49 protein-coding genes and 1 tRNA gene (1 of these 50 running past the window's edge) are annotated in these 57,671 nt (G+C 64.7%); 28 read left to right on the top strand and 22 right to left on the bottom strand.

Features of this window, described 5'->3' with window-relative positions; genetic code table 11:
- The 16 genes from pcaC to pflA all read left to right on the top strand — a co-directional run.
- A protein-coding gene (pcaC, locus tag BM075_RS19600; RefSeq protein WP_093362401.1) for a 4-carboxymuconolactone decarboxylase crosses the window boundary here: on the top strand, positions 1 to 274 show its 3' portion. Its footprint begins 104 nt before the window's first position; only the last 274 of its 378 coding nucleotides appear in the window; its start codon lies beyond the left edge, outside the window; its stop codon occupies positions 272 to 274.
- Between the two features lie 36 nt (positions 275 to 310).
- Complete coding sequence (gene pcaH / locus BM075_RS19595; RefSeq protein ID WP_093362400.1) at positions 311 to 1,039, top strand: protocatechuate 3,4-dioxygenase subunit beta; 729 nt, start codon at positions 311 to 313, stop codon at positions 1,037 to 1,039.
- Between the two features lie 64 nt (positions 1,040 to 1,103).
- Positions 1,104 to 1,796, top strand: a complete 693-nt coding sequence (locus tag BM075_RS19590) for a protocatechuate 3,4-dioxygenase subunit alpha (RefSeq protein WP_093362399.1) — start codon at positions 1,104 to 1,106, stop codon at positions 1,794 to 1,796.
- 49 nt (positions 1,797 to 1,845) lie between these two features.
- Positions 1,846 to 2,679: a 3-oxoadipate:acetyl-CoA acetyltransferase gene (locus tag BM075_RS19585; protein WP_093362398.1), complete on the top strand. Its 834-nt coding sequence runs from the start codon at positions 1,846 to 1,848 to the stop codon at positions 2,677 to 2,679.
- A 7-nt stretch (positions 2,680 to 2,686) separates the two neighbouring features.
- Positions 2,687 to 3,988, top strand: coding sequence for a lyase family protein (locus BM075_RS19580; RefSeq protein ID WP_093362397.1), 1,302 nt, complete (start codon positions 2,687 to 2,689; stop codon positions 3,986 to 3,988).
- Positions 3,989 to 4,075: 87 nt separating this feature from the next.
- Positions 4,076 to 5,119, top strand: a complete 1,044-nt coding sequence (locus BM075_RS19575) for a TRAP transporter substrate-binding protein (RefSeq protein WP_093362477.1) — start codon at positions 4,076 to 4,078, stop codon at positions 5,117 to 5,119.
- Positions 5,120 to 5,193: 74 nt separating this feature from the next.
- The gene (locus BM075_RS19570; RefSeq protein WP_093362396.1) at positions 5,194 to 5,781 is read left to right on the top strand and encodes a TRAP transporter small permease; all 588 of its coding nucleotides are present in this window, start codon (positions 5,194 to 5,196) and stop codon (positions 5,779 to 5,781) included.
- Entirely contained in the window at positions 5,778 to 7,094 is a 1,317-nt protein-coding gene (locus BM075_RS19565) for a TRAP transporter large permease (RefSeq protein WP_093362395.1), read from the top strand. The genes BM075_RS19570 and BM075_RS19565 overlap by 4 nt, the downstream gene beginning before the upstream one ends.
- Positions 7,095 to 7,186: 92 nt before the next feature.
- On the top strand, positions 7,187 to 7,951 hold the full coding sequence (locus tag BM075_RS19560) for an SDR family NAD(P)-dependent oxidoreductase (protein ID WP_093362394.1): 765 nt from the start codon (positions 7,187 to 7,189) through the stop codon (positions 7,949 to 7,951).
- A 10-nt stretch (positions 7,952 to 7,961) separates the two neighbouring features.
- Entirely contained in the window at positions 7,962 to 8,729 is a 768-nt protein-coding gene (locus BM075_RS19555; RefSeq protein ID WP_093362393.1) for a crotonase/enoyl-CoA hydratase family protein, read from the top strand.
- A gap of 85 nt (positions 8,730 to 8,814) precedes the next feature.
- Complete coding sequence (locus BM075_RS19550) at positions 8,815 to 9,297, top strand: MarR family winged helix-turn-helix transcriptional regulator (RefSeq protein WP_093362392.1); 483 nt, start codon at positions 8,815 to 8,817, stop codon at positions 9,295 to 9,297.
- Positions 9,298 to 9,320: 23 nt separating this feature from the next.
- Positions 9,321 to 11,138, top strand: a complete 1,818-nt coding sequence (locus BM075_RS19545; protein ID WP_093362391.1) for a feruloyl-CoA synthase — start codon at positions 9,321 to 9,323, stop codon at positions 11,136 to 11,138.
- 90 nt (positions 11,139 to 11,228) lie between these two features.
- Positions 11,229 to 12,101 carry an amidohydrolase family protein gene (locus BM075_RS19540; protein ID WP_093362390.1) on the top strand — a complete coding sequence of 291 codons (873 nt, stop codon included), beginning with the start codon at positions 11,229 to 11,231 and terminating at the stop codon, positions 12,099 to 12,101.
- 1 nt (position 12,102) lies between these two features.
- Positions 12,103 to 13,683, top strand: a complete 1,581-nt coding sequence (locus tag BM075_RS19535; RefSeq protein WP_093362476.1) for an acyl-CoA dehydrogenase family protein — start codon at positions 12,103 to 12,105, stop codon at positions 13,681 to 13,683.
- Between the two features lie 516 nt (positions 13,684 to 14,199).
- On the top strand, positions 14,200 to 16,455 hold the full coding sequence (gene pflB / locus BM075_RS19530) for a formate C-acetyltransferase (RefSeq protein WP_093362389.1): 2,256 nt from the start codon (positions 14,200 to 14,202) through the stop codon (positions 16,453 to 16,455).
- 22 nt (positions 16,456 to 16,477) lie between these two features.
- Positions 16,478 to 17,257: a pyruvate formate-lyase-activating protein gene (pflA, locus tag BM075_RS19525; protein ID WP_093362388.1), complete on the top strand. Its 780-nt coding sequence runs from the start codon at positions 16,478 to 16,480 to the stop codon at positions 17,255 to 17,257.
- A gap of 155 nt (positions 17,258 to 17,412) precedes the next feature.
- On the opposite strand, the gene focA is transcribed toward pflA, so the two are convergent.
- The 8 genes from focA to BM075_RS19485 all read right to left on the bottom strand — a co-directional run bounded on the left by focA (position 17,413) and on the right by BM075_RS19485 (position 25,598).
- The gene (gene focA, locus BM075_RS19520) at positions 17,413 to 18,270 is read right to left on the bottom strand and encodes a formate transporter FocA (protein WP_093362387.1); all 858 of its coding nucleotides are present in this window, start codon (positions 18,268 to 18,270) and stop codon (positions 17,413 to 17,415) included.
- 155 nt (positions 18,271 to 18,425) lie between these two features.
- The gene (locus BM075_RS19515; protein ID WP_093362386.1) at positions 18,426 to 18,674 is read right to left on the bottom strand and encodes a FeoB-associated Cys-rich membrane protein; all 249 of its coding nucleotides are present in this window, start codon (positions 18,672 to 18,674) and stop codon (positions 18,426 to 18,428) included.
- A complete protein-coding gene (gene feoB / locus BM075_RS19510; RefSeq protein ID WP_093362385.1) occupies positions 18,671 to 21,181 on the bottom strand; it encodes a ferrous iron transport protein B in 2,511 nt (836 codons plus the stop codon). The genes BM075_RS19515 and feoB overlap by 4 nt, the downstream gene beginning before the upstream one ends.
- Positions 21,174 to 21,494: a FeoA family protein gene (locus BM075_RS19505; RefSeq protein WP_093362384.1), complete on the bottom strand. Its 321-nt coding sequence runs from the start codon at positions 21,492 to 21,494 to the stop codon at positions 21,174 to 21,176. The genes feoB and BM075_RS19505 overlap by 8 nt, the downstream gene beginning before the upstream one ends.
- Positions 21,495 to 21,747: 253 nt before the next feature.
- Positions 21,748 to 22,779, bottom strand: a complete 1,032-nt coding sequence (locus BM075_RS19500; RefSeq protein WP_093362383.1) for an SIS domain-containing protein — start codon at positions 22,777 to 22,779, stop codon at positions 21,748 to 21,750.
- A 42-nt stretch (positions 22,780 to 22,821) separates the two neighbouring features.
- Positions 22,822 to 23,688 carry a glucosamine kinase nucleotide-binding domain-containing protein gene (locus BM075_RS19495; RefSeq protein WP_093362382.1) on the bottom strand — a complete coding sequence of 289 codons (867 nt, stop codon included), beginning with the start codon at positions 23,686 to 23,688 and terminating at the stop codon, positions 22,822 to 22,824.
- 110 nt (positions 23,689 to 23,798) lie between these two features.
- A complete protein-coding gene (locus tag BM075_RS19490) occupies positions 23,799 to 24,824 on the bottom strand; it encodes an imelysin family protein (RefSeq protein WP_093362381.1) in 1,026 nt (341 codons plus the stop codon).
- A 108-nt stretch (positions 24,825 to 24,932) separates the two neighbouring features.
- Complete coding sequence (locus tag BM075_RS19485; RefSeq protein WP_093362380.1) at positions 24,933 to 25,598, bottom strand: NnrU family protein; 666 nt, start codon at positions 25,596 to 25,598, stop codon at positions 24,933 to 24,935.
- A gap of 171 nt (positions 25,599 to 25,769) precedes the next feature.
- Here BM075_RS19485 and BM075_RS19480 point away from each other — a divergent pair, with 171 nt between their 5' ends.
- The 3 genes from BM075_RS19480 to ileS all read left to right on the top strand — a co-directional run bounded on the left by BM075_RS19480 (position 25,770) and on the right by ileS (position 31,166).
- Positions 25,770 to 27,140, top strand: a complete 1,371-nt coding sequence (locus BM075_RS19480; protein WP_093362379.1) for a phosphohexomutase domain-containing protein — start codon at positions 25,770 to 25,772, stop codon at positions 27,138 to 27,140.
- Between the two features lie 137 nt (positions 27,141 to 27,277).
- Positions 27,278 to 27,919, top strand: a complete 642-nt coding sequence (locus BM075_RS19475; protein WP_245758919.1) for a LysE family translocator — start codon at positions 27,278 to 27,280, stop codon at positions 27,917 to 27,919.
- A 319-nt stretch (positions 27,920 to 28,238) separates the two neighbouring features.
- Positions 28,239 to 31,166 carry an isoleucine--tRNA ligase gene (gene ileS, locus BM075_RS19470; protein WP_093362377.1) on the top strand — a complete coding sequence of 976 codons (2,928 nt, stop codon included), beginning with the start codon at positions 28,239 to 28,241 and terminating at the stop codon, positions 31,164 to 31,166.
- 72 nt (positions 31,167 to 31,238) lie between these two features.
- On the opposite strand, the gene BM075_RS19465 is transcribed toward ileS, so the two are convergent.
- On the bottom strand, positions 31,239 to 31,658 hold the full coding sequence (locus tag BM075_RS19465; protein WP_093362376.1) for a globin domain-containing protein: 420 nt from the start codon (positions 31,656 to 31,658) through the stop codon (positions 31,239 to 31,241).
- A 226-nt stretch (positions 31,659 to 31,884) separates the two neighbouring features.
- On the opposite strand from BM075_RS19465, the gene trxC reads away from it, so the two are divergent.
- On the top strand, positions 31,885 to 32,331 hold the full coding sequence (gene trxC / locus BM075_RS19460) for a thioredoxin TrxC (protein ID WP_093362375.1): 447 nt from the start codon (positions 31,885 to 31,887) through the stop codon (positions 32,329 to 32,331).
- Positions 32,332 to 32,366: 35 nt separating this feature from the next.
- A tRNA-Ala gene (locus BM075_RS19455) sits at positions 32,367 to 32,442 on the top strand.
- Between the two features lie 122 nt (positions 32,443 to 32,564).
- Here BM075_RS19455 and BM075_RS19450 read toward each other — a convergent pair.
- The gene (locus BM075_RS19450; protein WP_177208422.1) at positions 32,565 to 33,875 is read right to left on the bottom strand and encodes a glycosyltransferase family 87 protein; all 1,311 of its coding nucleotides are present in this window, start codon (positions 33,873 to 33,875) and stop codon (positions 32,565 to 32,567) included.
- A 393-nt stretch (positions 33,876 to 34,268) separates the two neighbouring features.
- Between BM075_RS19450 and BM075_RS19445 the strand changes: the two genes are divergently transcribed.
- Positions 34,269 to 35,456 carry a GAK system CofD-like protein gene (locus tag BM075_RS19445; RefSeq protein ID WP_245758918.1) on the top strand — a complete coding sequence of 396 codons (1,188 nt, stop codon included), beginning with the start codon at positions 34,269 to 34,271 and terminating at the stop codon, positions 35,454 to 35,456.
- Here the strand turns inward: BM075_RS19445 and arsJ are convergent.
- From arsJ to puuE, 5 genes are all read right to left on the bottom strand, one after another.
- Positions 35,411 to 36,715, bottom strand: a complete 1,305-nt coding sequence (gene arsJ / locus BM075_RS19440) for an organoarsenical effux MFS transporter ArsJ (RefSeq protein ID WP_093362372.1) — start codon at positions 36,713 to 36,715, stop codon at positions 35,411 to 35,413. The genes BM075_RS19445 and arsJ overlap by 46 nt on opposite strands.
- The gene (locus tag BM075_RS19435) at positions 36,712 to 37,725 is read right to left on the bottom strand and encodes an ArsJ-associated glyceraldehyde-3-phosphate dehydrogenase (protein WP_093362371.1); all 1,014 of its coding nucleotides are present in this window, start codon (positions 37,723 to 37,725) and stop codon (positions 36,712 to 36,714) included. Before BM075_RS19435 ends, arsJ begins: the two co-directional genes overlap by 4 nt.
- 51 nt (positions 37,726 to 37,776) lie before the next feature.
- The gene (locus BM075_RS19430; RefSeq protein WP_093362370.1) at positions 37,777 to 38,634 is read right to left on the bottom strand and encodes an arsenate reductase/protein-tyrosine-phosphatase family protein; all 858 of its coding nucleotides are present in this window, start codon (positions 38,632 to 38,634) and stop codon (positions 37,777 to 37,779) included.
- A 376-nt stretch (positions 38,635 to 39,010) separates the two neighbouring features.
- A complete protein-coding gene (locus tag BM075_RS19425) occupies positions 39,011 to 39,502 on the bottom strand; it encodes an ureidoglycolate lyase (RefSeq protein WP_093362369.1) in 492 nt (163 codons plus the stop codon).
- Complete coding sequence (gene puuE, locus BM075_RS19420) at positions 39,499 to 40,917, bottom strand: allantoinase PuuE (protein ID WP_093362368.1); 1,419 nt, start codon at positions 40,915 to 40,917, stop codon at positions 39,499 to 39,501. The genes BM075_RS19425 and puuE overlap by 4 nt, the downstream gene beginning before the upstream one ends.
- 100 nt (positions 40,918 to 41,017) lie before the next feature.
- On the opposite strand from puuE, the gene uraH reads away from it, so the two are divergent.
- A complete protein-coding gene (gene uraH, locus BM075_RS19415; RefSeq protein WP_093362367.1) occupies positions 41,018 to 41,371 on the top strand; it encodes a hydroxyisourate hydrolase in 354 nt (117 codons plus the stop codon).
- 13 nt (positions 41,372 to 41,384) lie between these two features.
- On the opposite strand, the gene BM075_RS19410 is transcribed toward uraH, so the two are convergent.
- Both BM075_RS19410 and BM075_RS19405 read right to left on the bottom strand, forming a co-directional pair.
- Positions 41,385 to 45,920 (bottom strand): translocation/assembly module TamB domain-containing protein, encoded by a 4,536-nt coding sequence (locus tag BM075_RS19410; RefSeq protein WP_093362366.1) that lies wholly within the window; start codon positions 45,918 to 45,920, stop codon positions 41,385 to 41,387.
- Complete coding sequence (locus BM075_RS19405) at positions 45,920 to 47,797, bottom strand: autotransporter assembly complex protein TamA (protein WP_093362365.1); 1,878 nt, start codon at positions 47,795 to 47,797, stop codon at positions 45,920 to 45,922. The genes BM075_RS19410 and BM075_RS19405 overlap by 1 nt, the downstream gene beginning before the upstream one ends.
- Before the next feature lie 288 nt (positions 47,798 to 48,085).
- On the opposite strand from BM075_RS19405, the gene parA reads away from it, so the two are divergent.
- A complete protein-coding gene (gene parA, locus BM075_RS19400; RefSeq protein WP_093362364.1) occupies positions 48,086 to 48,724 on the top strand; it encodes a ParA family partition ATPase in 639 nt (212 codons plus the stop codon).
- A gap of 18 nt (positions 48,725 to 48,742) precedes the next feature.
- On the opposite strand, the gene BM075_RS19395 is transcribed toward parA, so the two are convergent.
- Positions 48,743 to 49,510, bottom strand: coding sequence for a metallophosphoesterase family protein (locus tag BM075_RS19395; RefSeq protein WP_093362363.1), 768 nt, complete (start codon positions 49,508 to 49,510; stop codon positions 48,743 to 48,745).
- Positions 49,511 to 49,708: 198 nt separating this feature from the next.
- On the opposite strand from BM075_RS19395, the gene BM075_RS19390 reads away from it, so the two are divergent.
- On the top strand, positions 49,709 to 50,095 hold the full coding sequence (locus BM075_RS19390) for an acyl-CoA thioesterase (RefSeq protein ID WP_093362362.1): 387 nt from the start codon (positions 49,709 to 49,711) through the stop codon (positions 50,093 to 50,095).
- 69 nt (positions 50,096 to 50,164) lie between these two features.
- A complete protein-coding gene (locus tag BM075_RS19385; RefSeq protein WP_093362361.1) occupies positions 50,165 to 51,052 on the top strand; it encodes a YegS/Rv2252/BmrU family lipid kinase in 888 nt (295 codons plus the stop codon).
- Here BM075_RS19385 and BM075_RS19380 read toward each other — a convergent pair.
- From BM075_RS19380 to cutA, 3 genes are all read right to left on the bottom strand, one after another.
- The gene (locus BM075_RS19380) at positions 51,049 to 51,642 is read right to left on the bottom strand and encodes a L,D-transpeptidase (protein ID WP_093362475.1); all 594 of its coding nucleotides are present in this window, start codon (positions 51,640 to 51,642) and stop codon (positions 51,049 to 51,051) included. The genes BM075_RS19385 and BM075_RS19380 overlap by 4 nt on opposite strands.
- Positions 51,643 to 51,836: 194 nt before the next feature.
- The gene (locus BM075_RS19375; protein ID WP_093362360.1) at positions 51,837 to 52,043 is read right to left on the bottom strand and encodes a cold-shock protein; all 207 of its coding nucleotides are present in this window, start codon (positions 52,041 to 52,043) and stop codon (positions 51,837 to 51,839) included.
- A 445-nt stretch (positions 52,044 to 52,488) separates the two neighbouring features.
- Positions 52,489 to 52,812 (bottom strand): divalent-cation tolerance protein CutA, encoded by a 324-nt coding sequence (cutA, locus tag BM075_RS19370; protein ID WP_093362359.1) that lies wholly within the window; start codon positions 52,810 to 52,812, stop codon positions 52,489 to 52,491.
- Between the two features lie 215 nt (positions 52,813 to 53,027).
- Here cutA and BM075_RS19365 point away from each other — a divergent pair, with 215 nt between their 5' ends.
- Positions 53,028 to 53,267, top strand: a complete 240-nt coding sequence (locus BM075_RS19365) for a hypothetical protein (RefSeq protein ID WP_093362358.1) — start codon at positions 53,028 to 53,030, stop codon at positions 53,265 to 53,267.
- Between the two features lie 12 nt (positions 53,268 to 53,279).
- Here BM075_RS19365 and pyrF read toward each other — a convergent pair whose 3' ends face one another.
- Positions 53,280 to 53,999, bottom strand: coding sequence for an orotidine-5'-phosphate decarboxylase (gene pyrF, locus BM075_RS19360; RefSeq protein ID WP_093362357.1), 720 nt, complete (start codon positions 53,997 to 53,999; stop codon positions 53,280 to 53,282).
- 557 nt (positions 54,000 to 54,556) lie between these two features.
- Between pyrF and clpB the strand changes: the two genes are divergently transcribed.
- A complete protein-coding gene (gene clpB / locus BM075_RS19350) occupies positions 54,557 to 57,172 on the top strand; it encodes an ATP-dependent chaperone ClpB (RefSeq protein WP_093362355.1) in 2,616 nt (871 codons plus the stop codon).
- Positions 57,173 to 57,671 lie beyond the last annotated feature (499 nt).

The following is a 57,671-nucleotide window of genomic DNA, read 5'->3' as shown; positions in this document are numbered from 1 at the left end:
CCAGCAACTCATCACAGAGGGCGCCTGGGGCACCGTCTGGGCAGGGAATGGCATTACCCTGCGCGAGCGCTCCATGCTGACGCTGGCGCTGCTGGCGGCGACGGGGAACTTCGACGAGATTCCCATGCACATTCGCGCCACGGTCCGCACGGGTGCCAGTCGGGAGGACGTGGTCGAGGCGTTCCAGCATGTGGCGATCTATGCCGGTGTGCCGCGCGCCAACCACGCACTGAAGCTCGCGAAACAGACCTACGCCGAGATGGACGAAGAGTGACCGGGGCGCCGCAGCCCACCCGAGGAGGAGACCCACATGACGACGCCCGCCGAGTTCTATGAACGCGACCGCGCCTGGCACCCGCCGGCGCAGACGCCGATCTACAAGACCAGCGTCACCCGCTCGCCCCAATACGCCCTCCTGAGCCTGCAGCAATCGGTGAGCGAGATCACCGGCCCGACCTTCGGCCACACCGACATCGACCCGCTCGACCGCGACCTGATCCACAACTACGCGAAGGACGGCGGCAGCGCGATCGGCGAGCGGATCATCCTTCACGGCAGGGTGCTGGACGAGAACGCCCGCCCGATCCCGAACACGCTGGTAGAGATCTGGCAGGCCAATGCCGGCGGGCGCTACCGGCACAAGAAGGACACCTACCTCGCTCCCATCGACCCCAATTTCGGCGGCTGCGGGCGCACGCTGACGGACGAGAACGGCCATTACTACTTCCGCACGGTGAAGCCCGGCGCCTATCCGTGGCGGAACTACGTGAATTCGTGGCGGCCGGCGCATATCCACATGTCGATCTTCGGCACCGCCTTTTGCCAGCGACTTATCACGCAGTGCTATTTCGAGGGCGACCCGCTGATCGAGCGCTGCCCGATCGTGAATACGATCCCCGACATGGCCGCGCAGGGCCAGCTCGTCGCGGCGCTCGACATGAACGCGACGATCCCGCTCGATACCATCGCCTACAAGTTCGACATCGTGCTGCGCGGCCGCCGCTCGACGATGTTCGAGAACCGTCTGGATGGGAACTGACACGTTTCCGGGCGAAGTCGGTGCCGCCTTGGCGGTGCGGAAACGTGACATAGGAGATTCCATCATGGTGCAGAAACTCGACTATTTGAAAGAGACCCCCTCCCAGACCGCCGGCCCCTACGTCCACATCGGCCTTGCGCCGGGCGCGGCGGGGTTCGACATCTACCAGCAGGAACTGGGCTGGGATATCGCAGGACCGAATGCCAAGGGCGAGCGTATCCGCGTGGAGGGGATCGTGATCGACGCGACCGGCTCGCCCGTCAAGGACGTGATGCTGGAGGCCTGGCAGGCCAATTCCGAAGGCGTCTACGCGCATCCCGAGAGCCCGGGCGAGGTGGAGGAGGGGTTCCGCGGCTGGGGCCGCGTCATCACCGACTTCGAGACTGGCGAATGGGGTTTCGACACGATCAAGCCGGGGCCGGTGGCCGCTCGCGCCGCCATGGGGGGCGAAGTTCGCCCGGCCGCCGACGAAGAATTGCAAGACGCCTACGGACGTGGCCACGCCGGACTGCGCCAGATGGCGCCACACATTAACCTCTGGATCGTGGCGCGCGGCATCAACATCGGGCTCAACACGCGGATCTACTTCGAGGATGAGGCGGAGGCGAACGCCGAGGATCCGGTGATGAACCTGATCGAATGGGAACGCCGGCGCAAAACCCTGATTGCCACCCGTACGCTGCGTGATGGCTTGCCGGTCTACCGTTTCGACATCAAGCTGCAGGGCGAGGACGAGACCGTCTTCTTCGACATCTGACCTGGTCCGGCCAAGGGCCGGTCGAAACGAGAGACCCGGGACACACCCCATGACGAAACCCTGTATCATCTGCGTTGCCATTACCGGCTCGGTTGCCACGAAGGACAACAATCCGGCGGTGCCGATCACCGTGGCGGAGCAGGTGGAGAGCGTGCACGAGGCCTTCGAGGCCGGCGCGACCATCGCCCACTGCCATGTGCGCAATGACGACGGCACCCCGAGTTCGGACCCGGAGAAGTTTGCGCGGCTGAAGGAAGGGCTGGAGGCGCATTGCCCCGGCATCATCATCCAGTTCTCCACCGGTGGCCGCTCGGGGGCGGGGCGGGCCAGGGGCGGGATGCTGCCGCTTCGGCCGGACATGGCGTCGCTGTCGGTCGGCTCCAACAATTTCCCCACCCGCGTCTACGAAAACCCGCCCGATCTGGTGGACTGGCTCGCCAGCGAGATGCGCACCTATGGCGTCAAGCCGGAGGTCGAGGCCTTCGACCTGTCGCACATCTTCCAGGCGGTCGCGATGAACCGCGACGGGCGCGTTCCGGGCAAGCTCTATGTCCAGTTCGTCATGGGTGTGAAGAATGCGATGCCGGTGGATCGGGAGGTCTTCGATTTCTACATCAAGACGGTAGAGCGGCTGGCGCCGGAGGCGGAATGGTGCGCCGCCGGGATCGGGCGCCATCAGATCACGCTGAACGAGTGGAGCATTGCTGCCGGCGGTCACACTCGCACGGGCCTCGAAGACAACGTCAGGCTGGACCGCGACACCCTGGCCCCTTCCAACGCGGCGCTGGTTCGGCGGGCTGCGGAGCTCTGCGAGAAATACGAGCGCCCGGTGGCGTCGTGGCAGCAGGCACGCGAGATTTTGGGCCTGCGCTTGCCGGGATGACGTGCCGATGCTGGTGAACCTCACGACGAGTGCAACCTACGAGGGCCTGTTCGGTGACCCGGAACTTGCCGCCTTGCTCGACGGCAAGAGCGAGATCGGCGCGATGCTGGAGGTCGAACGGGCCTTGGCGCGGGTGCAGGGAAGGCTCGGCGTGATCCCGGAGGCAGCGGCGGAAGGGATCGACGAACATCTGGCTTGCATCGATCTCGAGCCCGAGGATCTGCGCCAGCGCACTGCGGCGGACGGCGTGCCGGTTCCCGCGCTTCTGGATATTGTCCGCGCGTGCATTCCCGAAGACGCCGCCGACTGGCTGCATTGGGGCGCGACCAGTCAGGACATCGCAGATACCGCGATGGTGCTGCAGCTTCGCGCGTGTCTCGACCTGTTGGAGGGTCGCCTTGCTGGGGTGATCGACGATCTGAAAGCTAAGTCGCACACGCACGAGGATCTTGTGATGGCCGCGCGAACGCGGGGGCAAGTGGCGACACCGATCACCTTCGGGCTAAAGCTTGCCCGCTGGGCGCAGCCCCTGATAGACGCCGAAGCCGCTCTGCCGGCGGTCCGGGTGCATGCGCTTCGCGTGCAGTTTGGCGGCGCGGCGGGGGCGAACACGGCTATTGCCCCCTACGGTCCGTCCATTTCCGAGACGCTCGCGGCGGAGCTCGACCTTGCCGACAGCCCGCCTTGGCACACTGCCCGTGGCGGCATACTGGAGGCGGCTGGTTGGTTGGCCTCTGTTGTTGCGGGCCTGTCGAAATTCGGTTCCGACCTGATCCTGCTCGGCCGTTCCGAAATTGGCGAGGTTCGCGCCGGAGACGGTGGTGGCTCCTCCACCATGCCGCAAAAGGCAAATCCGGTGGCGGCGGAGGCCGTCTTCACGCTTGGTCGGCTGGCCACCTCCTTACACGGGGGCCTTCTTGCTGCGGCGGCGCCGGCCGAGGAGCGGGACGGGGCGGCATGGGCGCTCGAATGGATCCTGCTGCCGCAACTTCTGCTCGCCTGCGGCGCGGCTCTGCGCCACGCTCGCGCGCTCGCTGACAGCCTGATCCCCAACCCGGAAGCCATGCGCCGTACACTCGACGCGCAACCCGGCTCCATGGCGGAAGCGGCCAGTTTCGCGCTGGCGCGGGAGTGCTCCCGGAGCGAGGCGAAGGCCCTCGTTCGCGCGGCTCTGTCCGCGCCGGAGGGGTTTGCAGCTGCGCTTGCAGAAAAGGTCCCCGCCGTCGATTGGGACAGTGTCCTCGATCCGGCGAGCGTCGTGCCCGCGAGCCACGCCGAAGCCGAGCGTATCTGGGCGACGAGGCGATAGACAAATACAGTTATGTAGTATAACAATGTTGGCGTATCACCTTCTGCCGCCGGTTAGGCGGAAAAGATGATCCAAAGGGAGGACATCATGATCAATCGTTCATTCATCCGAGTCGCCGGAGTCGCTGCCGCGCTCGCACTCGGTTTCACTGCCACCGGTGGACTTGCGGCGGAGGTGACCCTGCGCATGCACCAGTTCCTGCCGGCGCAAGCAAACCCGCCGACGAACATCCTTGTGCCCTGGGCGGAAAAGATCGAGGCCGAATCGGGTGGACGGATCGAGATCCAGCACTTTCCGGCCATGCAGCTTGGTGGAAAGCCGCCTGAACTGATCGACCAAGTGATCGACGGCGTCGCCGATATCGTGTGGACTTTGCCCGGCTACACGCCCGGCCGCTTCCCCCGCACCGAGGTTTTCGAGCTTCCCTTTACCATGACCAACGCCGAAGCGGTGTCGCGCGCCTACTGGGCGCTGGCCGAAGAGACGATGTTCGACGAGGATTTCAAGGATGTGAAGGTCCTCGGCCTCTGGGTTCACGGGCCGGGTATCATCCATTCCAAGGAGCCGATCGGATCGCTGGCTGACCTCAACGGCGTGAAACTTCGGGCGCCGACCCGCGTGACCAATCAGATGTTCGCCAACTTTGGGGCGACCCCGGTGGGCATGCCGATCCCGGCCGTCCCGGAAGCGCTCTCCAAGGGGGTGATCGACGCCACCGTCATTCCGTGGGAAATTACCGGTGCGTTGAAAATTAATGAACTGGTGAAAAACCACACCACGTTCGGCGACGACACGCTCTACACCGCGACCTTTGTCTTCGCGATGAACAAGGACAAGTACGAGTCGCTGCCCGACGACCTGAAGGCCGTGATTGACGCCAACTCCGGTCTCGAATTCTCCGCCTTCGCCGGAAAGCAGATGCAGGCCGACGATGCCGGCCCGCGGGATGCCGCGATCGCCGATGGCGCGACCGTCATCGAGCTGACGCCGGAGCAAGTCGAAGAATGGAAAACCGCGGCCCAGCCAACCATCGACTCCTGGATCGAGGAAATGGACCAGAAGGGGATCGACGGCACCGGTTTGCGCCAGCGCGCGCTGGAGCTGATCGAGGAAAACACCTCCTCCATGTAAGTCCGCGACCTCCGGGCGGGCGCTGCCCGCCCGGAAGCCCTTGATCCATTCCGTCTTCCTTCGGGAGATTTCCCATGTTGCTCACCCTCATGGAACGCCTCGGGCGTCTCATGGCGATCCTTGGCGGTCTTGTGCTGACGGCGCTCGTGCTTCTGACCTGCATCAGCGTGCTAGGCCGCGGTCTGAACACGCTCGCCCATTCCGCCTTCCTCACCTCCATGTCCGAAGGCGCGTCGCGGGCACTGCTCGCCACGGGCGTGGGACCGGTCGCTGGCGATTTCGAACTGGTCGAAGCCGGCGTCGCCTTTGCCATTTTCGCCTTCCTGCCGATCTGCCAGCTCCACGGCGGTCACGCCACGGTGGACATTTTCGCGGCGAAGTATCCGCGCTGGTTGAACCGCCTGCTGGTCACGCTCTGGGAAGTCGCGCTGAGTGCCGTGATCCTGCTCATCACCTGGCGTCTGTTTGTCGGTATGGAAGACAAGCTGCGTTATGGTGAGACGACCTTCCTTCTGCAGTTCCCGGTGTGGTGGGCCTATGGGGCGAGCTTCGTTGCCGCCCTCGCGGCCTCGGTCGTCGCGATCTACTGCGCCGTTGCTCGGGTGATCGAGTTCTTCACCGGCCGCAGCTACATGCCCTATTCGGAAGGAGCGCTCCATTGAGCATGCTCGAGCTTGGATACTGGTCCTTCCCGGTCCTTCTTCTCCTGATCTTCCTGCGGGCCCCGATCGGATTGGCAATGATGATCTGCGGCCTCGGCGGGCTCTACTTCGCCATGGGCGGGCCCAACATGTTCCTCAGCAAGCTCAAGAGCGAGACCTATTCGACCTTCTCGAGCTATTCGCTGTCCATCATCCCGATGTTTCTGCTCATGGGCCAGTTCGCGACGCTGTCGGGCATGTCCTCGGCACTCTTCAAGGCCGCCGAAAGCTGGCTGGGGCACCGCAAGGGCGGGGTCGCGATGGCCGCCGTGGGGGCTTGTGCCGGCTTCGGTGCGATCTGCGGCTCCTCGCTCGCGACGGCGGCCACGATGGGCCGCGTGGCTCTGCCGGAATTGCGCCGCTATGGCTACTCGGGGGGCTTCTCCACCGCAACGCTGGCCGCAGGCGGCACGCTGGGCATTCTCATCCCGCCCTCCGTCATCCTGGTGATCTATGCCATCCTGACGGAGCAGAACATTGCCAAGCTGTTCCTTGCGGCCTTCGTGCCCGGGCTTCTGGCCGCGCTCGGCTACGTCATCACCATCTCGCTCTATGTCCGTGTGTTCCCCGCCGCCGCGGGAACCCGAGAGCCGGTTACATACCCCGAGCGCGTCCGTGCCCTGATCGACGTTTGGCCCGTGCTGCTCGTCTTCGCGCTCGTGGTCGGCGGCATCTACGTAGGTTGGTTCACCCCGACCGAGGGCGCGGCCGTCGGCGCGGCGGGAACCGGGCTGATCGCGCTGGTTTCCGGCAACCTTGGTTGGCGGGTCTTCATGGAGGCCATCATTCACACGGCCATGAGCACGGCGATGATCTTCTTCATCGTTCTCGGGGCGGGCTTCTACAACAGCTTCCTGGCACTGAGCCAGGTGCCCCAGGAGCTGTCGAGCTGGGTGGTCGGACAGGGGTTCAGCCCCTGGACGGTGCTGACGTTGATCCTCGTCTTCTACCTCGTCTTCGGCTGCCTGATGGATTCGCTCAGCATGATCCTGTTGACGATCCCAATCTTCTTCCCGGTGGTCAGCGCGATGGACTACGGCATGAGCCCGGAGCACATGGCAATTTGGTTCGGCATCCTGGTGCTGATCGTCGTGGAGGTCGGCCTGATCACGCCGCCGGTGGGGATGAACCTGTTCATCATCAACGCGATGGACCGGCAGACGGCCATGAAGGATACCTACAAGGCGGTGATCTGGTTCGTCAGTTCGGACATCATCCGCGTCGCGATCCTGGTCCTGTTCCCGGCCATAACACTGTTCTTGCTGCCTGACTGATGGCCCCCCGAACGGGGACTCGGCAGACCAGTCAGCATTCATTAGATATGAGGCATAACAATGATTAATGACAACGAAACTGGAGCGGCGCCATGAAGGTCGCGGGAGAGGCAGCCATCGTCACCGGAGCCGCCAGCGGCCTCGGGGCGGCGACGGCGCGCCACCTGGCGGCGCAGGGGGGCAAGGTGGCCGTGCTGGATTTCGACGCGGCCGGAGCCAACACCGTGGCGGAAGAAATCGGCGGCGTCGCGGTGCAGGTCGACGTGTCCGACGCGGATGCCGTGGGTGCGGCCGTCGATGCCGCTTGCGAGAGGCTCGGCCGGGTGCCGCGGATCGCCGTCAACTGCGCCGGGGTGGGGCTTGCGGCACGGATCGTGGGGCGGGAGGGGAAGCTCTCATTCGACGTCTTTGAACGGACGCTGCGGGTGAACCTTTTCGGCACCTACAACGTGATGAGCCATGCCGCCCGCCGTATGGCGGAGTTGGACCCGCTGGAGACGACCGAGCGCGGGGTGATCGTCAACACGGCTTCCGTCGCCTATCAGGACGGGCAGGTGGGGCAGGCAGCTTATGCGGCCTCAAAGGGCGCCATCGCCTCTATGTGCCTGCCCGCGGCGCGGGAATTCGCCCGCCACGGAATCCGGGTCGTCGCGATTGCGCCGGGCCTTTTCCATACGCCGATGATGGAGGGGCTGCCGCCGGAGGTGACGGAAAAAATCACCGCCGACATCCCCTTTCCCGCGCGTCTCGGAGAGCCGCGCGAATACGCCCTGCTGGCCGAACAGATCATCACCAACCCGTTTCTGAACGGGACCACCATCCGGCTCGACGGCGCCGTGCGCCTGCCGCCACGCTGAGGAGACATCCATGAGCGAGCCCATTCTCAAGATCGAGGTGGCGGATGCCATCGCGACGCTCACCATGAACCGCCCCGCCAAGCGCAACGCGATGTGCGACGAGCTGCTGGAGGCCATCGACGGCTTCTTCTCCGCGCCGCCGGAGGGCGTGAAGGTCGTGGTGCTCACCGGGACGGCGGGGCACTTCTGCTCCGGGCTGGACCTGAGCGAGCATGTCGCCCGCGATGCGGAGGGCACCATGCGCCATTCGCGCGGCTGGCACCAGGTGATGGACCGCATCCAGTACGGTGGCCTGCCGGTTGTCTCCGCGATGTTCGGTGCGGTGATCGGCGGCGGGTTGGAATTGGCCACGGCGACTCACGTGCGTATCGCGGAGCCCTCAACGATCTTCCAGCTTCCGGAGGGGCGTCGGGGCATCTTCGTCGGCGGCGGGGCATCGGTCCGGGTCGGGCGCATCCTTGGGGCCGACCGGATGATCGAGATGATGCTGACCGGGCGGAAGTATTCCGCTGAGGAGGGGCTGGGGCTCGGCCTCACGCATTACAGCGTCGGGGAGGGCGAGGCGCTACCGATGGCGCAGGATCTTGCCCGGAAGATCGCGAAGAACGCGCCGCTGTCGAACTACATCATGATCCAGGCGCTGTCCCGGATCGAGGACATGGCGAAGGCCGACGGACTTTTTACCGAAAGCCTCTGCGCCGCGCTGACCCAGACCAGCCCGGATGCGGTGGAAGGGCTGGCGGCGTTCCTCGAAAAGCGCGCGCCGAGGTTCCGGTGATGCGAGTGGCCCCTCCGTCCCCGGGAGAGCGCGCGGCACCAGCGCGGCCGGGGAGCCGGCTGCCCTCGGACCGGGCGGGTGCGCCATGAAGACACCCGGCCCGGATTCCCAAGCGCTCGAGCCGGTGACGAAGGTAAGCGATGCCACTATGCGAGAGTTCTTCGGCTATCGCATGAAGCGCGCGTTCAACGTGGTGCAGGCGGACCTTGCCCGGACGCTCAAGCCGTTCGAGCTGCGGATGCTTACTTGCACCGCGCTGGTGCTGATCGTGGAAAACCCCGGGCTGCGCCAGGCTCAACTCGCCGACGCGATGGACATGGAGCGGCCGAACCTCGTGGTGCTGGTCGACGAGCTTGAACGCCGCGGCCTGATCCGGCGGGACCGGATGCCGAACGACCGCCGCGCGTATGCGCTCGTCGCCACGGCGGAGGGCCGGGAGCTGTGTGCGCGGGCGGTGGCGGCGGTAAAGGCGCACGAGGCGGCCCTGCTGCGGGGCGTGTCGCCAGACCTGAGGGCGGCGGCGGAAGATGCATTGAACAAGATCGAACGGCGTCGGCCACCGGGCTGATGCGCACCAGGGAGGACAGACCGATGAAACGCACCGATCGATTTCGGCGCCACTCCGTCACCCGCGAAGATCGGGAGGATGGCACCATCCTTCTGCGGTCCAACCATCCGCTCGGCCCGGTGGCCGGGCGGACCGGCGACTGGCTCCATCAGTGGGCGGATGCCGCCCCCGACCGCGTTTTTCTCGCCGAGCGAAGCGGGGCCGGCTGGCGGACGGAGACCTTTGCATCGACCCTTCAGAAGGTGCGGGCGATTGGTGCGGCGCTGCTCGGGCGCGGCATGGGGCCGGAGACGCCGATCCTCGTCATGTCGGGCAATGGCATCGATCACGGGCTTCTTGCGCTGGCCGCGCAATATGTCGGCGTGCCGACGGCGCCCGTTGCGGAACAGTATTCCCTGATCCACGGCGCCCACGGGCGGCTGCGCGGCGCAATCGGGCTGATCCGGCCGCGGATGGCCTACGTGTCCGATGCCGGCCACTACGCCGAAGCGCTGGCGCTGGACGCGCTGGAGGGCATCGAGGTCGTTGCGAGCCGGCCCGGTCATTCCACGATCACCACGTCGTTCGATGACTTGCTGAAAGGCGATGACGGTGTCGATGTGGACGCCGCCTTCGCCCGGATCACCCCGGAAACGGTGGGAAAGATCCTGATGACCAGCGGCTCCACCTCCAGCCCGAAGGGGGTGCTGACCACGCACCGGATGATGTGCGTGAACCAAACGCAACTCGCCGACGCGCTACCCTTCCTGCGCGACCGTCCGCCGGTGATCGTCGACTGGCTGCCCTGGAACCACGTTTTCGGCGGCTCTCACAACTTCAACATGATGCTCGCCAACGGCGGGTCGCTCTACATCGACGACGGAAAGCCAGTGAAAGGGCTGTTCGACCGCACGCTGGAGAACCTCTCGCTCCAGACCGGCACGCTCGCCTTCAACGTGCCGCTCGGCTTCGGAATGCTGCTCGGGGCGCTGAAGAAAGATTCAGACCTCCGGCGGCGCTTCTTCGAGGATTTGGACCTTATTTTTTACGCCGGGGCGTCCCTGCCGCAGGAAGTCTGGACCGGCTTCGAGGAGATGGCGATGGAGGTGAAGGGCGAGGTGCCGCTGATGACCTCGTCCTGGGGCCTGACTGAGACCGCACCCGCCACCATGATGCAGCAGGAACCGACCGAGCGCTCCGGCATCGTCGGCGTGCCGCTGACCGGCGTGGAGGTGAAACTCCTGCCCGACGACGATCTGCGCTGCGAGGTGCGGGTGAAGGGGCCGAACATCATGGAGGGCTATTTCGAGGATCGCGAACGAACCGCCGCCGCCTTCGACGAGGAAGGCTACTTCATCACCGGCGACGCGATGGTCTTCATCGACAAGGACGACCCGAACCAGGGCATGCGGTTCGACGGACGGATCTCCGACGACTTCAAGCTTCAGACCGGCACCTGGGTGCGCGCCGGCCAGTTGCGGCTCGACATGCTGGCCCACCTTGCGCCGCTCGCCTCCGAGCTCGTAATCACGGGAGCGGATCGCAACGAGATCGGCGTGATGATCTTTCCCGATGTCGCCGAGTTGCAGCGAGAGGGGTTCGAGTTGCACGAGGACGGCGGCGCGCTGACCTGCAAGCTCTTGCAGGGCGAGATCCACCGTCGCCTGGCGCAACGTGCGCGAGAGATCGCCGGCAGCTCCACGCTCGTCTCCCGTGCAATCGTGCTCGCCGAGCCGCCGTCGATGGGAGAGGGCGAGATAACCGCAAAGGGCAACCTCAATTTCCGCAAGGTCCTGACACGGCGCAAGGATCTGTTGGAGCGTCTCTACGACGACGCCGACCCGGCGGTGACGCTGGCATGATCCGGGCGCCTGACGGCGCTCCCGGCCAAAGCCCGGATGACCGCTGCACGACAGCATTCAACCCCACCGTTTTTTCCGAAGGACAGTCTCATGGTCGACATTTCCAAGGTCCGCGCAATCGACATCCATACCCACGCCGAGGAGCCCTGCGGCTGCCATGCCGACGACGGCTATGACGATCTGCAGGCAACCATGGCCAAGTACTTTCGCGCTCCCTGGACGCATCCGCCCACCGTGCCGGAAACCGCGCAGCATTACCGGGAGCAGAACATCGCCGCGGTCATCTTCCCGGTCGATTCCGAGCGGGAGACGGGCTACCGCCGCTACCGCAACGAGGAGGTGGCCGAACTCGCCGCCGAGAACGACGACGTGTTGATCCCCTTCGCCTCCATTGACCCCCACAAGGGCAAGATGGGCGCGCGGGAGGCAAGGCGGCTGATCGAGGAGTTCGGCATCAAGGGATTCAAATTCCACCCGACGATGCAGGGCTTCTATCCGAACGACCGCATGGCTTACGGCCTGTACGAGGCCATTGCCGAGGCGGGTGCCATCGCTCTCTTCCACACCGGCCAGACGGGCGTCGGATCGGGCATGCCCGGCGGCAACGGGATGCGGCTGAAGTACTCCAACCCGATGTACTTGGACGACGTGGCGGTCGACTTCCCCGAGATGCAGATCATCCTCGCCCACCCGTCCTTCCCCTGGCAGGAGGAGGCGCTGGCGGTGGCCCAGCACAAGCCCAACGTCTATATCGACCTCTCCGGCTGGTCGCCGAAGTACTTCCCCGAGATCCTCGTGAAGTACTGCAACTCGATCCTGCGCAAGAAGGTCCTCTTCGGCTCTGACTGGCCCATGATCGCACCGGAGCGCTGGCTGGCCGACTTCGAGAAGATCGCAATCAAGGACGAGCTGCGCCCGGACATCATCAAGGGCAATGCCGCCCGCCTGCTGGGGCTTGCCTGAGATGAAACCCTTCGTGGCCCCGCTCGACGATATTCTTTTCACCATGACCCACGTGGCCGGTGCGACGGCGCTGGAGCACTTCGACGCCGACCTCACCGGTGAGATCGCCGGCCATTTCGCCGCCTTCGCCGAGGCCGAGATCGCGCCACTCGACGAGCCGGGGGACCAGCAGGGCTGCCGCCTGGAAAACGGGCGCGTCCGCATGCCCGACGGCTTCGCGGCGCTCTATGCGAGTTATGCCGACCAGGGCTGGCCCGGCCTGACGGTCCCTGAGGCGTACGGCGGCCAAGGGCTCGACGGCACGATGCTGGCGATCACGTCCGAAATCTTCACCGGCGCCAACCACGCGCTTCAGATGGTGACCGGTCTGGTTCCAGGTGCCGTGCGAACGCTGCTGCATTTTGGAACCGACGAACAGAAAGCGCGCCACATCCCGCCGCTGGCCAGCGGAGAAACCCTTGCAACCATGTGCCTGACCGAGGCCGGCGCAGGATCGGACCTCAGCCGCGTCCGGTGCAAGGCGGAGCGCGCCGGCGATGGTTGGGCGATAACCGGTGAAAAGATATTCATCTCCGGCGGCGATCAGGACATGAGCGACCGCATCCTCCATCTGGTTCTCGCAAGGACCTCCGCCGACGGGATCAAGGGGCTGTCGCTCTTCGTCTGCCCCTGCACGCGGGCCGACGGCACGCGCAACGCCGTCACGGTCACCCGGATCGAGGAAAAGATGGGACTGCACGCCTCGCCCACCTGCCAACTGGCCTTTGACGAAGCCGAGGCGGAGTTGATCGGCGCGGAGGGGCAGGGACTCAAGGCGATGTTCACGATGATGAACCACGCCCGCATCGACGTCGCCCTCCAAGGCGCCGCCCACGCCGCTCGCGCCCACGACGTTGCGCGGGCGTATGCGGCGGAACGGGTCCAGGGGCGCGGGCCAGACGGGGCTCCCGTGACGCTCGATGCCCACGCCGATATTCGCAGAATGCTGGACGAGATCGACGCGCTCGCCCTCGGCGCCCGCGCCATCGCCTATCTGGCCTCCGTGGCGCTGGAAAGCGGCGCGAACCCGGGGCTCGTGGAGTTTTTGACGCCTGTCGCGAAATACCACGGCACCGAGGCGGGCATCCGCGCGGCCGACCTCGGCATGCAGGTGCTTGGCGGGTATGGGTACCTGCGGGAGTACAGGCTGGAGCAGACGTATCGGGATGCCCGCATCACGGCGATCTACGAGGGGGCGAACGGCATCCATGCTCGGGCCCTTGCGACCCGGCTCCTGTCTTCACCCGCCGCGGAGGCTTTTGACGCGTTTGTCGCGACCGAAGCCGCGACGCACCCGGAAATCGCGGAATGCTATGTGCTTTGGACAAGGGCGCGGGCGACTGTTGCGGGAGCGGAAGACCCGACGCCCCTCGCCGACGACTTCATGCGCTTGACTGCGGAGACGTTGCTGCGCTGTCTCTGGGTTCGTATGGAGGCCGCCGCCACCTGTCACCCTGAACCGGACCGCATTCGGCGGGTCGCCCGCCGTGCCCGTGCGCGAGGCAGCGCTTTCGCGCAGGCATACGCCGCTCTCATTGCCTGAGACATCCGGCGCAGCGACTACGAACGTTCCGCCCGTGGCAGGCTTAGAATGGGGTATTTGAACCAACAAGAAGCCGAAGCCAGGTCTTCTTGTTGGCAAAAATACCCAGATCCCTCCGGCGCACTTAGAACGGCCATTCGGTTGGCTGCGCGCGGCCAACCGTTAGCGGTCCCGGGTCGCACCACGCAGCCCGAAAATTGGGTGCGCAACTATGCTTCCAGCCGGGCTCCGTAGGTGGAATTTACATGCGCAACCCTATATGCGGCAGGTGCAACCCCGCAATATGCCCTGCAATAACCTGTTGAAATATTTGTATATATCAAAAATCCACATTGGTTCCAACGGGTTGCCTCACCGGCAGTGAAGACCCTATGTTTGCGTTATCTGGTCAGGGGCGCCATCGTGGTGCCGGCGACCGGTCGGCGCTCCCCCTCCCTGGCGCCGTCCACCGAAATGACAATCCGAGATCGACGGGGCAGCGGCCCCGCTCTCCCACTGCATGTGCAGGAGCCGTAAATGAACGTGATGACGTCCGCAGACCTTAGAGACCCCTGGGTTGGTTTCACCGATGGCGCATGGCGCAAGTCGATCGACGTTCGAGGCTTCATACAGGAGAACTATACCCCCTATGAGGGCGATGCGTCCTTCCTGGCGGGGCCGACCGAGCGGACCGAGCAGATCTGGCAGGACCTGGGTTTTCTTCTGAAGCAGGAACGCGAAAAGGGCGTTCTGGACGTCTCCGCCGATACGCCCTCCTCGATCACCGCGCATGACGCCGGCTACATCGACAAGGAGCGTGAACTGATCGTCGGCCTTCAGACGGATGCGCCGCTGAAACGTGCGATCATGCCCAACGGCGGCCTCCGGATGGTCGAGAACGGCCTGACATCCTTCGGCTTCACGCCGGATGCGACCGTGCATGAGATCTGGACCAAGTATCGCAAGAGCCATAACCAGGGCGTGTTCGACGTCTACTCGCCCGACATCGTGGCCTGTCGCAAGTCCGGCGTCATCACCGGCCTTCCCGACGCTTACGGCCGGGGCCGGATCATCGGCGACTACCGCCGTATCGCGCTTTACGGCATCGACGCGCTGCAAGCACGCAAGCTCGAGGAGAAGGCCGAACTCGACGACGCGGTCTTCGATGAACACACCCTGCGCCTGCGGGAAGAGCTGTCCGAGCAGTATCGCGCCCTGGGCGAGCTGCGCGAGATGGGGCTGAAGTACGGGGTGGACATGTCCCGGCCGGCGATGACCGCGCGGGAGGCGATCCAGTTCACATATCTCGGCTATCTTGCCGCGGTGAAGGAACAGAACGGCGCCGCGATGTCGATTGGTCGGGTGTCGAGCTTCCTCGACGTCTACATCCAGCGCGATATGGAGCGCGGCACGCTGACCGAAAGCGCAGCGCAGGAACTGATCGACGACATGGTCATCAAACTGCGGCTCGTCCGGTTCTTGCGGACGCCTGAATACGACGAGCTGTTTTCCGGCGACCCCACCTGGGTGACGGAGGCCATCGGCGGGATGGGGCTCGACGGCCGGACGCTGGTGACCAAGACCTCCATGCGCGTCCTGCATACGCTTTACAACCTAGGACCGGCGCCAGAGCCCAACCTGACCGTCCTGTGGAGCGCTCAGCTCCCGCGCGGGTTCAAGGATTTCTGCGCCAAGGTGTCGAAGGATACGTCCGCCATCCAGTATGAGAACGACGACCTGATGCGGCCGAAGTGGGGCGACGACTATGGTATCGCCTGCTGTGTCTCCGCCATGGCCATCGGCAAGCAGATGCAGTTCTTCGGTGCCCGCGCGAACCTGGCCAAGGCTCTGCTCTACGCCATCAACGGCGGCGTGGACGAAAAGAGCGGCAAAGTGGTCGCGCCCGGCTTTGAACCGATCCTGGACAATGTGCTCGATTACGACACTGTGATGGCGCGGTTCGACAAGACGATGGACTGGCTCGCAAAGACATACGTCAAGGCGCTGAACTGCATCCACTACATGCACGACAAGTACGCCTACGAGCGGATCGAGATGGCGCTGCATGACCGCGATGTCTTGCGGACCATGGCCTGCGGCATTGCCGGACTGTCCATCGCGGCGGATTCCCTCTCCGCGATCAAGCACGCGAAGGTGAAGGTGATCCGCAACGATGCCGGGCTGGCAGTCGATTATGAGATCGAGGGCGACTATCCGGCCTTCGGCAACAACGACGACCGCGTGGACGAGATCGCCGCCTGGTTGACCGAGGTCTTCATGAGCAAGGTGAAGGCGCAGCCGGTGTTCTATCGCAACTCCATGCCAACGCAGTCGATCCTGACGATCACGTCGAACGTCGTCTATGGCAAGAAAACGGGTTGCACCCCATGCGGGCGCCGGGCGGGTGAGCCGTTCGCGCCGGGCGCCAACCCGATGAATGGGCGGGACAAGAAGGGGTTCGTCGCTGCAGGTGCCTCCGTCGCCAAGCTGCCTTACGAGCACGCGCAGGACGGGATCTCCTGGACGGCGTCGGCCACGCCGGACTCCATGGGCCACACCGAGGACGAACAGGTGCGCAACCTTGCCAACTGCCTCGACGGGTTCACCCAGGCGGGCGGCTTCCACGTGAACGTCAACATGCTCAGCCGCGAGACGCTCATGGATGCGATGGACCATCCGGAGAAATACCCGCAGCTGACTGTCCGGGTGTCCGGTTACGCGGTGAACTTCGTCAAGTTGACCCGGGAACAGCAGCTCGACGTGATCGGCCGCACCTTCCACGCCGGCATGTAACCTCCGAGAAAGGAGCCAAGCCATGACAATCGCACTTCCCAGTGAGACCTTCGACGGCCCGCACCAGGCAGCGTGTCATGGCTTCCTCCATTCGGTGGAATCCGGGGCGGCGGTGGATGGGCCGGGCATGCGTTACGTTTTCTTCATGGCCGGGTGCATGTTCCGCTGCCTCTATTGCCACAACCCGGACACCTGGAAGCTGCACAACGGCCGACGGGTGGAGGTGGGGGACATCCTCTCCGAAATCGACTCGCTCGCCGGATTCTTGAAATTCGCCGGGGGGGTAACGTTTTCAGGCGGGGAGCCGCTGATGCAAGCGCCCTTCGTCGGGGCGGCGGCCCGCGCGATCAAGGCGCGCTACGGGCTGCATATCGCGCTGGACACGCAGGGCTTTCTGCATGGCAACGTCACGGACGACTGGTTCGACCCGATCGACCTCGTGATGCTCGACATCAAGCATGCCGACCCTGCGAAGTACCGCGCGCTCACCGCGCAACCGCTCCAGCCGACGCTGGAGTGCGCCGACCGTCTTGTGCGGTTGGGCAAGCAGATGCGAATCCGCTACGTGCTGGTTCCCGGCTGGACCGACGCGCCGGACGAAGTGGCGCGCATGGCCGATCTGGTGGCCAGCTATGGCCCTTCGGTGGAGCAGGTCGAAGTGCTGCCCTTTCACCAGCTTGGGACGTCTAAATGGGACAAGCTGGGTTTGGAGTACAAGCTCCGAGACACGCCCACGCCGAGCCGCGACGAGGCGGACGCGGCGCGCGAGGTGTTCCGGTCGCGCGGACTTATCGTTTCCTGACCTTTCGAACAGCGTGACCCCGAATGGCGGCGGGCGAAAACGATCTTCCGTTGGAAGGTGCCTCCGGCGGGGATATTTTCAGGGCACAAGAAGACGAAGGGCGCGCGCCGATCTGAGCGGCGTTAGATCTTCTGGCCGGCCTTGGCGCGCGGCTTCTACGCCTGCTTTTCCAAGGGGCGAAGGTAGATGAACCAGTAAAGCAGCCCGACCAGGAGACCGCCGCCGATGATGTTGCCGATGGTGACGGGCAGCAGGTTGTGCAGCAGGAAGTTGCCCCAGGTGAGGTCCGCGAAGTCCGCTGCGGTCTTGCCGGTTTCGGCCCAGAAGGTTGCGTCAGCGGCGTTTACCGTCAGGATCGCCATGGGGATCTGGAACATGTTCGCGACGCAGTGTTCGAAGCCGGCGGCAACGAACATGGCGACCGGCAGGACCACCGCCAGCAGTTTGTCCGTGACCGAGCGGGCGGAAAACGTCATCCACACGCCCAGGCAGACCATCACGTTGCACATGACCCCCAGGGCCACCGCCTGCGTGAAGGTATGATGCAGCTTGTGCTGGGCGATGGACATGTAGCTGATGCCCAGTTGGCCGCCGCCGAGCGTATAGTGGCGGGCGGCTTGCATGATCAGCACCAGTCCAAGTGCGCCGACGAAGTTGCCGGCGTAGACCAGGGCCCAGTTGCGGGCGAGCTGCGCCGAGGTGATCTTGCGGCTGGCGCGCGCGACGACCGTCAGCACAGTGCTGGTAAACAGCTCGCCGCCGTTCACCACCACCAGCATCAGCCCGAGGCTGAAGGCGATGCCCCCGATGAGCCGGTTGAGCCCCCAGCCGAGGGCGTCGTTGCCGGTGGTGACGACGGTGTAGAAGACGAAAGCGATGCCGATGAAGGCGCCGGCCGTGACGGCGAGGATGAAGGCTGAAAGCGGCGCCTTGGTCGCCTTGGTGACCCCAAGGTTCTCGGCCTTGCGGGCCATGTCGGCGGGAAGGAGGGCGTCGAAGCTGTCTTGGTGCATTCGGTCGGTCCTTGGCAAGACGGGAAAACGCGATGTGACAGATCGGGCATCGGTCCGGTCCGTCTCGCGCGCGGCCGTATGTCTCGCAGGGAGGGGGCAAAGTCGAGCAGAAATGCCTCAACCCAGCGTCCCGCCGGGCGAATGCCGGGTGCCTGTCAGGGCGCGCGCCGGCCGTCGCTCGTGTCGAACTTGAACTGTGTCACGCTTGGGCAGCCGCCTGTCGACGAACAGCCGGGGCATCCGGTGCAGCCCTCGCCGGAGGCGGCCTTCGCGCGCCGTTTCAGGAAACCGCGCAGGAGGTAGGCCAGGGCCAGTCCGGCGAGGGTGGCGACCAGCAGATATTCCAGCGGGGCGATACCCGCTTCGGCGCCGAGGTCGATCGCCGGCTGGAGTGTCTGGTTCATTTCGCCGGCTCCCCGAGTGCTGGACCGTCATGCCCGTGCAGCCACGGCTTCGGCAGGGCCACTACAAAGAGCAGCCCGGCGGTGAGGGCGTATACGGCGCTCATCGTCTGCAACCCGCTGAGACCCAGGGACGTGCCGACGGTATGGACCGCCGAGGCGACAGCCAGGCCAAGAATGGTCGGAAAGATCACGGAGAAGGCAGTCCATTTGCGGCTGCGGGTTTGCAGCCGGACCATGATGACGGTGGCTAGGCAGGGCGGATACAAGGCGAAGAAGAGCATCAGCGCCACTGCCGAAACGGCCGCGCGCCCCTCGGCTTTCTGCTGGGCGCCCATGCGTTGCTCCAGCGACAGGTTCTGGCCGTCGTCCTGGTCGAAGAGGACGCCGAGGGTCGCCACGGAGTTCTCGCGGGCGGCGAAGGAGGTGAGGAGCGCGATGTTGATCTTCCAGTCGAAGCCGGCGAATTGCGTGACTGGCTCCAGCCCGCGGCCGAGGTAGCCGAGGAAGCTGCTTTCCAGCCGGTCGCGGCGGAGGGTGCGCCGCAGGTCGGCCCGGGTGGTCGCCAAGGCATCGAGCGCCGAAGCGGCTTCCTGAGTCTCAGCGGTGGCCCCGCCGAGCAGGAACGGCGCCAGGTCGGGGTGTCGGCGTTTCAGGGTGCCGTCCAATGCCTGACGTTCCGACGGGGTCTCCGCCGCCTCGATCTGTGCGGCGTGTTCGGATTGAAGGTTGACCAGCGTCATCAGGCGCGTCGGGTCCGCCACCTCGGCTCTCAGCGGATTGCCCTGCAGCGTGTCGTAGAACCGGGCGATGGCGGCTTCGGCCTCGGCCTGGTAGGCGACCTGCCGATCGGCCGGCACGCCTGGGAATTGCAAAAGCACATAGATCACCGTCGCAACCGCCAGAACCACCGAGGCAACCTTGCGGACATAGACCCACGTTCGCCCCACGGCCCGCCGCAACACACCCATCGGCGAAGGGAGATGGTAGCTTGGCAGTTCCATGACAAAAGGTGCGGTCTCCTCATTGCGCAGGACGGAGGAGGTCAGCAGCTTCGCCACGAGCAGGGCGACCATAACCGTGAGCGTAGACAGGTAGAACAACATCAGCCCTTTGGTCTCGGGGAACCAGATGTTGATCAGCAGGGTATACAGCGGGATCTTGGCCAGGCAGTTCATGAACGGCGCGGTCAGGATGGTCGCCAACCGTGCGCGGGCATCGGGGATGCCCTTTGTGGCCATCACGCCCGGCACCGCGCAGCCGCCTGCGAAGACGCCGCTGAGGATGAAGGGTAACGTGGATTGCCCGTGCAGGCCGAAACGGTGCAGGACGCGGTCCAGGATGAAGGCGATCCGCGCCATGTAGCCGGAATCCTCCAGGATCGCGATAAGCCCGAACAGTATCAGGAAGATCGGCACATAGTTCAGCAGCGTGTTCATCGAATCCACGGCCCAGAGTCCGATGGACCGGATCTGCGGGTCGTGCAGGAACCCGGCATCGGGCAGGACGATCGCGACGAGATCCCTGAAGCCCGCGAGGAGCGGCCAGGTGACATCGGTCAGCGCATAGCCCTGGACGATGGAGAGTTGGTAGATCGCCCAGACGGTTGCCACCAGGAAGACCGGGGCGAGGAAACGGTTGAGCAGCACCCGGTCGATATGCTCCGACATCGGCACTTCGCCCGCTCGGGTGTCGGTCACGCAGGCGGCGAGGATTTCGGTGGCCTTCCGGTCGCGGCAGGCGCTGATGTGATCGCCAGTGGCGACGCCGCTGTCCGCTTCGAACTCCTGGCGGGTGCGAAACAGGGCGTCGAGCAGTGAATGAGGGTTCTCGAGACGGGTCGACAGCAGCGCCTCGGCCTCGTCGCTCGTCTCCAGCAGTTTGACAGCCAACCACCGCGCCGGGAGCCCCCGCAGGCGCGGTTCGGCGGCCAGCGCGCCCTGGAACCGGGCGACATCGTCTTCCAACGAGCCATAGTTGAGCGTTGCCGGCACGACCTGCTCCGTTGCGGCGACACGCGCGATGGCGTCCCGCAGTTCGGCGTCGCCCTGTCCCTTGCGACCGACCACCGGCACCACCGGAACGCAGAGCCGGCGTTGCAACGCGGCGACGTCGATCTGAAGCCCGCGCCGGGCGGCTGCGTCCATCATGTTCAACGCGACCACCACCCGGAACCCCATTTCGAGGAGTTGGAACGTGAGCGGCAGGGAGCGGCGCAGGTTGGTTGCGTCGAGCACGTTCACTACCACGTCGGGCATCTCGTCGAGCAAGAATGTGCGTGCCACCCGTTCCTCTAGCGAATAGGGCGACAGGCTGTAGGCGCCGGGCAGGTCGACGACCTCGAAGGTGCGTCCATGAGCGATGTAGGTGCCGGATTTCTTGTCGACCGTGACGCCGGGATAGTTCGCGATGTGCTGCTGCAGCCCGGTGAGCATGTTGAAGAGCGTCGACTTGCCCGCATTCTGCTGACCGGCAAGCGCGACCAGAACGGAGCCACCGGTCTCAGCCATGCTGCACCTCGATCTGCGCTGCTTCGTGCCGGCGCAGGACGATGAAGGTGTCGCCGAGTTGCAGCTCTATCGGGTCGCGCAGCGGGGCATTGCGCACGACCCTGATCTCGCGTCCTGGCTGAAAGCCAAGGTCCAGCAGGCGCTGGCGCACCGGGCCGCAGCCGCGCAGGCAACGGATCGTGCAGGTGTTCCCCGGCGAGATCGCGTCGAGGCAGCAGTGGCAGGTTCCCTCGCCACCGCAACAACGTCCGGCAGAGCATGGAGCGTCTTTTCCCTTCGTCCATCCGATGGCCTGGAAAAATACCTGCTTCATGGCTGCCTCGTCACTCTATGCCGGCCCTCGACGGCCGGGTCCACGGCGCATCGATGCGCCCGCTCCGGCTGGCCTGTCTTTCCGACATCCTCCGGAGACAGCCTTCTCTTACCATTCCGAGTATTTTTATCAAGTACCCGCCCGCGCGTCAGGCGGTCGCAAGGTTCGCAGGAACCCGATGCCGCGTATTTGGGCGGTGGGCGGCTATGATGCTCGAAGAGACGCCCCTTTTGCGGGGTACTGTCGCGCCGGGTCAGATCGTCTCCGTCACCTTCTTCAGGTGTCGCGGGGTGTCGGGGTCGATCCCGTGGTCCACAGCGAACCGTTCCACCATGGAGTAGAACGAGACGATAAGGCTGATCGGGTCCGTCAGCGGATGCCCGGTGCGGACATGGTCGACGGCGGTGGCCTTGGAGACCTTGGGCGAGGTCACGAAGACCCGCGCACCCTTTGCCGCGATCTGGTCCGCGATCTCGTTCACCGCCTTTTCGGCCGCGTCCTCGGCGGCGAAGCAGATGACGGGGAAACCCTCGCCCACGATCGAAACCGGCCCGTGCAGCACTTCGGCGGAGGAGTAGCTTTCCGCGTGGAGCTGGCAGGTCTCCTTGAACTTCAGCGCCGCCTCGTTGGAAATCGCCCAGGCGGGTCCACGGCCGAGGGTGAAGAGCGAATGGCGCCCGTCGAGGTTCGCGCGGACCTCCGGCCAATCGATTGCCGCCGCACCATCGAGCAGGTCCGGCAGGTGTTCCAGCGCCTTTCGCAAGTCTGCGTCCTTCTTCCATTCCGCCAGCAGCAGCAGCCCGGCGACGATGGAGGTGACGAAGGTCTTCGTCGCAGCCACGGACCGCTCTGGACCGGCACAGATCTCCAGCGTGTGCGAGCAGCTCTCGGCGAGCGGAGAGTGGCGGTTGTTGGTGATCGCGAGCGAGAGAGCACCGTCGAACCGGGCGGCGCGAGCCAGTTCGACGATGTCTGGGCTCTTGCCGGATTGCGAGACGGCGATGCAGAGGCTCTTTTGCAGCCGCAGATGCGCGCCGTAGATGGAGGCGATGGAGGGGCCGACGGAGGCCACCGGCAGGCCGAGGAGCAGTTCGCTCACGTATTTCAGGTAGGTGCAAACGTGGTCCGAGGAGCCCCGGGCGATTGTGATGGCAAAGGCGGGGTCGCGGGCCGCGGCAGCGCGCGCGGCATCCTCGATGGGAAGTCTGCCGCGGGACAGCAGACGTTCCACTGCGGCCGGAATCTCCCGGATCTCGCGCCGCATCTGTGTTTCATGGTGTTCCATGCTCTGTCCTATCTGCTCGATTTGGAGCTTTCGGCCCCGTCCTCATGCCTGCTGCCTCTCCAGCCTTCGCGCCAGCGTCAGTGCGCCGTCGAGAGCCGAGCCGCAGGGCGGCACCGTGTCGAGCCGAAGCCAGCGCGCGTAGGCCGGCCCGAGCCCGCCGGTCAGGCAGAGCGGTTCGGACGGCTCCCACCCCAACCGTTCCAAGGCGCGCCGGACGTAATCCGCCCCTTCCCGCATCAGTCGGGCGGCGAGCGGATCGCCGGTCTCGGCGGCGGCGACGAGTTCCACGGCGAGCTGCGAAAACTCTGCCGGTTTCGCCCGCAGCGAGAATTCGACGATTGCGGCCGTGTCCCCGTCATATTCGGCGAGAAGGGTGCGGCCGAGCGCGGTCATCGGTGCCAATCCGTCCACGGCCAGCATCAGATCCTCCAGCGCCCGCCGTACAAGCCACGCGCCGGACGCCTGATCGCCGATGTGGAACCCCCATCCGCCCACACCCGCGATGCGGCCGTCGACTTGCCGACCCACGAAAGATCCGGTTCCGATCGCCGCGACAGCGCCGTCCGACTCGCCCAGGGCGCCGGCAATTGTCGTGGGTCTGTCGTCGGTCACGGCGATACGGCGCATGGGCAGGAGGACGGCGACGCGTCGCGCGATCGCGGGGCTCATGACACCGGCAAGCCCCACATAGGCCGTGCCCAGCGAAAGGGCCTGCATGCTCAGCCCGGCCGCCGCACCGGCCTCGGCCAATGCAATACGCACGGTCGTCATCGCGCCTTCGAAGTCGGTGGAGACGTTGGCGGGACCGTGCAGCACCTCGTGCCGGACGTCCCCCACCAAGACGGCCACCCGGCAGGAAGACCCGCCGCCGTCAATGCCGATCAGTGGAGTTGGAACGTGTCCGGTCATATCAGTGGCCCCATGCTACTCCTTGACCTTACGTAGGAGAAGTGCCGAAGACGCCATACCTTTCACGAAGTGTCGCAAGGGAAACTTCGAACCAGTCCCGGGTAGGGCGCTCAGTCCCCGTCCGCGGCGCTGAACCCCGTCTCCACCCCCAGCACCGGCCCCATGTCGTCGGCAAGGATGGTGCGGAGTTCTTGCACGCGGGTTTGGACGGCTTCGACCCGCAAGTGCCCCATCTGATCGTCCACTGCCTCGTGCAATGGGGGCTTGATGGCGGCAAGGCGCTCGCGGGCGGCCTTCGAGACGGTGAAGTAACGGTCCACCGTTTCCTCCGGTGCCGCCGGGGCGAAGGCGCCTTCGACCAACTCCGCAACCCCCTCCAACTGGGCGTCGGCAATCGACGCGGAGAGGCCGAGCCGCCAAGCCTCCGCCCGGCGCGGAAAGGCACGGTCGTAGTCGCCGAGCGGGCGCCCCAGCCTGTACTCCGCCACGCGCTCCAGGCCGAAATCCGCGGCCGTGAAAAATGTCCGCGTGACCTCTTCATCGGACAGGTACACCGGGTTTGCCGGCCCTGCGGTGCGCATCAGCTGCGCCCATCCGTCGGATGAGAACCACCCTTCGTAAAGCGCATCGGCCACGGCCTGAACGTGCGCGGCGATGCCCAGGGCGGCGGGGCAGACCGGCCGGTCGGAGGTGAGCAGACGCTCCAGCGCGGGCAGCCCCTGCGCGGCGGCGGAGACGCTGGCCACGCCGTCGGCGCGGGCCTGTACGTCCTCCGGCAACGCCTGAAGCGCGTCCAGCCCGCGGCCGACGAAGTCTTTCTTGTCAGGCCAAAAGTTGATCGAGAGCGCCGCCCCCGCCTGTTCCACCGGACCGAACTGGTAGCTGTCCAACGGTGCCCACGCGCGCCAAGCGTCGCCGACCGCGAGAGCTAACGTTTCCGGCGCCGCCCGCTCCGCGCAGACGTCCTCAGCCACGTTGTTCAGAGAGGCAGTTGCCGAACGGAACGCCCCGACCTGTCGCACCAGGACCTCCAGCGCGCCGTCCCTGATCTGTGCATGGTCCACCTCCGCCGCCGGGGCGGGCAGGGGGGGCAGCAAAGCGACGAGGCACAAAAGGGCGGGCGAGAGGCGCGTCATGAAAGGCTCCGGGAGTTGGGTCGGGCAATGTGAACGGCTGGCGGGGCGAGCCTGTCACTTGGCTGATGGGAGTCTTGCGGCAAACGCCCTCCCGCGCAAGGGGCCGTGTCAGAGTGCCGGCTGCACCCCAATCACCGGCCCGTGAAGCTCCAACAGGATAGCGAACGCGACAGCGCCCGTCAGAACCCGCAAAAGGCCGTTGCGGGTCAACCTGATTTCGCGCGGCAGGTCCGTCAGCTCCCGCCATTCTGCCGCCCCCATTTCGCGCCTTTTGCGAGCGTCGATCATGCGCATACCCAGGAGTGAGAACAGCGCGAACGTGCCGAACAGCAGAACGAGGGCCAGCGTTCCGTTTGCAAGCAGGTGGGAGAGCGACCAGAGCGCCAGCGCCACAAGGAGAGGGTGGCGGACCCACCCGACGATGCCCGGGTTCTGGCGATCGAACGACGCGTTCCGCGCGCCGCCGAAGGAGAGCGGGTTGGGCCGGCCGAGTGCCAATGCCGCGATGATGCAGGCCAGGAACATGGCCGCGGCGGTCGTTTGGTTCTGCCACAGGGCCCAGTCCCAGAGCGGAATGACCGGTGCCCGCACTGCCGCCGAGATCAACCAGGCGAGCGCTGCGAGCGAGACTAAGGAATAGGCCAGGGTAAACCCGCGCGCGCCCATTCTCGCCACCAAACGGGCCTTGACCCCCGGCCGCACGGGCAGCGAGTGGCTCACCAGGAAAACCGCAAAGGCGGCTGCGAATTCTATCCATGCGGCGGGGCCGTTCATGAGGTCTCCGATCGTCCTTTCGGGGTCGTGACCATGCACCCAATCGCGCGCCATAGCCAGTGCAGGCGAAAAGCGCGACTGCGCCTTGGGACCAAGAGGCGCAGCGGCGGCGGGGTGGCAGTGCGCGACGGAGGCACTATCCTTTGATCCAAACCGGACGAGGAGACACCAATGCGACTTGCCTGTTTCAAGGGATACGACATACGCGGCCGTGTCGGTGAGGAGCTGACCGCCGACACCTGCCGGGCCATCGGCCGCGCCTTTTCCATGGTCATGCAACCCCGCACCGCGGTTATCGGTCGCGACGTGCGGGCCACCTCAAAGGAATTCGCCGCAGCCCTCGCCGAGGGCCTGCTGGAGAGTGGGACGGACGTGATCGACATCGGCCTTTGCGGCACGGAGGAGGTCTATTTCGCCACCGCTCATTATGGTGCTGGCGGTGGGCTGATGGTTACCGCGTCGCACAACCCAATCCACTATAACGGCATCAAGCTGGTGGGCCGCGGCGCGAAGCCGATTCCGCCGGACGGCGGGTTTCAGGAAATGCACGATCACGTGGCTGCCGGCTCTGAAGCGCCAAACGGGCCGCATGGGGTGCTCCGCCACGACAGTCCCCGGGCGGCCTATGTCGACCGCGTGCTGTCTTTCATCGACCCCACGGTGCTGCAGGGGCTTCATATTCTCGTCAACCCTGGCAACGGATGCGCTGGCCCCACGTTCGACGCCATTGCGGCGGCGTTGGCCGAAAGGGGCGCGAACATCACCTTCGAGCGCCTGCACCATCAGCCAGACGGCAAATTCCCGAACGGCATTCCCAACCCGCTGCTGCCGGAGAACCGCCCCGCTACCGCGGAGGCGGTGAAGACGGTGGGCGCCGACTTCGGCGTCGCTTGGGACGGCGATTTCGACCGTTGCTTCCTGTTCGACGAGACAGGCGCCTTCGTGGATGGCGAATATCTGGTCGGCCTTCTGGCCCAGGCGTTCCTGCTGAAGGTTCCCGGCGCGAAGATCGTCCACGACCCGCGCATCATGTGGAACACGCAGGAACTGGTGGCCGAGGCGGGTGGCGAGGCCGTGGCGTCGCTCACGGGTCATGTCCACGTGAAGAGTGCGATGCGCCAAGTCGATGCGGTTTACGGCGGGGAAATGTCCGCGCACCACTATTTTAGGGACTTCATGTACTGCGACAGTGGTATGATCCCCTGGCTGCTCATTGCAGAGCACATCTGCCGCACCGGGCAGCCGCTGTCGGAACTGATCGGGGAGCGCCGGGAGGCCTATCCGTCGTCGGGCGAGATCAACTTCCGCGTCACCGATCCGGACGCGGCGATGCGTGCAGTGGAGGCTGCGCTGGCCGACCAGTCCCCGGAGGTGGACCGCATGGACGGGCTCGGCCTCGCCTTCGACGACTGGCGTCTGAACCTGCGCCGGTCCGCGACGGAGCCGGTTCTGCGCCTCAACGTCGAAACCCGGGGCGACCGGGACCTTCTGAAGCGGAAGACCGACGAGGTCACTGGCATCATCCGCACTTTCGAGGCCTGACGGAATTTTCCTTGCCCCGCCGGATTTCGATGCGGGTCGGACGGGCAGCATACTTGGCTGCCCGGTCAGCCCGCTGTCCCGGATTGCATGAAATGACCGAGAGATGGCCGCTCCGGCGGGCCCGATGCCGAATCATCATGATCCGGGTCGTGATGCGGGGCGCTCCGTGTTTGAAACGCGGGATGACCGAGATCACAATCGCCCTCTTGCTGTTTCTGGCCCCGCTCGCCTACTCGCCTGGTCCGGGAAACATGTTCTTCGCAGCCAATGGCGCCCGATTTGGATTTCGGGCGACCGTTCCGGCGAATGTCGGCTATCACCTGGCCACGGTATTGCTAACGATTGCCATTGGCCTCGGTTTCGACTGGATATCGCGCGCGGCGCCGTTGTTCCTGACCATCACGCGGTACGCTGGCGCGGCTTATATCCTATATCTCGCGTTCGGTCTGGCTCGGGCCGGCGTTTTGGCTGACGACTCCGAAGCGCGGCCTGCCGGTGTTGTCGATGGCGCGGTGGTGCTTCTGCTGAACCCTAAGGCCTATCTGATTATCGCGCTCATGTTCACACAGTTCACGGGCGCAACCGATATGACCCATACCGCCTTCGTCCTGTGGGTGGCGCTGCTATTCACGCTCAACAACGCCGTCGCGTTCTCGCTTTATGCTGCCTTGGGCGATGGAATGACTGTGAAATGGCGCAGCCCGGAGTCGGCGCGGATGCTCAACCTCACCTTCGCGATCATTCTTTCAGCGGTTGCTGTCTGGATGCTGGTGGCCTGACGATCCGGTGCTTGGGACGGTATCCACCACGTGGGTCCGGGTCAGACTTTTGGGGGATTTTGCCGATAGTACTTCAAGCTGATGGGAGCCTGACACGCTTGCGCATCAAGCCCGATTGGCGCGCCGTCGGCAGTGCGACAGCCGGCGGCACTGGACCGCGCTCGGGTGGGGCGGTATAGGCGTCCTCAAGATGCTGATACGGTCGATCATCATTCGAATTAGCAGCCCGGCGCTCTGATCACGAGTCGCCGGGACGAGGCGTATGGAAGACCGCGCCGACCCACATCCTCCCAGATGACATACCCGAAGGACGCAACCCATGTGCGCCGATACCACCGATACGATCGCCCCCGACTACAAGAACACCCTCAACCTGCCGCGTACCGACTTTCCGATGCGCGCGGGCCTGCCGAAGCGCGAGCCCGGCTGGCTGGAGCGGTGGGAGCGGATTGGCGTCTATGACCGCCTGCGGGAGACCGCCGGCGACCGCCCGTCTTTCGTGCTCCATGACGGCCCCCCGTACGCCAACGGCCATCTGCATATCGGACACGCGCTGAACAAGGTTATCAAGGACATGATCGTGCGGTCCCATCAGATGATGGGCAACGATTCCCGCTACGTGCCCGGGTGGGACTGCCACGGCCTGCCGATCGAGTGGAAGATCGAGGAGCAGTACCGCCAGAAGGGCAAGAACAAGGACGAGGTTCCGGTGCTGGAGCTCCGCCAGGAGTGCCGCGCTTTCGCCGAGGCCTGGATCGACGTCCAGCGCGAGGAGTTCAAGCGGCTTGGCGTGACCGGTAAATGGGAAGACCCCTACCTGACGATGGACTACCACGCCGAGGCGGTGATCGCCGGGGAGTTCCTGAAGTTCCTGATGAACGGCACGCTCTACCAGGGGTCCAAGCCGGTGATGTGGTCGGTGGTGGAAAAAACCGCGCTGGCCGAGGCGGAGGTGGAATACCACGAACACCAGAGCCACACCATTTGGGTCAAATTCCCCGTCATCCGATCGGTCGACGCCACTGGGGCCCGGCAAAGCCTGCGCGGGGTCAACGTGGTGATCTGGACGACCACCCCCTGGACCATCCCGCAAAACCGCGCCGTGGCGTTTAACCCGGACCTGTCCTACGGCCTTTACACGGTCACCGCTGCGCCGGAGGACAATTGGGCCAAGGTGGGCGAGCAGTACCTGCTGGCCGACAACCTGGCCGAGGACGTGATGAAGGCGGCGCGCGTCGACGCCTGGGAGCGCAAGCAGGACGTGACTGCCGAACAGCTGGACCTGATGGTCTGCGCCCATCCGCTGCGCGGGGTCGAGGGCGCCGCGGGCGAATGGGACTACGACGTGCCGATGCTGCCGGGTGGCCACGTGACGGACGAGGCTGGTACGGGGTTCGTCCATACTGCACCGAGCCACGGTGCGGACGATTACATCCTCGGCGTGAAGCACGGCCTTCCGATGACCTACAACGTGCTGGAGGACGGCTCCTTCCGCGCCGACCTGCCGCTCTTTGGCGGAGCGCTCATCTTCGACCACAAGGGCAAGGAGAAGGACGCCAACAAGCGGGTTATCGAGGCGCTGGCAGACTGCGGGGCGCTCATCGCGCGGGGCCGGATCAAGCACTCCTACCCGCATTCCTGGCGCTCCAAGGCACCGCTGATCTTCCGCAATACGCCGCAATGGTTCGCTGCCATCGACCGCGAGGTCGGCGACGGGCATGACACCTATGGCAAGACGATCCGGCAGCGTGCGCTTCGCTCCATCGACGAACTCGTCCAGTGGACGCCGCCTGCCGGGCGCAACCGCCTGCACGCCATGATCGAAACGCGTCCGGACTGGGTGCTGTCCCGCCAGCGCGCCTGGGGTGTGCCGCTGACCTGTTTCGTGAAGAAAGGCGCCAAGCCCGACGATCCGAATTTTCTTCTGCGGGACCCGGCCGTGAACGCGCGTATCGTCGCCGCCTTCGAGGAGGAGGGCGCGGATGCCTGGTACAAGGACGGCGCCAAGGCGCGGTTCCTTGGCAACGACTACGATCCCGACCAGTACGACCAGATCTTCGACATCCTCGACGTCTGGTTCGACTCCGGGTCCACGCACGCCTTCGTTCTGCGGGATCGCGCGGACGGAACGCCGGACGGCATTGCGGACGTCTACATGGAGGGCACCGACCAGCACCGCGGCTGGTTCCATTCCTCGCTACTGCAAGCCTGCGGCACCGTAGGCCGGGCGCCCTACCGCAACGTGGTGACCCACGGGTTCACGCTGGACGAGAAGGGCAACAAGATGTCCAAGTCGCTCGGCAACACCGTGGCGCCGCAGGACATCATCAAGCAGTACGGCGCCGACATCCTGCGGCTGTGGGTGGCCCAATCCGACTATACCGCCGACCAACGGATCGGGCCGGAGATCCTCAAGGGCGTCGCCGACGGATACCGGCGGTTGCGCAACACGATGCGGTTCATCCTCGGCTCGCTGCCCGACTTCGAGGAGAGCAAGCGCGTCGCCTACGCGGACATGCCGGACCTCGAAAAGGTCGTCCTCCACCGGCTGGCGGAACTCGACGACGTAGTGCGCGAAGGGTACGCGCGGTTCGACTTCCAGGGCGTGTTCCAGACGCTCTTCAACTTCGCCACACTGACGCTGTCATCCTACTACCTCGACGTGCGCAAGGACGCGCTCTATTGCGATGCCGACGATAGCCCCCGGCGCCTCGCAGCGCTGACCGTGCTGGATATCCTGTTCCACCGCCTGACGACCTGGCTTGCCCCGATCCTCGTCTTCACGATGGAGGAGGTGTGGCTGGAACGCTTCCCGGGCGATGACAGTTCGGTGCACCTGCAGGACTTCCCGGAGACGCCGCAGGAGTGGCGGAACCCGGAGCTGGCCGAACAGTCGAACCGGGTTCGCGACGTGCGCCGCGTTGTGACGGGCGCGCTGGAAGTGGCCCGGCGGGACAAGGTGATCGGCTCCTCGCTCGAAGCGGCGCCGATCGTCCATCTGCCGGAAGAGGTGGAGGCGATGATCAACCCGGCCGCCTTTGCCGATCTGTGCATCACTTCGGGCATCACCCTGACGTCGGAGCCTGTGCCGGAGGGGGCCTTCACGCTGGATGACGTGCCGGGCGTCGGTGTCGTTTTCGCGGAAGCTGAAGGCGAGAAGTGTCAGCGGTGCTGGAAGATCCTGCCGGATGTGGGCACGCATGCGCATCCCGGTACGTGCCAGCGGTGCAACGACGCGCTCGGCTGACGTCGCTGCCCTCGAAAATGGGAGGGGCTGGAGCGGCGGCCCCTCTTACGGCGATGTCTCGCGGGCGCTTACCTACGCGGGGATGTCGCCCGCCTCGATCAGTTTCTTGCTGAAAGCCCGGAACGCGTTACGCCATGCCTCTTCCAGGTCCGCTGTGAATTCGTTGCCGAGCTTCTTGCCGAGGGAGGCCATGAGCGCGTCTTCCATCGGCTCGAAATGAGCCTGCCGCACGCCCAGGGTCGTATGCAGGTGACCGAGCTCCGCGTAGTCGACCGTCGTTCCGTTCGGATTGGTCATGTCGTCGAGGACCAGGCCGAGCGTGTTCATGAAACGCATCCCCTGACCCTTCAGGTCATCACGGAACAGCTGGCGCAGTTCGGGGGCCCTTGCGAACAGTTCCTCGTAGAAGTCGTAAGATGTGGGTTCATGATGCGGACGCAGATCTTCGAAGCTCTGCTTCACGCGCGCAAGTTCCTGTTGCGACGGCGGCATTTCGGACTCCCTGATGCTATTCGGCGCCTTTCCTGTCGCGAACCTGTCACGGATTCATGACGCCCGGAATTGATTCATCGCAAACTGCGACTTCAACGACGCATTTCGGTCGCCCTCAGATGCGTTCGTCCAAAAATGCAGCGCCGGACGTACCATGGCGAGGGGCTTGGAACTCCGATGGCGCTTCCTATCTATTCCTGAACATGAATGTGAAGGAGCCACGGCGATGAGCCACAGCCTGAAACTGACCTGCCATGACTGTGGCGTGACCAACCGCGTTCCGGCCGACAAGCTAGGCGCCGGGCCCAAATGCGGCACCTGTGGCGCGCGGCTTGTGGACGGCAAGGTGCACGACCTGTCGTTCCGCGACGCAGAGAAAGCTGCCAAGGTGGATGACCTGCCCCTGCTGGTCGACTTCTGGGCGCCCTGGTGCGGTCCCTGCCGGGCTATGGCGCCCGAATCCGCCCGGGCTGCGGAGGCGCTGCGGGGCAAGGCGCGGTTCGTGAAAGTGGATACGCAGAGCCATCCGGACGCGACCGTTCGCTACAATATTCGCGGTATCCCGCAACTGTTATTGTTCGACCGCGGGCGCGAAGTCGCACGACTCTCCGGGGCACGGCCCGCATCGCAAATCGAGGCTTTTGTCCGCGAGAACGTGGCGCTTCCCGCTTGACATCCCCCAACCTTTGCGCGATTGGGAGCCTCCGTGGGGCCGTAGCTCAGTTGGGAGAGCGCATCGTTCGCAATGATGAGGTCGTCGGTTCGATCCCGATCGGCTCCACCACTTCAAAGGTCTGCTAGATCAATGCGTTGATTGCAGTGCGGACCAACCGCTGCAATCGAAATCAGCACAAAGCGACAACTCCGCGAACGTCGCCCTGAAGGCGGCATGAGGGCAGTCGCCTACTAAGCCACGTGATGCGGCGACGATAACATCGGCGGCTTGATACGTCCGGCCCGCAAAGAAGTTGCATCTGCGCGGGGCAGCGCCTCTCCGGTCTGTTCTCGAACTTTGCCATCGACCCGAGCTGCTTGCCGCGGCTCCTGTTTGGTTCGGTCACCTCGCCGTGGAGCGAGGGACATTGCTGCAAGCAGGCAGATGACCGACAGCAACCCAAGAGCCGAAATGACTTCGGCATCGAGGGGGCCAATGAAGGACCGATAGAGGCGCAAAACGAACATCGACACCGGGAGCGTGATCACCATCAGGATAGTCAATCCGAGGCGACCGCCGTAACTCGTGAGAATCGCTGGTGCGAAAACTAGGGGAGCGATGAAATAGTAGCACCAACTTAATGGCTGCAACAGGAGCAGCAGTATGAGTGCGGTTGGCCACACCCGGGAGTAGAGTTCGTCTTCAGGCGTCCTATGCGCCCAAAATACTAAAACTGCCAAGGTCGCCAATGTTGCGGTACGGCTCGCGAGCATCCACACGGCGGGCCGTTCCATGACGAACCAGGCGCCCCCGAACGTTGGATCGAGGCTCGCGGCCCGGATCGTCGTTAGAGCGGATTCAGGCAATAGGCTCGCGATGGCATTTTCGAAGCCGACGGCGGGGGACAGCCTGATAATAGTCGCACCGATCGCTTGCACAGAAGCAAGAAAATCCATGTGAAGCGGCCAGCCGGTAAGAGCGATGGAGGTGCCCGCCAGCGAGGCGCCAACTACGATGAACGCCGCTGCGGCCCGCCACTGTCCGCGAGCCATGAAGATCGGGAGGAAGATCAGGGGTAAGAGCTTGATTGCGGCTGCCAGGGCCAGTGCGCTTCCCGCGGTAATCTGCGCGCCCGCTCGTCCCCGTTCGATTGCGAGCACCGTTAGGAATGCTACGAATATCTGCGGCTGGTTCTGCAGGACCGCAAGGCCGCCGATCGTGGTGCCATACAAGAGGATCTGACCTAGGAGCGCAAAGGCGATAGCCGGCATTGGGCTCCGTAGCGCGCGCCAGGCCAGCCAGCTCGTCGCGAACAAGAACACACCATTGGCCGCAGTGATACCGGCTTCGAACGCCCCGAAGGAGAGCCAGCGTGTAACGGGGGCAATTAGTGCGGCCCAGAGGGGAGGGTACAGATAGGGAAAAACCTGACTCTCGTGTCCGATCTCCGCGGCCGCCCTCAGCCAGTCGTCAGACGGCGGCAACATGGTAAAGATCTGGCTGGAGGATGCGTAGACCAGATCCGGTTGGCCCTCGGCAATGAAATGGCCCGCCAACCACATCGCCAGGAGGTCCTCTGAGGGCCTATCGACCGTGAAATATGGAAACGCAAAGGCTATAGCCAGGATCACGAGCGCAACAGTGTGATTTCGCCGAATCTCCACCTCGTGACTACCCCTCATGGAGAGCTTTGACCGATCGTTCCACCGCTTGTGTTTGCGGTGGTGAGACGTCGATAGCGTTTCGATTTGGAAACCAAGGAATTGGGACTAGAGTGTGGAGGCAAGTGGGCAAATTGTGATCGATCCGCCAACTTTGAACCGGCGTTGCGTATGGCGCGTTGCCGTCCTGTTCCCGGCCCCGAAAGGGCAAGAAAGGGTTTCGGGCTACCGTGCGTGCGTCCTATACATGACGGTACGATGCGGCCACGTCGAGGGCGCAAGGGGAGGGAGATCGTGTCTGGCCTTACCGTCTCGCGGCTTGCGGAGATCCCGGATGCCTTGCGCATCGCACGATGCAGAAGCCTGCCAAATCTCGGCCCGCGACTGCTCTTCTTTTCGGGCGGGAGCGCGCTCAACGACATTGCGCACAGCCTGAAGGGATACACCCACAACTCGCGTCACCTCATTACGCCCTTCGACAGCGGCGGCAGTTCGCAGGTGCTGCGCGCTGCGTTCAACATGCCGGCGGTGGGGGACTTGCGGAGCCGGCTGATGGCGCTGGCTGACGAAAGCGATCTGGGACAGCCGGACATCTTTCGACTGTTCACCCATCGCTTGCCGGCAAATGCCGAGGCTGCGGTGCTGCGCGCGGAGGCTCGGGCCATTCTTACCGGAGAGCATCCGTTGATTTGCGCGGTGTCGCAGCCGATGCGGCAACTGATCCAGACGCAGCTTCGCAGTTTTGCCGAAGCCATGCCGGCGGACTTCGATTTTCGGAAGGCGAGCGTCGGAAACCTCATTCTGGCCGGGGGGTATCTGGCCAACGACCGAGCGCTGGAGCCGGTTCTGTTTCTGATGTCGAAGATGGTGGCAGTGCAGGGGACTGTGCGGTCGATCGTGGACGCCAACCTGCAGATCGGTGCGGAACTCGCGGACGGCACGATCATCATCGGGCAGAGCAAACTGACGGGCAAGGAGATGCCCCCACTCACGCAATCCATCCGCCGGCTGTTCCTTGCCGAGGGCGATGCAGAGGTGACGCCGGAGCGGGTGAAGCTGCCGGAGCGAAACCTGCGGCTCATCGAAACGGCGGACCTGATCTGTTACCCGCCGGGCAGCCTGTATTCCAGCGTCATCGCAAATCTGCTGCCACTCGGCGTGGGGGCCGCCATTGCACGTCGGACGGTGCCCAAGGTTTATCTCCCGAGCCTCGGCCCGGACCCGGAATGCCCGGGGCTTGGGCTCGTCGATCAGGTCGAGGCGCTCTTGGAGCAGCTCAGGCGCGATGCAGGCGGCGACTGCCCGGCAGACAGGCTCCTCCAGTTTGTGCTTTGCGACGGCGACAGCTTTGCCGCCGCGGATGCGCGTGAGCTGGGCCGCCGGCATGGGATTGTCTGCATGGCCCAGACGCTCGCGTCCGAAGCCAATCCGACCCGTTATGATCCGCGAAGGGTGTGCGATTCGCTCGTGTCGCTGACCTGATCCTGTGTCCCGCTGGCACGGAGCCGTCGAGCGGCGAGCCACGACAGGGCCGCCATGATGGCCGCGGTGGCGAGTGTCAGCGACAACCCTCCGACCTGGAAGCTCAGACCCGACAGCAGCGTCCCGATCAACCGTCCGGCGGCGTTGGACATGTAGTAGAAGCCCACGTCCATCGTGACCCGGTCGTGCTGTGTGAAGGCGAGGATCAGGTAGGAGTGGACCGACGAGTTGATGGCGAAGACGAAGCCGAAACCCATTAGCCCAGCCACCAAAGTGACCGTCAACCATGCGGCTGGTCCGCCCGCGAAAAGCGCGCACAAGGCAAGTGCGGCAGGGATCAGGGCCAGCGCTCCCACCCACCGAACTGCCAACGCGACGATCTCATCGGTGGTCTTCTCCTTCGCCTTCAGCAGCCCCGGCGCCCAAGCCTGGATCGCGCCGTAGGCGATGATCCAGAGCGCCATGAAGGTGCCAATCTGGAAGAAGGCCATGCGGTTGCCGGCCTCCGTGCCGTCGGAGAGGACGGCATAGAAGTAGATGGGGATGCCCACCACAAACCAGACGTCCCGCGCGCCGAAGAGGAAGATCCGCGCGAGCGAGAGAAGGTTGACGTTGCGGTCGGTTGAGAACACCTCGCGGAACTTGGCGCCCTTGCGGCCACGGGGAAGGCCGCCGGGCATGAAAAGCACGGTGGCGACAAGGATGGCGGCGAGCACCGCAGCCATGGCCATCACCGACGCCGTGAAGCCGAGTGTGCCCAGCAAGACCGTGCCAATCAAAAAGCCCGCGCCTTTCACCGCATTCTTCGATCCAGTGAGGTAGGCCACCCAGCGGAACAACCCGTCCCCCGACGGCGCGAGCAGTTTCACGGCGCTCTTGGAGGACATCTTTGCAAGGTCCTTTGCGATGCCGGAGACACCTTGCACCACCATCACGTAGGCGACGGAGGCTGCGAGCGCCCACCCTGGGTCCAGATTGGCCAGCGCGATCAACGCAGCGATCTGCAAGCCGAGCCCGGCATAGAGCGTGGAGGTCAGCCCGAAGCGCGCGGCAATCCAGCCCGCCGAGAGGTTCGTGACCATGCCCATGAATTCGTACAGCAGAAACAGATAGGCGAGCTGGATGGGCGAGAAGCCGAGCGTGTGGAAGTGCAACAAAACCAGCATCCGCAACGCGCCATCGGTCAGCATGAACGTCCAGTAGGCGGCCGTCACCGCGATATAGGCGGTCAGGCCCTGCGGGCGCTCTGCACCGGTCATTTCAGGCTATCCACGACCATGCGGGTCACGTCGGCCAGCCGGAACGCATAGCCATACTCATTGTCGTACCACGCGTAGATTTTCACCTGGGTACCGTTCACCACCATGGTCGACAGCGCATCGACGATGGAGGAGCGTTCGTCGTTCACATAATCGGCGGACACCAGCGGGCGCTCCTCGTAGCCGAGAATGCCGCTCATCGGGCCTTCGGCCGCCGCTTTGAACAGGGCATTCACCTCCTCGACGCTGGTCGCCCGCTCCACCTCGAAGACGCAGTCGGTGAGCGAGGCGTTAAGCAGCGGCACCCGAACTGCGTGGCCGTTCAGCCGGCCCTTCAACTCGGGATAGATGAGCGTGATCGCCGTCGCCGAGCCCGTGGTAGTGGGGATCAGCGAATTCAGCGTGGAGCGGGCGCGGCGCATATCCTTTGCGGGGCGGTCGACGATGGTCTGGGTGTTCGTCACGTCGTGGATCGTTGTCATAGAACCATGGCGTATGCCGATTCCCTCGTGGATGACCTTCACGATGGGGGCGAGGCAGTTCGTCGTGCAACTTGCCGCCGTGACAAGGCGATGCGTGTCGGGCTCGTAGATGTCGTGGTTGACTCCAGAGACGATATTCACCGCGCCGCCGTCCTTCACCGGGGCCGAGACCACCACTTTTTTCACCCCGGCGGCGAAGTAGGGGGCCAGCTTGTCGCCGGTCTTGAAGACGCCAGTGCATTCGACCACCACGTCGATGCCGAGGTCCGCCAGCGGCAGGTCCTCGATCCGGCGTTCGCGCGTCAGACGCATGGTGTGACTGTTGATGGTCAGGCTGTCCGGCCCGTGGGTGATCTCGGCGGGCCATCGGCCGTGGATCGTGTCGAATTCCAACAGCAGCGCATGCTGCGCTGGATCCCCTTCGGCATCGTTCAGCAGGACGATCTCGCCGTTCAAGCCAAGATCGAAGAATGAGCGCAGCGCCAGCTTCCCCATCCGGCCCAGGCCATTGATTGCGATTTTCGTCATGATCGTCTCCGTGGGATCTCTCGGTTTGCAGCGTTGGAAATGGCGCAGCCGTCAGACGTCTTCGGCCAATTCGGAAATCTGACCGATCTGGTCGAGCCGCTTTTGCAGGGCAAACTGATCGAGCGTTGCTATCGGCAGGCTCATGAAAGTTGTGATGCGATTGCGCAGCATCCGGTAGGCCTCCGCGAAGGCGAGGCGTCTCTCAGCCTCGTTCCCTTCCGCCGCAACGGGATCGGGAACGCCCCAATGCGCGCTCATCGGCTGGCCGGGCCAGACCGGGCAGATCTCGGCCGCGGCCTTGTCGCAAACCGTGAACACGAAATCGAGCTCCGGCGCACCGTCGCCGGCAAACTCGTCCCAACACTTCGTGCGGACGGCGGACGCGTCGTGCTTGAGGTTGCGGAGCAGGTCCAGGGTATAGGGGTGCGGGCCGGTATCGGATGGGTTGGCGCCCGCGGAAAAGGCGCGAAAGGCGCCCTTTCCTTCGGCATTCATGATGGCCTCCGCGATCAGGGACCGTGCCGAGTTGCCATTGCAAAGGAACAGGACAGTGTAGGGAGGCTTGAAGACTGGCGCTTCCATCCGCTTGACCGCGCGCTCGAGCAGGGGATGGCAGAGGTCAGGCCGCGCGTTGCAGCAGCCCTCCAAGAGGAACGACAGCATTTCCCGCACTTCGGCTGTGTTTGCCGTGTACCGCAGATTACGCCCCTCGCGGACGCGTTGAATGAGGCCGGCATTCAGCAGCACGGCGAGGTTGTTGGACAGCGTGTTCTGCCGGATGCCCAAAGCGTTTGCTATATCACCGGGCAGCCTGCCGTGCTCGCCTGACTGGATCAACAAGCGAAAGATATCCAGCCGCAGGGTCTGAGAGAGGGCGAAGAACGCCGATGTTGCCTGAACCTTTTCCATAATTCATGAATAATGGAATTAATTCGAGCCGCAAGCCCTGTGAGAGGAGCGGCTCTGAGCAACAAAAGGACTTCTAGGCTCAGGTTGTGATACGGAGCGTATAACAAATCTCTCTCATGGTTTGAATGTGGGTCGCCGAGGTACTATGATGAGCGCATACAGAAAATGAATTGAGGATAGGTCGATGCACCCAAACCATGGATATCAAATGCTGAACGGCGTGCGGCGCCACCGGGCGCGCGTCATGTTCGGGAGCATGAAGGGCTTTCTGCTGTTCTGGCGTTGGCCGAAGCGGAGCGTCTGACACCCGTCTGACACCCGACCGTCATACTGAGCGGGGTGCTGATGCAACTGAAGGCCCGCGCGACAGCGGGGATCAATCCGTCGGGCGCTCTACCGTCCAAGCCATGTTATAGGTGAACTCCTCCAGGTTCGCCCCACCGCCAATCCGGTCGATCACGGCGAAGAGCCCGGGGGCGTGGAGTGGGGTCAGCACCCCGTGCCACGTGCCCCGGTGGAAGTTGATCGCCTGCCCCGGGCGGGTGAGAAAGGCCCGCGGATGTCCGGGTGTGCCGTTCTCGTCCGGCGCGGCGATGACAAGGAAGGAGACCAGCGCCATCGGTACGAACGCCTGACTGCCCTCTGGGTGGCGTTCGACGAGGTTGAAGTTATAGGGCAGGCTGCGGGGTTCGGCTTGAAACAGGCTTATCCCTGCGCGCCCGTCGCCGAAGTCCAGCTTTGCACGGTCGTGGAAGCGGCGGCAGAGACCCGCGTTGATCAGCTTGTCGGCCTCCCCCGTGGCCTCCAGCACGTCGCCGAAGGGGGCGAAAGCTGCGTCTGTGAGCGGCTCCGGGCAGAGGGTCGTCATCGCAGGTCCATTGCGAGAAGGCGCAACTCCGCGATCCGCTCGACCTGCCGGCAGGCTTCCGCAAATTCAGCCTCACTGTCGTTCTCCACGCGGTGGCGGAATGCGGCGAGGATGCCGGCCTTGTCATGGTCCCGCACGGCAATGATGAACGGAAAACCGAATTTCTCGACATACTCTGTGTTGAGCGTCGTGAAGGTCACGCGTTCGTCGTCAGTCAGGGCGTCGAGCCCGGCACTGGCCTGCTCGGCGGTGCTGTCGGCGGTCAGGCGCTTCGCTTCGGCAAGCTTGCCCGCAAGGTCCGGGTGGGCGCGCAGTACGTCAAGGCGCTCCTCCTCGCTCGCGGCGCGGAAGACACGCGTGAGGGCAGAATGGACGCCTACGGCCGTGTCGTGCGCAGGCCCGAGTTCCAGTGCAAAGGCACGTTCCGCGATCCAGGGCGAGTGCTCGAAGACGCCACCGAAGTGGTCGACGAACGCCGCCCCGTCCATTTCGCTCGGCCGCAGGTACCTCCGCGGCGGATGCCGCTCGGCCCAGTGGCGAGCAACGTCGATCCGGCGCGCAAACCAGACGCCCTCGTGCCCGGCTGCGTAGTCCAGAAACCGCTGCAACGCCATGATCCGGCCCGGGCGGCCGACCAGCCGGCAGTGCAGGCCGATCGAGAGCATCTTCGGCGCCCCAGACGCGCCTTCGGCATAGAGGCAATCGAAACTGTCCCTGAGATAGGCGAAAAACTGGTCGCCGGAGTTGAAGCCCTGCGGCGTGGCAAAACGCATGTCGTTGGTGTCGAGCGTGTACGGTACGAGTAGCTGGTCCTTCCCATCGACCTCCACCCAATAGGGCAGGTCGTCGGCATAGAGGTCCGCCACGTAGTGGAACCCGCCCTCGCGAGCCGCGAGTTCGACTGTCTGTGCGGAGCAGCGGCCGGTGTACCACCCCAGGGGGCGCTCGCCGGTCACCTCTCGGTGCAGCCGGATCGCCTCCTGCATATGGGCCCATTCATCCTGCGGCGCGTAGTCCTTGTACTCGATCCATTTCAGTCCGTGGGAGGCGATCTCCCACCCGGCCGTCTGCATCGCCTTCACCTGGGCCGGGGAGCGGGCCAGCGCCGTGGCGACACCGTAGACGGTGATCGGGATGGCCCTCCCGGTGAACAACCGGTGCAGGCGCCAGAAACCTGCCCGAGCGCCGTATTCGTAGATCGACTCCATGTTCCAATGCCGCTGGCCCGGCCAAGGTGCGGCCCCAACGATCTCGGACAGGAAGGCTTCAGAAGCGGCGTCGCCATGCAAAACGCAATTCTCGCCGCCCTCCTCGTAATTCAGCACGATCTGCACGGCGATCCGTGCGCCGTTCGGCCAGTCGGCGACGGGTGGTTCGGCGCCATAACCGTGCATGTCGCGGGGGTAGCGGTGCATGTCCTGTCTCTCCGAGATATTCGTTTCTGAAGCCCGGCAAGGGCTTGCACGGAGCATACTTTCCCGCCTTCATGGCGCGGACGCAAGCTGGAGGACCGCCATGACCGGTTATCTGACGACCCACGTGCTCGACACTGCGCTCGGGCAACCGGCCGAAGGCGTTGGGATCACGCTCTACCGCATCACGGGCGAGGAGCGGGAGAAGCTGGCGGAGGCCGTGACCAATGCCGACGGTCGAACGGATGCGCCAATCCTGCCGAAGGAGACATTCGAGACCGGGACGTATGAACTGGTCTTCCACGCAGGCGACTACCTGCGGCGCACGGGGCAGGCAGGTGGAACCCCGCTGTTCCTCGATGACGTGCCGATCCGGTTCGGCATGTCGGAGGCTGCGCATTACCACGTGCCGCTTTTGCTCTCGCCCTACGGGTACTCCACCTACAGGGGAAGCTGACCGGGCGGGCGACTTAGTAGTCGCGTTCCCAGTAGACCCCGATGGAGCTGTCCCCGTCGGAGGCTGCGGAACCCCGGACCGTGAAGTTTCTCGACACGTCGATGTTGATGTCGATCCCGGTCTCGCCGTCGCTGTCGGCGACGAACTCCGTATAGACGTTCTCCGACAGGTACCTGCCGGCCCGCACTTCGGTGGCTCCGGCGGCATTTGTCGTGAGATCGAGATCGTCGAGCCCAAGCCCCGACCGAAGGTTGCCCAGCACGCCGACGCCGCCCCGGCCAGTCAGGGTCGCGAGCGCATTCGCAAGTTGAACCGCCTGCAGCGGCGACAGCTCGGCGATGCCCTTGCCGAACAGGAACTGGGCCAGCACCTCGTCCTCGGGCAGGCTCGGCGTTGAATTGAGGTTGAAGTCCGGATCGTTGACGGGGCCGAAGATCCGAGCGGTGAACTGGAAGTCCTCCCGCTGGGAAAACGCGTTGATGTCGATATAGGGCGTCAGTCCCCCGGCGAGGGAGATGGTGCCGCGCCCGACGTCCAGCCGCTGCCCGAGGATCTCGAGCCGGCCGCGAATGACCTCGACCTGGCCCACAGGGTTTGGCGCTGCCGTGGTGCCGGTGATCAGCATGTTGCCGCCCATTTCCACATCGAGGCCGCGGCCGCGAATGAAGAGGCGGTCCGGCACGCTCACCCGCACGTCAAGATTATAGACCGGCCCGCCGCCTCCGCCGCTCGATCCATTACCATCGCTGTTGGCTTCGATGAGGCCGGCGCGTTGCCGTGTGACGAAGACGTAGGACGGCTCGTTCACGTGGGTCACATCCGGTATGGCGCCGCCGAATCCAAGCCCTCCGTCCGGCACACGGATTTCCGTGCGCCCGACGTTCACCCGCCCTGCGATGGTCGCCCCGCCGGTCAACGGGCCGGTGATATTGAGCCCGCCGTTCAGGGACGTCCGGAACAGAAGCGGATCGAACAGGACCAGCTCGTTGAGGGTTGCGCGCAGATCTCCGTTGAACGCACCCGTAAGTTGCACGGTGCCGTTTACGCCGACGCTGCCGCCTTCGGGGGCATTGGCGGTGGCGTCGATTTGCATCGTTTCGCCGCGCAGATCGAGCCGGACGCCGATGCCTTCGAGGGAGCCCAGCACACCGGGTATCACCAGCCGCGCGCCACTCGTGGAAACGGTGCCGGAGAGCGACTGGAGCGACGGCTCCCCGTTGACCGCAAGGTCGAACTGCGCCGTGCCCGCGACGGCCGCGGGGCTGATAAAGCGGTTCGCCGCGGCGAGCGGCGCGCTGCCGGTGGCGGACAGGTTCATCGTCGCGAAGTCGCCCGCGACAGTGCCGCTCACATTGCTGGAAACGCCTTCCGGGCCATTCGTGGAAAGCTCGATGCCGTAGCCATCGCCCTGCTGCCGCACGGTTCCCGTTGCATTCATGCTGCCCGTCACACCGGGCGCGAAGGGCGAGACGGATGGGATGCGCACGGACAGATCGAGCGCCGTGCCCGCACCGCCGACCGTACCGGTGACGTTGGCCGTGGCGTTGTAGGGGGCGTTCGCGTCTACCGCGACCGTCCAGGCACCGGCCTCCGCCTCTCTTGCCGTTCCATTGAGCGACAGCGGGCCGGACAGGCCGGGGGCGAGGGACGACACATTCGGCATCGCGGCCTGGAACGTCAGGTCGGTGGCGCCACCGCCATAGGTTCCGCCTGCGGTAACTGTGCTGCTGTAAGGCCCGCTGGCATCCACGTCGAAGTTCCAACCGCCGGCATCGGTCTGCGCGGCGGAGGCCTGTGCCCGGAGCGGGCCGGTAATCCCCGGCGCGAAGGCCGACACATTCGGTACATCCACCGTGACGTCCACATCGGTTCCGGTTCCACCGACCGCGCCGGTCAGAGCTGCGGTCGCGCCCTGCGGGCCATCGACGTCGAAATCCACGTTCCAGCGTCCGTCGCCCGCTTCCTGCGCCGTACCCTTTGCAGAGATCGGGCCGGAGACCTGCGGCACCAGCGGCGACAGGTCCGGAATGGAGACGTCCAGTTCGAGGTCGCTCTGCCCGTTGCCGACAACGCCGTTCACGGTTGCCTGAGCATCCAGCGGTCCGGCCGCATCGAAATCGACCTGCCAAAGCCCGCTGCCGGCGTCGGTCGCAGTGCCCTCGGCGCGAACCGGCCCGGAGAGGGTCGGCACGAGCGGCGAGATATCGGGCAGGCCCGCGGAGAAGGTGATCTTGTCCGGCTGATCCGGCGTGATGGTGCCAGCCAGGTCGAGCGCAGCCTGGTACGGGCCCGTGCCGTTCAGGTTGAATTGCCAGCCGCCCGCATCCGTCTCGGCGGCGTTGCCGGCGAGATCCACCGCCCCCTCCAGCCCCGGTGCCAGAGGCGAGATATCCGGCAGGGATAGGTTCAGGTCGACGTCGGTTGCGCCCGGCGCGTAAAGGCCTTCGATTTGCGCTGTCAGGTCGTACGGCGCCGCCACGTCGAGATCGAGGTTCCAGTTCCCTTCGGTTCCCGTTTCCGCCGCCTGACCCTGGATGTTCACCGCGCCGGTGTAGCCCGGCGCCAGCGGCGCTATGTCGGGCAGTGACACGTCGAGCGTCAGGTCGCTTTCGCCCGGCTTGACGCGGCCGGAGACATCGCCCGTCAGGTCCCATGGCCCGTCGAGGGTTACGTCCACCTGCCAGTCGTCGGGGGCGGATTCCTTCGCCGAACCTTTGACCTCGACCGCGCCTTCCTGTCCCGGCATGACGAGGCCGATGTCACTCAGCGCGGCCTCGAAACCGATGTCGGACTCGCCGCTGCCGACCTTGCCGCTTGCGGTCGCGGTGATGGCGCGGCTGCTGAGATTGAAGCTGTCCAGCGTCGTGCCCGTGGTGTCGCGGCGAACGGAGGTGGAGAGCGTGACCGGCTCGGTCAGCAGGCGGTCGACAGTTTCCTGCCCGATCGACAGGCCGTCGCCCGCAAGGTCCAGAGAAACGGCGAACTGCCCGCCCAGGACGTCACCTTGGCCGGTCACGTCTGCACTGGCCTGCCCCGTGAGTTGCTGGCCCGAGATCGTCGAGAATCGCGAGAGATCGTCGGCGTGCACCCGTCCCTCGCCGGAAAGTTGCAGGCTGCGCCCGGCGATCCGAGCGTCTCCCAGAACCGACGCGCCGTAATCCTCGCCATCGACATAAAGGCGCGTGATATTGAGCGGACCGTCGGCATCCCACGACAGGGAGGCGCCACCGCTGAGCGCGTCTCCTACGGCCTGGTCCAGGCCCGGATCGGCCAGCGCGATCCCGGAGGCGTCGAACAGCACGTCTGCGGTCACCGCCTGCGGGTTCGTCTTGATCGTTCCGACGCCGTTGAGGCTCACCTGCTCCAGACGTCCCGTTTCGGTCTCGAGGCCATCAACGACCGCGTCGAGCGTCCATCGGTCACTTTGCGCGGCGTCAAATGCGGCGTCGAGCGTCATGGAGGTTACGAACGTGCCGGCGCCTGCAACCGGCAGGCGCAGCGGCCCGCCATCGGCGGCCCCCATTTCGCCGGTCAGGTCGAAGGCGCGCGGCAGACCGTCCGCACCAATCTGGGCGTTCCCCTGAAGGTCGAGGCTCTGTGCCGAAACGGTCAGTTCCGACAGGTCGATCGCGCCGTCCTCGGCGCGGTTGCCGCGCGCGAGGAGGCGAATGTCCGTGCCGAAGAACTCATGATACTCCGCGGGCAAAAGCGGCGTCACGTCGCCACCGATATCGGCGGAGAAGTTCGTGCCGCCGGCATCCGCCGCGGTCGCCCTCACGGTGCCAGCAACCCGATCCTGATCGTCCGTGCGAAGGGCGATGTCGGCATCGAAGTCGCTGAGCTGGCCGGCTCCATTGACCGTCAGGTCCACGGACGGCGCGCCGGGCAGGTTCAGCAGATTGGCGGCCAGGCCCCCCGCCTGCTCGTGCAGCTCAAGGTTGAGCGTCAGCTCCCGGCTCTCGTTCTCGAAACTGCCAGCGAGAGAGATGCGGTCGCCTTGCCGGTCAAGACGCTCGGTCTGGATGTCGACGGTTCCCTCGCCATCGGCCAGTTGCACCGACCCGTCGAGCGACAGGACCGCCTCTTGCCCCAAAACCGGTTCGCCGAGCTCGGCCCGCTCGATCGCCACCTTGTCGATCTTGATTGCCACGGGCAGTTCCGGCAGCGAAAAGCCGGAGGCCTCCGCATCCGGCGCATCCGGCACGGCGGTATCGGGACCGGGAACGGGCTTTCTCACCACGATCAGTTCACCGGCCGAAAGCTCCTCCACGCGAAGGTTGCCGCGCAGCAGGGCCGTCCGGCTCCAATCCAGCCGTGCATCGCGGAGGATCAGCCAGACGCCTTCCTCGTCGGCGATGGTCAGTTCGTTCAGCGTCGCTTCGCCGCTCAACAGCCCCTGGAATCCGCTGATAGAGACCTCGCGGCCTGCCGTCGAGAGCTTGTCCTGCAGGAAACGCTGGATCATTCCGCCGCCGTCTTCCTGCGCCTGAGCGGGCAGGGCGAGCGAAAGGGCAAGGGCGGACGTGGTGGCGAGGGACAGCCGTGTCATCAGAATGCCTGCCCGATACCGATGTAGATCTGGACCTGGTCCGCGTCGTCCGGGCCGCCGCTGATAGGCACGGCGATGTCGGCGCGGATTGGCCCGAAGCCTGTCTTGTAACGGATGCCGATACCGCCGCCGGTCATCCACTCGCCGGCGTCGTCATAGAACTCCTCGGCCCCGACATAGCCAGCGTCGATAAACCCCACGACGCCGATGTTGCCGCGCACGTAGCTGCGCACTTCGCCCGACAGCGCGACGTAGGAACGCCCGCCGATGATCGTGTCGTCGATCTCCCCCGTCCCGAGGGACTGGAACGGCTGGCCGCGCACCGACCCGCCGCCGCCGGCGAAGAAGAGGTAGTCTTGCGGCGCGCCGGAAATCTCCGGGCCGACGAGACTGCCGTACTGCATCCGCCCCGCCAGCACGGTATTTCTCTCATCGCCGAAGCCCCAGTATGTCCGGCCGTCGAGGAACAGGCGGACACCGTTTTCCATGTTGTCGATGCCGACGAACGGCCGCAGTTCGGAGTCGAGGTAGAAGCCTTCGGTCGCGTCGAGCTCGTTGTCGCGGGTGTCCCACGTGGCCCCGACGGGGAAGCTCACCATCGAGTATTCGCGGGTACCGAAAGCGTCTTCGACTTCGGAATAGCGAATGTCCAGGCCGGCGTCGAATTCGAGGGTCGGCGAATAGTGATAAACGCCGCCGCCGCCGACTTCGAACGTGTCGGCAACGTAGCCCGGGTCATCGACGTGGGAGACCTTGCTGCGCAGTTCGACATCCACGTCCGGGTGGAACGTCGCCGGCCGGGACAGGACCACGCCGAGGGAATAGTCCATGCCGTTATTCGGCTCGTTGGTCCCGATGTTTGCGATGTCGAGATCGAAACGGAGGTTTTCAGCCCCGCCCAGCAGGTTGCGGTGCATCCAGTAGGCATTGAACAGGCCGCCTTCCTGCGTGGATACCTCCGCGCCGAAGCCGATGCGGCGGCGCTTCTCCTCCACCACGTCGGCCTCGATGGCGATCTGGTCCCCTGGGCCGATGGCTTCGGCCGGTCGGAGAGAGACCGATCGGAAGGCCTGCGACCGGCGGAGACGTTCCGCGGCATCCTGCACTTCCTGCGGGCTGAAGACCTCGCCGGTGGGAATACCGGCGATGGCGACGACCCGCTCGGTCCGCACGCCTTCGTTGCCACTTACCCGGGTCGGCCCGAACCGAAGTCTCGGGCCGGGCGCAAGGGTCAGTCGTGAGGCCAGTCGAGTCTGCGCATGGTAGGCGGTGATGTCTTCGCTCGCGATGTCGGCCTTGGCATGGCCAATGTCGCGCCAGGCATCGGTGGCCGTCAGGGCCGCTTCGCTGATGGTGGTGGATTTGGCGATCTCGCCGGGTGCGTAACCTTTCGGAAGATCCGTTTCGGGGGCGAGGGGGCGGATATTGGCCTCCGAAAACGTGAACTCCGGGCCGGGATCGACGGTCACGACCGCGTTGGAGATCGTGCTGGGGGCGGAGAGAGGCGGGATGTCCGCCGCTTCTTTCCCGTCCAGCTTCACGCTGATGACGCCACCGTAGTAGCCCTCGCCGTAAAGAATGGTCAGCAGCCGCCTGTACTCAGCGCGCGCATTGGCGAGCGTTTCCGCCGAGGAGACCGGTTCCGGCGGCGGCTGGTTCCTTTTCCAGAACGTCAGCCATCCGAGCCGGTTCTTTCCGGCGTCTTGCTCGTCAAGCAGACGCATCAGCATGGAAGCGGATTCGAGTTTGTCCTGCAGGCCTTTCTCCGAACCGACAACGTTGATCGTCACGGAGTCGAGCGCAATCGCGGGGCAGGCGGAGAGCCACAGCAAGGCCGCTGTGCCGATACGAATATGAGAGGCGAACGAGCTTTGCATGTCCCCAACTTCCTATCCTGCGCGCGGCTGAACGCCAATGCGGCGATGCGGGCGCCAGCGGGCTTTCTCCGGCCCATGTTACAGCGATACAACAAGCTTCCACCGCACAAATTGTTTCTTGAGTTGGGCGCTTCTTTTCAGCGCCACAACGCCGATTGCAGGGGTATCTGCCGGCTGTCGTCGCCCCGCTCGGGCTCTATTGCCCCATGCGCGCCACAGAGTCTTGTGGATCGCCAACAAGTGCGCAACGATATCTGGAAGAGTCGCGGGGCGGGAGGGCAGTGCGAAATGGGCGGGTACACGATTACCGTGGCGCAGCAGAAAGGCGGCTCCGGCAAGACGACCGTGGCGGTGAACCTGGCCGTGCATCTGCTGGCGGCGGGGCACTCGGTCGCCGTTCTGGACACCGATCCGCAGGGCTCGCTGGGCCGGTGGTTCATGACCCGGCACGAGGCAACGGGCGGCGCGCCCGGGCTGGATTTCTCGACCGCATCCGCATGGGGCGTCGGCTACGAGTGCGACAAGCTCAAGCGGACCAACGATTTTGTTCTCGTGGACACGCCCCCCAAGGCCGACAGCGACCTGCGCCCCGCATTGCGGGAGGCCGATCTGGTCGTTGTTCCCGTATCTGCCAGCCAACTCGACCTCTGGGCGACCGAAGCAGTACTGGAACTGGTCGACCGGACCCGCAAGTCCGCCCTGACGGTCCTGAACCGCGCCCGTGCCGGCACCCGGCTGAGCGGCGACGTGGTGGCGCAAATGCACGACCTCGACGCGCCCGTGGCGGAGACGATTCTGGGAAACCGGGTGATCTATGCCGAAGCGTTGGGGCAAGGATTCGGCGTGACGGAGCGGCAGAGATCCGGCGCCGCCGCCGCGGAAATCGCGGCGCTGGCGGAGGAGATCACCACGATCCTGCGGGGATGACAGGACAACAAGCCGCGCTTAGCGCTTCATGACGTCGGCCGATATGATGGTCACCTCATCGTCGATTCGCGCCGCCGTCAGCCGGCCGGAGTAATAGGCCCCCGTGTCGAGGCAGACCCGTCGTGGGGTGACCACAGGGTCCGGCGCATCGTAATGGCCGTGAACCACCAGCAGATCGTCGACACCACCCTTGTCGACGAAATCCGACCGCCCCCAAAGCATCGCCGCCTCGTTCTCCTCGGACGGATCGTTCGGGTCCAGGCCCGCGTGGACGCAGACAACATCCCCGGACCGGAACGTCAGCGGCAGACCCAGCAGGAAGTCCACATGCCGTCCCATCTTTTCACGAAGTTCCGCGGCCGTGTCCCGCAGCTTGTGCCGCGGTTCGTGGAGCGACGGAATCGGCACGTTGTAGCTCGCCAGCGTTTGCAGGCCGCCGAAACGGAGCCACGACCTATTGGTCTCGGGCTCTTCGAGGAAATCCAGCAGCGCCGCTTCGTGGTTGCCCTTCAAGATGACGGCGTCTCCGGCGAAGTGCGTCATCGCCTCCAGCACATCCCGGGACCTGTCCCCGCGATCCACGTAGTCCCCCAGGAACACAAGCCGCGGCTTGCGCCCGTCCTCCGGAATACGGTCGTGATCTGCCGCAAGTTTCGCCATCAGCGCCTTGAGCAGGTCGAAACGGCCGTGCACATCCCCAACGACATAAAGCCGCTCGTTCGGAGCGGGCAGTTTCGGCGGCCCCTCCTCCTTGATCGGGCGACGGTTCAGGAATTTGCGAATCATCTGGGGCCTCACGTCGCCTCCATCCCGTGGGGCGTGTCCTGTCGGAACTCATTGCCTCACCATATAATACCCGGAGGCCACGCGATTGAAGGGTGACTTCGGGTGTCGGGCGTGGCTGGTGTCGATGCCCCTGAAGCCGATCTTTGTCATTGACGCCGCGACACGTTCCGAGAAACTGCGCCAAGACCAGGAGGCGATATGCCCGACACCGATGCGCCGAAGGGCGAGTTGACCCTGCGCACCCTCGCCATGCCAGCAGATGTGAACACCAACGGCGACATCTTCGGGGGCTGGGTGCTCAGTCAAATGGACATGGCCGCGGGCATCACAGCGCGGGACCGGGCCCTCGGGCGCGTGACGACCGTCGCCGTCGATGCGATGCAGTTCATTCGGCCGGTCAAGATCGGCGACGTTCTGTGCGTCTACACCGAGGTGGTTCGGGTCGGACGCACCTCCATGGGCATCGGCATCGAGGCCTGGGTCCGCCGTGGAGGTGGAGCGGCGCGGGAAAAGGTCACGGAAGCGATCTTCACCTTCGTCGCCATTGACGGCGACGGCCGCCCGAGACTGGTCCCGAAGGAATAGCCGATTACGTTACACATCGGGGAGTGGTGCCGAGGCGGCAATCACCTCCGGGGGAGGCGAGGAACCGCGATGTCAGACAGAACTCTGCTTATCGTGAATCGGAAATCGGCGATTAACGACGAGTTGCGTGATGCCGTGAAGGCCATGCAGAAGGAACACGACCTGGATGTGCGCATTCCGTGGTCGCGAAAGCAGATGCGCCACGATATCGACCGTGCGGCGTCTGGCGGATGCACACGTGTCATCGCAGCCGGTGGCGATGGAACGATAAATTCCGTGGTAAGCGCCGTGCTGCGGCTCGGGATCGGCACCGACGTCGCCGTTGGATTGATTCCCCTTGGAACGGCCAACGATTTTGCCAAGGTGTGTGGCGTCCCGGAGGAGGATGTGAGTGGTGCGCTCCTGAAGGCCCTTACCGGCGAGGCGCGCCCCACCGATGCCGGACGGGTCAACAAGAAGTACTTCGTGAACGTCGCATCCGGCGGCTTCGGAGCGAAGGTCACCGCCACGACACCGGACGACATGAAGGCGCGCTTGGGCGGATTCGCGTACACCCTGCACGGCTTGTCACAGCTCGGCGGGTTCGAACCGCAGATCTGCCGCTTCACCATGGATGGGGGCGCAATGCGCGAGGTGCCGCTCGTCGTCATGGCTGTTGGCAACGGCCGGTTCGCCGGCGGCGGGTTCAAGGTGACACCGGAAGCGGAACTGGACGACGGGGCGCTCGATCTGTCGATCGTTAGCGACGAATGGCAGGGCGCGCCGGGGTTCCTTCTGCGCGAACTCTTCCGGAGAGAGGGTGAAGAGAAGGAAGCCGCGATCTATCGCACGTTCGAACACGGCGTGATGGAGACGGACGAAGACTTCTACCTGAACCTCGACGGAGAACCGATGGTCGGTCGGCGCTTCGAGATTTCGGTGCTACCAAAGGCGCTGCGCGTGGTGCGCGACGCCTAGAGGACCGTCACGATCGTTCCGACGGGCACCCGGTTGTAAAGGTCGATCACGTGGTCGTTGATCATCCGGATGCAGCCATTGGACACCGAGCGGCCGATTGACGTGGGCTCCGTAGTGCCATGGATGCGGAAGAACGTGTCCCGCCCGTCCTGAAACAGGTAGAGCGCCCGCGCGCCCAGCGGATTGCCCGGGCCGCCGGGCATCACGTAGTCGTTGTCCACGAACTTGGCGTACGTCACCGGGTCCCGCTCGATCATTTCGTCGGTCGGGCGCCAGGTGGGCCACTCCTTCTTGACGTCGATGGTCGCGGTGCCCGTGAACTCGAGGCCGGCGCGCCCCACGCCGACGCCGTAGCGGAGCGCAAGCCCCGGTTCGGTGACGAAGTAGAGGTAGTGGCTTCGCGGCAGGATGAGCATTTGCCCCGGAAGGTACTGCCGTTTAATCCTCACGACTTGCGGCTGGAACCTCGGGTCGAGCATGAAAGGCTGGGCGGCCTGAGTCTCGGGGGCGGAGGGAGCAACGGTCTGTGCCACAGCCGGGGCTGCGCTGGCGGCGAGGGTAGCTGCGAGAAAAGTACGACGAGTGAACATGAGTTTGAAAACCGGGGATGCCATTGATTGTCTTACAATCTGCATGCGGTCCGGAGTTTAATCAACATTCCGGCGCACTTCCGAGCGATAACAGACGATCACGACGCCTTCAGGTCACGCTCTCGTGGCTGCGGGCGGCAACAATGGCCCCCCGCAACCGGAATCGTTGGCCCGCGGCTGCGGACCGCCGCACGTCAGAGCGCGGTGAGGTTCGTCGCCGATTCGCGGCCGTCACGGCCGGGCTCGATGTCGAACGACACTTTTTGGCCGTCGGCCAGGCCGGTCAGGCCGGCGCGCTCAACGGCCGAAATGTGCACGAACACGTCGCGCTTGCCGCCCTCGGGCGAAATGAAGCCGTAGCCTTTGGTGGTGTTGAACCATTTCACGGTGCCAGTGGCCATCCGATCTCTCCTTAGATGTTCGCTGTACGCAGGATTGCTACAGCGTCGGCGTCAGTCCCTTGCAGTCGAGAAAGACACCGGCGAAGGAGTCGGTTTGTCGAAATGCGGTAACGGTCGCTGGCGACCCGTATGACGGTCGAGCGGCGTTCTGGCAAGGCAGTTCTCCATCAAATATCCGCATGACGCCCGATTAAGGTGCCGCTAGGTCATTTTGTTATCATGGTGCGGTGTGACGCCAGCATCATGAAACAAAATTGCGCCCCGCTGCGTTGAGCCCCAAATGCAGACACAAGGAGAGAGTCCTGTGACCGACAAACGCCATCGCCGCCCGCCGAGCCCGCGGACCAATCCCCGGCAGGACGAGCGCACGCGCTCCGAAAAGTGGCAGTTCAACGACTGGGCAATGATCTGATCGGATGATCTGACCGGTCGGGCGGCGACAGGCTCACTGTTCGCCGCCCGAGGTCTCGTTCGCTATCCACGAGAGGTACTCGACGCTGCCTTCCATCGTCACGCGGGTGATGGGAGGAACCTCGTAAGGATGCATCCGCGCAATTTCCGCCTCCACCAGATCCCGCAGTTCCGGGCGCGTTTTCAGCACCAGCGGATGCTGCTGGGCATGTTTGACTTCGCCCTTCCAATGGAAGGTCGATTGGGTTGGCGGGTTGCGCGTCGCGACAGCGACCAGGCGGCGGGCGATCAACGTATCCGCGATCTTGTCGGCAATCGCAGCGTCCGGGCAATTCACGAGAAAGGCGAGGAAGGGCATGGTTGGCTCCTTTAGTCCTAGGTCGAGCCTACGCCCTTTCTGACACCGAGCAATGCGACCCGGGCGCCTTCGGGGCCATGGCGCTGCAATAATCGAAACACGGTCACGGCGGCGCTGACATCGCCCCGCAACATAGACACGGCACAACAGCGGCAAGGAGGGGCCGGGGATCACCGGTTCTCCACCCAAACGACCGCCAAATCAGGAGCAATGCCATGTCCGCTTTCACTATGTCCTCTCCCGTCAGTGCCATAGCCGCCGGGTTCCGCGCCATTCGTTCAGCCATGACCGTCCAGTTGGGCGCCCCCGGGCCGGTTCATCGCGCGCCGAGGCCGCGCGACGTTCGCCATTTGAACGACCACATGCTGAAGGATATCGGCTACGCCCGCGAAGATCGCATGGACAACGCCAGCCGCCAGGCGCTGCAACAACTCATGGCGCGCTCCTACCAGTAACGGAGTGCCCGGTTATCCCGCGGCGGGCGCCGGCAATTCCATCAAAATGGCTTGGGCTATGGCGCGCGGGTCCTCGGCCTGCCAGACGGGCCGGCCGACCACCACATGATCCGCGCCCTTGCCGATCGCCTCGGCGGGGGTCGCCACGCGTTTCTGGTCCCCAAGCGCACTCCCGGCGGGACGCACGCCCGGCGTGACGATCAGCTTGCCTGCGGCTTCGGGGAGCGCGCGGATGGCAGCGGCCTCGTGTGGCGACGCGATGAGGCCATCGGCTCCCGCGCCAAGCGCCTTCGCCGCGCGTTCCAGCACGATATCTTCTACCGGCCCCGGCTTCACCAGACAGGAGTCCAGATCCGCGCGGTCGAGCGACGTGAGGATCGTGACCGCCAGGATCTTCAGGTCGGTCCCCCCTTTGCCCTCCTGCGCCGCGCGCACCACGTGCGGGTCGCCGTGGACAGTCAGGAAATCCAGGTCGAACTGAGCCAGCCCGCGAACGGCGGCCTCTACGGTCGCGCCGATGTCGAAGAGCTTCATATCGAGGAAGATGCGTTTGCCGTGCTCCGCCTTCAGTTCGTTGGCAAGCGCCAACCCCCCGCCAGTGAGCATTCCCAGCCCGATCTTGTAGAAAGACACCGCATCCCCGATGCGTCCGGCCAGTTCCAAGCCCGACACGGCATCGGGAACGTCGAGAGCGACGATCAGGCGATCATCGGCGTGGGCGGGCTGCGTCATGGCGAGGTCTCCTGCGGTCGGCGGATTTGCGCCGATGGAAAGTGAACTGTCAACAGTGAACGCGGGAACCGGATCTCGTTTCGGGTGTTTGTAAAGCATGATCCACGGGGCAAACGGCACGAAGCAGGCCGGGAAAAGGGGTATCATGGAGCAGTCTGCAAGAAGTTTCTACGCATACGAAAGCGGGCCTTACACGGCATCGCGAAATACGAGCGAACGGGCGAGCACCGTTGCAAGCGCGTCCAGCGTTTCGAACAGCCATCTCTTGCCGGACCTCGCCGTGCCGACCAGCCCCGATAGATTTCCCCGAACCGCGCTCACCAACGCGGTGAATGGCTTCGCGGGAACGTATGGCCTCGTCGCGGTCGTGTGCACTGTGGTGCTGCTTATGGTTGCCGTCTGAGGCTACGCGGACTGTTGCTAAGGCGCAACAAAATCCGGCACCCGCATCTTGTTTCGGACAAGGCGTTTTCCCATCTTCTGATCAAAGGCCCGGGCGGGGCGTGCCGATTTGCGGGCGCCGGAGCAAAATCGGGTGCTGTTGATAGGAGATACCGATGGACATGGAGAAGTTCACGGAGCGGTCGCGCGGATTCCTGCAGGCTGCACAAACGATTGCGATGCGCGAGGAGCACCAGCGTCTGGTGCCGGAGCATCTGCTCAAAGCCTTGCTGGACGATGAAGAGGGTCTGGCAAGCAACCTGATCAAGCAATCTGGCGGGTCGCCCGAGCGGGTGCGCGAGGCCGTTGAGGCCCAGCTTGCGCGCCAGCCGAAGGTGTCCGGAGACGCGGGTCAGGTGTATCTCGATTCCAAAATGGGGCGCGTCCTCGATGAGGCGCAAAAGATCGCCCAGAAAGCCGGTGACAGCTTTGTTCCTGTGGAGCGGCTTTTGACCGCCCTGGCGGTGGTCCGTTCCGGCGCCAAGGAGGCGCTTGAGGCGGGCGCGGTGACGGCCCAGGGGCTGAATGCCGCGATCAACGACGTGCGCAAGGGCCGCACGGCCGACACGGCGAGTGCGGAAGAAGGCTATGACGCGCTCAAGAAATATGCGCGCGACCTGACGGCCGCCGCCCGCGAGGGCAAGATCGACCCCATCATCGGCCGCGACGACGAGATCCGGCGCACCATGCAGGTGCTGAGCCGGCGGACGAAGAACAACCCGGTACTGATCGGTGAGCCCGGCGTGGGCAAAACGGCCATTGCCGAGGGTCTGGCGCTGCGGATCATCAACGGCGATGTGCCCGAAAGCCTGCGCAACAAGACCCTGATGGCGCTCGACATGGGTGCGCTGATTGCTGGCGCGAAGTATCGTGGCGAATTCGAGGAGCGCCTGAAGGCTGTCCTGTCAGAGATCACCGCGGCGGCCGGCAACATCATCCTGTTCATTGACGAAATGCACACGCTGGTGGGCGCGGGAAAGGCAGACGGGGCGATGGATGCGTCGAACTTGCTCAAGCCCGCCCTGGCGCGGGGCGAACTGCACTGCGTGGGCGCCACGACGCTCGACGAGTACCGCAAGCATGTGGAGAAAGACGCCGCACTCGCCCGCCGGTTCCAGCCGGTGATGGTCGAAGAGCCGACGGTGGAGGACACGATTTCCATCCTGCGCGGTATCAAGGAGAAGTACGAGCTGCACCACGGCGTTCGGATTTCCGACAGCGCGTTGGTTGCGGCCTCCACCCTCTCCCATCGCTACATCACGGACCGGTTCCTGCCGGACAAGGCCATCGACCTGATGGACGAAGCGGCTTCCCGGCTGCGTATGGCAGTCGATTCCAAGCCGGAAGAACTCGACGCACTCGACCGCGAGATCCTGCAGAAGCAGATCGAGGCGGAAGCTCTCAAGAAGGAAGACGACCAGGCCTCCAGGGACCGGTTGGAAAAGCTGGAAGAGGAGCTGTCGAACCTTCAGCAGCGCTCGGCCGAGATGACGGCGCGCTGGCAGTCCGAGCGGGACAAGCTGGACTCGGCTCGCAACATCAAGGAGCAACTCGAGCAGGCGCGGGCGGAGCTCGACATCGCCAAGCGTGAGGGCAATCTGGCGAAAGCCGGGGAGCTGTCCTATGGCATCATTCCGCAGCTTGAAAAGCAACTTGCCGAGGCGGAAAGCGCCGAGGATGAGCTGATGGTTGAGGAAGCCGTGCGGCCGGAGCAGATCGCCGAGGTCGTCGAGCGCTGGACCGGCATCCCGACGTCGAAGATGCTCGAAGGCGAACGGGACAAGCTCCTGCGGATGGAAGAGGAAATTGGCCGGCGGGTGATCGGCCAGAGGCAGGCCGTCACGGCTGTGTCCAACGCTGTCCGCCGCGCCCGTGCCGGGCTGAACGAGGAGAGCCGGCCGCTCGGATCGTTCCTTTTCCTCGGCCCGACCGGCGTCGGCAAGACGGAGCTCACCAAGGCGCTGGCCGAATTCCTGTTCGACGACGACTCGGCGATGGTGCGCATCGACATGTCGGAGTTCATGGAGAAACACTCGGTGGCGCGCCTCATCGGGGCACCTCCGGGCTACGTGGGCTACGATGAGGGCGGCAAGCTGACCGAAGCCGTGCGGCGGCGACCGTATCAGGTGGTGTTGTTCGACGAGGTCGAGAAGGCGCACCCGGACGTTTTCAACGTGCTCCTGCAGGTTCTCGATGACGGGCAGCTGACGGACGGGCAGGGCCGCACGGTGGACTTCAAGCAGACGTTGATCGTGCTGACCTCCAACCTCGGGGCGCAGGCGCTCAGCCAGCTGCCGGATGGGGCGGATGCCTCGGAGGCCAAGCGGGACGTGATGGACGCGGTGAAGGCGCACTTCCGGCCGGAGTTCCTGAACCGGCTGGACGAGATCATCATCTTCGACCGGCTGTCGCGGAACGATATGAGCGGGATCGTGGACATCCAGCTCGGGCTGCTCGGCCGGAGACTGGAGCGGCGCGGTATCACGCTGGACCTCGACCCGTCGGCTCGGAAATGGCTGGGCGACGAGGGCTACGACCCGGTGTTCGGGGCGCGGCCGCTGAAGCGGGTCATTCAGAAGGCGCTGCAGGACGAGCTGGCCGAGATGATCCTCGCGGGCGACGTGGCGGACGGGGATACGGTCTCCGTCTCGGCGGGGCCGGAGGGGCTCATCGTGGGGGACCACATCGGCTCTACCAACCGGCACCCGCCGCAGGATGCGGTGGTCCACTGAATCCGTGAAAGGGTCCGGGCGGGGGTCTTCCCGCCCGTCCCGTGTGTGGGACAGGGGGCAGGGTTTGGGATTTCAAGGGGTTGCGGGGGCGCGTTTGCAGATTGTTAATGAATGTGCGGGGAATTACTCGCACTAGCGCGATCAGCCAAACCGCGATGTTACATTGCCTTTGTCGCCATTCTCTGCGCGCGCGGCATTTCTACCCATGCGTTGTCTCCAACCACCAAGGTGGAAAATAACCGGACGTTCGACTTGCGCCGACCAAGGCCCAGTCAGCGAACGAAGTGGCCGTTCAGTTCAGAAAATCAGAGGTCGGCTTACCAAAGAAAATGACCGAACTCGGCCTGTAGGACGAAGAACTTGTCGAACAAAAGCTCTTCATTCTTGTCACTATCCCCTCTGAAGGGCGTTGTTGTAGAAAGGCGGCCCGAGGCGTGAGTGCCCCTTTCCCGTTCAGGCTCAGGCCACGCGGACGACCTCGGCAGTGCCGATCGCGTTG

Source organism: Tropicimonas isoalkanivorans (assembly GCF_900112335.1).
Taxonomy (GTDB): domain Bacteria; phylum Pseudomonadota; class Alphaproteobacteria; order Rhodobacterales; family Rhodobacteraceae; genus Tropicimonas; species Tropicimonas isoalkanivorans.
The sequence above is the reverse complement of the archived record's forward strand: the minus strand, read 5'-3'. Positions and strand labels throughout refer to the sequence as shown.

Coding starts and splice junctions, on each gene's coding strand:
- focA (WP_093362387.1), bottom strand. CDS start 18,270: ATGCACCAAGACAGCTTCGACGCCCTCCTTCCCGCCGACATGGCCCGC.
- BM075_RS19475 (WP_245758919.1), top strand. CDS start 27,278: ATGATCCGGGTCGTGATGCGGGGCGCTCCGTGTTTGAAACGCGGGATG.
- BM075_RS19585 (WP_093362398.1), top strand. CDS start 1,846: ATGACGAAACCCTGTATCATCTGCGTTGCCATTACCGGCTCGGTTGCC.
- BM075_RS19465 (WP_093362376.1), bottom strand. CDS start 31,658: ATGCCGCCGTCGCAACAGGAACTTGCGCGCGTGAAGCAGAGCTTCGAA.
- feoB (WP_093362385.1), bottom strand. CDS start 21,181: ATGGCTGAGACCGGTGGCTCCGTTCTGGTCGCGCTTGCCGGTCAGCAG.
- parA (WP_093362364.1), top strand. CDS start 48,086: ATGGGCGGGTACACGATTACCGTGGCGCAGCAGAAAGGCGGCTCCGGC.
- BM075_RS19380 (WP_093362475.1), bottom strand. CDS start 51,642: ATGTTCACTCGTCGTACTTTTCTCGCAGCTACCCTCGCCGCCAGCGCA.
- BM075_RS19430 (WP_093362370.1), bottom strand. CDS start 38,634: ATGGAAAAGGTTCAGGCAACATCGGCGTTCTTCGCCCTCTCTCAGACC.
- BM075_RS19575 (WP_093362477.1), top strand. CDS start 4,076: ATGATCAATCGTTCATTCATCCGAGTCGCCGGAGTCGCTGCCGCGCTC.
- BM075_RS19590 (WP_093362399.1), top strand. CDS start 1,104: ATGGTGCAGAAACTCGACTATTTGAAAGAGACCCCCTCCCAGACCGCC.
- pcaH (WP_093362400.1), top strand. CDS start 311: ATGACGACGCCCGCCGAGTTCTATGAACGCGACCGCGCCTGGCACCCG.
- BM075_RS19515 (WP_093362386.1), bottom strand. CDS start 18,674: ATGAACCAGACACTCCAGCCGGCGATCGACCTCGGCGCCGAAGCGGGT.
- BM075_RS19580 (WP_093362397.1), top strand. CDS start 2,687: ATGCTGGTGAACCTCACGACGAGTGCAACCTACGAGGGCCTGTTCGGT.
- BM075_RS19485 (WP_093362380.1), bottom strand. CDS start 25,598: ATGAACGGCCCCGCCGCATGGATAGAATTCGCAGCCGCCTTTGCGGTT.
- BM075_RS19425 (WP_093362369.1), bottom strand. CDS start 39,502: ATGACGACCCTCTGCCCGGAGCCGCTCACAGACGCAGCTTTCGCCCCC.
- BM075_RS19490 (WP_093362381.1), bottom strand. CDS start 24,824: ATGACGCGCCTCTCGCCCGCCCTTTTGTGCCTCGTCGCTTTGCTGCCC.
- BM075_RS19540 (WP_093362390.1), top strand. CDS start 11,229: ATGGTCGACATTTCCAAGGTCCGCGCAATCGACATCCATACCCACGCC.
- BM075_RS19410 (WP_093362366.1), bottom strand. CDS start 45,920: ATGACACGGCTGTCCCTCGCCACCACGTCCGCCCTTGCCCTTTCGCTC.
- BM075_RS19570 (WP_093362396.1), top strand. CDS start 5,194: ATGTTGCTCACCCTCATGGAACGCCTCGGGCGTCTCATGGCGATCCTT.
- clpB (WP_093362355.1), top strand. CDS start 54,557: ATGGACATGGAGAAGTTCACGGAGCGGTCGCGCGGATTCCTGCAGGCT.
- BM075_RS19495 (WP_093362382.1), bottom strand. CDS start 23,688: ATGACCGGACACGTTCCAACTCCACTGATCGGCATTGACGGCGGCGGG.
- pflA (WP_093362388.1), top strand. CDS start 16,478: ATGACAATCGCACTTCCCAGTGAGACCTTCGACGGCCCGCACCAGGCA.
- BM075_RS19560 (WP_093362394.1), top strand. CDS start 7,187: ATGAAGGTCGCGGGAGAGGCAGCCATCGTCACCGGAGCCGCCAGCGGC.
- puuE (WP_093362368.1), bottom strand. CDS start 40,917: ATGCACCGCTACCCCCGCGACATGCACGGTTATGGCGCCGAACCACCC.
- pflB (WP_093362389.1), top strand. CDS start 14,200: ATGAACGTGATGACGTCCGCAGACCTTAGAGACCCCTGGGTTGGTTTC.
- BM075_RS19480 (WP_093362379.1), top strand. CDS start 25,770: ATGCGACTTGCCTGTTTCAAGGGATACGACATACGCGGCCGTGTCGGT.
- BM075_RS19435 (WP_093362371.1), bottom strand. CDS start 37,725: ATGACGAAAATCGCAATCAATGGCCTGGGCCGGATGGGGAAGCTGGCG.
- BM075_RS19405 (WP_093362365.1), bottom strand. CDS start 47,797: ATGCAAAGCTCGTTCGCCTCTCATATTCGTATCGGCACAGCGGCCTTG.
- BM075_RS19450 (WP_177208422.1), bottom strand. CDS start 33,875: ATGTGGTTGGCGGGCCATTTCATTGCCGAGGGCCAACCGGATCTGGTC.
- BM075_RS19365 (WP_093362358.1), top strand. CDS start 53,028: ATGTCCGCTTTCACTATGTCCTCTCCCGTCAGTGCCATAGCCGCCGGG.
- BM075_RS19385 (WP_093362361.1), top strand. CDS start 50,165: ATGTCAGACAGAACTCTGCTTATCGTGAATCGGAAATCGGCGATTAAC.
- BM075_RS19505 (WP_093362384.1), bottom strand. CDS start 21,494: ATGAAGCAGGTATTTTTCCAGGCCATCGGATGGACGAAGGGAAAAGAC.
- BM075_RS19545 (WP_093362391.1), top strand. CDS start 9,321: ATGAAACGCACCGATCGATTTCGGCGCCACTCCGTCACCCGCGAAGAT.
- arsJ (WP_093362372.1), bottom strand. CDS start 36,715: ATGACCGGTGCAGAGCGCCCGCAGGGCCTGACCGCCTATATCGCGGTG.
- BM075_RS19500 (WP_093362383.1), bottom strand. CDS start 22,779: ATGGAACACCATGAAACACAGATGCGGCGCGAGATCCGGGAGATTCCG.
- BM075_RS19390 (WP_093362362.1), top strand. CDS start 49,709: ATGCCCGACACCGATGCGCCGAAGGGCGAGTTGACCCTGCGCACCCTC.
- BM075_RS19555 (WP_093362393.1), top strand. CDS start 7,962: ATGAGCGAGCCCATTCTCAAGATCGAGGTGGCGGATGCCATCGCGACG.
- BM075_RS19375 (WP_093362360.1), bottom strand. CDS start 52,043: ATGGCCACTGGCACCGTGAAATGGTTCAACACCACCAAAGGCTACGGC.
- cutA (WP_093362359.1), bottom strand. CDS start 52,812: ATGCCCTTCCTCGCCTTTCTCGTGAATTGCCCGGACGCTGCGATTGCC.
- BM075_RS19535 (WP_093362476.1), top strand. CDS start 12,103: ATGAAACCCTTCGTGGCCCCGCTCGACGATATTCTTTTCACCATGACC.
- BM075_RS19550 (WP_093362392.1), top strand. CDS start 8,815: ATGAAGACACCCGGCCCGGATTCCCAAGCGCTCGAGCCGGTGACGAAG.
- ileS (WP_093362377.1), top strand. CDS start 28,239: ATGTGCGCCGATACCACCGATACGATCGCCCCCGACTACAAGAACACC.
- uraH (WP_093362367.1), top strand. CDS start 41,018: ATGACCGGTTATCTGACGACCCACGTGCTCGACACTGCGCTCGGGCAA.
- pyrF (WP_093362357.1), bottom strand. CDS start 53,999: ATGACGCAGCCCGCCCACGCCGATGATCGCCTGATCGTCGCTCTCGAC.
- BM075_RS19395 (WP_093362363.1), bottom strand. CDS start 49,510: ATGATTCGCAAATTCCTGAACCGTCGCCCGATCAAGGAGGAGGGGCCG.
- trxC (WP_093362375.1), top strand. CDS start 31,885: ATGAGCCACAGCCTGAAACTGACCTGCCATGACTGTGGCGTGACCAAC.